This is a genomic window from Pseudomonas sp. A014 (genome assembly GCF_052378495.1).
Taxonomy (GTDB): Bacteria; Pseudomonadota; Gammaproteobacteria; order Pseudomonadales; family Pseudomonadaceae; genus Aquipseudomonas; species Aquipseudomonas machongensis.
Genome location: NZ_CP199001.1, coordinates 5,072,283 through 5,126,890, shown reverse-complemented (window position 1 = coordinate 5,126,890; position 54,608 = coordinate 5,072,283). Strand labels below are relative to the sequence as shown.

Genomic DNA, 54,608 nt, shown 5'->3' with positions numbered 1-54,608 from the left:
GCCACCGGCCGACAACCGCAACCGCATGTGGGCTGGCGGGCGGGTCGAATTCATCGCGCCGCTGAAAGTCGGCGGTGAAGCCCACCGCCTGTCGACCATCCTGCACATCGAGGAAAAGCACGGACGCACCGGCGCACTGCTGTTCGTCACCGTGCGCCACGACTACTCCCAGGACGGCCGCCTGTGCATCCGCGAGGAGCAGGACATCGTCTACCGCGAGCCCAATCCGCCCAAGCGCGGCAGCGGCACGCCGAGCGAGGTGGGTGAGTGGAGCGAAACCATCACCCCGACGCCGACGTTGCTGTTCCGCTACTCGGCGATCACCTTCAACGGCCACCGCATCCACTACGACCACCCCTACGTCACCGAGACCGAAGGCTACCCCGGCCTGGTGGTGCATGGCCCGATGATCGCCACCCTCAACCTGCGCGCCTTCGTGCGGGCCCACCCCGACAAGCCCGTGCGCCACTTCGCCTACCGCGGTGTGCGGCCGCTGACCCTGCCAGCAGCGTTCCAGGTCAGTGGCTGCATCGAGGCACCTGGCAAGGCGCGCCTGTGGGCCGGTAACGCCGACGGCACCGCACAGAGTGCCGAAGTGACCTTCGACTGACCTCCTCAAGCCTTCGCAGAGAGTCCACACATGCACAGCTACGACAGCGATGACCTCAATGCCATCCGCGAGGGCGTGCGCGCCCTGTGCGCCGAATTCCCCGCCGAATACTGGCGCCGGATCGATGAAGAAAAAGGTTTTCCGGAAGCCTTCGTCAAGGCCATGACCGATGCCGGCTGGCTGTCGGCGATGATCCCCGAGGAATACGGCGGATCAGGCCTGGGCCTGGCCGAGGCGTCGGTGATTCTCGAGGAGGTCAACCGCTGTGGCGGCAACTCGGGCACCATCCACGGGCAGATGTACAACATGTTCACCTTGCTGCGAAACGGCAGCGACGAGCAGAAGCGCTTCTACCTGCCCAAGCTTGCCAGTGGCGAGCTGCGCCTGCAGTCGATGGGCGTTACCGAGCCGACCACCGGCACCGACACCACCAAGATCAAGACCACTGCCGTGCGCCAGGGCGACAAGTACGTGATCAATGGGCAGAAAGTGTGGATCTCGCGCGTGCAGCATTCGGACCTGATGATCCTGCTGGCGCGCACCACGCCGCTGCCGGAGGTGAAGAAGAAATCCGAAGGCATGTCGATTTTCCTGGTCGACCTGCGTGAAGCGATCGGCAACGGCCTGACCGTGCAGCCGATCGCCAACATGGTCAACCACGAGACCAACGAGCTGTTCTTCGACAACCTGGAAATCCCGGCCAGCAGCCTGATTGGCGAGGAAGGCAAAGGCTTCCGCTACATCCTCGACGGCCTGAACGCCGAGCGCACGCTGATTGCCGCCGAGTGCATCGGCGATGGGCGCTGGTTCGTCGAAAAGGCCAGCCAGTACGCCCGCGACCGCGTGGTGTTCGGTCGCCCGATCGGGCAGAACCAGGGGGTGCAGTTCCCAATCGCCGAGGCCCATATCGAGATCGAGGCCGCCGACCTGATGCGCTGGCGCGCCTGCGCCGAATACGACAGCGGCGCCAACGCCGGGGCGGCGGCGAACATGGCCAAGTACCTCGCGGCCAAGGCCTCGTGGGAAGCGGCCAATGCCTGTCTGCAGACCCACGGCGGCTTCGGCTTTGCCAACGAATACGACGTCGAGCGCAAGTTCCGCGAAACCCGCCTGTACCAGGTGGCGCCGATCTCCACCAACCTGATCCTGTCGTACGTGGCCGAGCACCTGCTCGAGCTGCCGCGCAGCTTCTGAGGAGCGACCATGCGTGATACCCAAGCCCTGGCCAGCTTCCTGGCCGACCTGCGCTATGAGGCCATCCCCAGCAGCGTGCTGGACCGCACCGAAGACCTGTTCCTCGACTGGCTCGGCTCGGCCCTGGCCAGCCAGGGATCGCACCCGATCCCGCTGTTCGAGCGTTACGCCGAGCGCATGGGGCCCTCGTCAGGCCGTGCGCGGGTGCTGACCAATGGCCGGCGCACCTCGGCCTATTTCGCCGCGCTGGTCAACGGCGCCGCCTCGCACCTGGTCGAGCAGGACGATCTGCACAACAGCTCCGTGCTGCACCCGGCCACCGTGGTGTTCTCCGCCGTGCTGGCGGCCGCGCAAGACCTGGGCAAGTCCGGCCAGGACCTGCTGCTGGCCTCGGTGGCTGGCTACGAAGCCGGCATTCGCATCGGCGAATTCCTTGGCCGTTCGCACTATCGGATCTTCCACACCACCGCCACCGTCGGCACCCTGGCTGCCGCTGTGGGCGTGGGCAAGCTGCTGGACTTCAACCAGGAGCAGTTCATCAACCTGCTCGGCAGCGCCGGCACCCAGGCCGCCGGCCTGTGGGAGTTTCTGCGCGACGCCGCCGACTCCAAGCAACTGCACACTGCCAAGGCCGCCGCCGACGGCCTGCTTGCCGCCTACCTCACCGCCGATGGTCTGACCGGGGCGCGCAACATTCTCGAAGGTGACCAGGGCATGGCTGCGGGCATGTCCAATGACGCCGACCCTGCGCGGCTCTCCGACCGGCTCGGCACGCGCTGGGCGCTGGCGGAAACCTCGTTCAAGTTCCACGCCTCGTGCCGTCACACCCACCCGGCGGCTGACGCGCTGCTGCACCTGATGCAGCGCGAGGGGCTGGGCCATGAGCAGATCGCTGAAGTCATCACCCGCGTGCACCAGGGCGCCATCGATGTGCTGGGGCGGGTGACCACGCCGAGCACCGTGCACCAGGCCAAGTTCTCCATGGGCACAGTGCTGGGCCTGATCGCCGTGCACGGCAGCGCGCAGTTGCTGGAGTTCCGCGAGCTGGCACTGACCGACCCGCGCATCGCCGCGTTCCGCGACAAGGTGCGCATGCAACTGGACCCCGAAGTGGACGGCGCCTATCCAGCGCGCTGGCTGGGTCGGGTCGAGGTGCGCTGCGTCGATGGCCGGCAGTTCAGCGCGGCCATCGACGAACCCAAGGGCGACCCCGGCAATACCCTGTCGCGCCCGGAGCTGGAGGCCAAGTTCCAGCGCCTGCTGGCCTATGCCGGGCAGCGCAGCGAGGCCGAGGGCCATGCGCTGATCGAGCGCGTCTGGCAACTGCGTGACGCGCAGTCGCTGGCGGACCTGCATTGAACACCGAACAGGAATTTGCCATGACCCAATCCGCTCCCCGCCCGCTGGACGGCATCACTGTCGTCAGCCTGGAACATGCCATCGCCGCGCCGTTCTGCACCCGCCAACTCGCGGACCTGGGCGCGCGCGTGATCAAGATCGAGCGCCCCGGCAGCGGCGACTTCGCCCGTGGTTACGACCAGCGTGTCGATGGCCTGGCCTCGCACTTCGTCTGGACCAACCGCTCCAAGCAGAGCCTGACCCTGGACCTCAAGCAGGACGAGGCCGACGACATCCTCCTGGCGCTGCTGGCCAAGGCCGACGTGCTGGTCCAGAACCTCGCACCGGGTGCGGCGGCGCGCATGGGGTTGTCGTTCGAGGCCCTGCACGCGCGTTTTCCGCGGCTGATCGTCTGTGATATTTCCGGCTACGGCGAAGGTGGCCCGTACGAGAAGAAGAAGGCCTACGACCTGCTGATCCAGAGCGAGGGCGGCTTTCTCTCGGTGACCGGCGGGCCGGGTGACGAGCAGATGGCCAAGGCCGGATGCTCCGTCGCCGATATCGCTGCCGGTATGTATGCCTACACCGGCGTGCTGTCGGCGCTGCTGCTGCGTGACAAGACCGGTATCGGCAGCCGCATCGACGTGTCGATGCTGGAGAGCCTGGTGGAATGGATGGGCTACCCGATGTACTACGCCTACAACGGCGCGCCGCCACCACCGCGGGCGGGCGCGTCGCACTCGACCATCTACCCGTATGGGCCGTTCCCCACCGGCGGTGGCGGCACCATCATGCTCGGGCTGCAGAACGAGCGGGAATGGCAGCTGTTCTGTGAAAAGGTCCTGCTCGACCCGGCGCTGGCCAGCGATGCGCGTTTCTCCGCGAACTTCCGGCGCTCGGAGAACCGCGAGGTGCTGCGCCAGATCATCATCGACGGCTTCGCAGAACTGTCGCTGGATGAGGTGGTGGCACGTCTTGAAGACGCGCAGATCGCCAACGCCCGGGTCAACGACATGCAGGGCGTCTGGCAGCATCCGCAGCTCAAGGCCAGGGACTGCTGGCGCGAGGTCGACAGCCCGGCTGGCAAGCTGCCGTCGCTGCTGCCGCCAGGGCGCAATGCCGCCTTTACCCCGCGCATGGACCCGGTGCCGGGGTTGGGGCAGCACAGCGCGGCGATCCTCGAGGAGCTGGGTTTCTCGGCTGAAGACCAGGCCCGACTGGCGGCTGCTGGTGTCGTTTGATGACAAGGAGTGATTGCTGATGCCGCAAACCATCGTCCGTTCGGCGCTGTTCGTGCCGGGCAGCCGTCCCGAGCGTTTTGCCAAGGCCCTGGCTGCGGGCGCCGATGCCGTTATCGTCGATTTCGAGGATGCCGTCGAGGAGCCGCTCAAGCTTCAGGCGCGTGACAATCTCGCGGCCTTTCTTGCAGCCCATCCGCAGGCGCGGGTGTGGGTCAGGGTCAACGCCCCGGAGCATGCCGGGCATGCCGATGACCTGGCGTTCTGCGCGCAGCAGTCCGGTGTCAGCGCTGTGCTGCTGCCCAAGGTGGAAAATGCCGCCCAGGTCGCAGTAGCTGCGCGCACTGGCAAACCGGTGCTGCCGATCATCGAGACGGCCAAGGGCTTGCTGGCACTGGAGCGCATTGCCGGTGCCGAGGGGGTCGAGCGTCTGTCGTTCGGCAGCCTGGACCTGGCGCTGGACCTGAACCTCAACACCGACAGCGCCTCGGCCCAGCGCTTTCTTGACCAGGCGCGCATGGCGGTGCAACTGCATTCACGCGGCGCCGACCTGGCACCGCCGCTGGACGGCGTGTTTCCGGCGATTGGCGACCCGCAAGGGCAGCAGCGGGCCATGCGCCATGCCTATGACATGGGCTATGGCGGGGCGCTGTGCATCCATCCCAGCCAGGTGCCGTTGATTCATGGCGTGCTGGCGCCGAGCAGCGAAGAGCTGACCTGGGCACGGCGGGTGGTGGACGCCAGTGTGGCGGCCAAGGGTGCCGGGGCGTTCCAGCTCGATGGGCAGATGATCGATGCGCCGGTGCTGCTGCGGGCGCAGCGCCTGTTGGCATTGGCCGAAAGCACCTAGGCCTTTCGCGGGGCAAACCGGCGGTGTCCTTTTCGCGGGCAAGCCCGCTCCCACAGGAGCTGGGCTGGTTTTAGACTTTGAGCAAGACAGTGACAGCTACAGCGCTGACTCCGAGCTCAACGCTGTACCTGTAGGAGCGGGCTTGCCCGCGAACACCGGCATAGCCGGTGCCCTACACCGCGGTGTCCTTTTCGCGGGCAAAGCCGGTGCCATACCCCCCCATCAGGGAGCGTTCACCTGAGCCAAACGCGGGCTTACACAAAAGCTGATTCTCGAAACACGCCCGATTGGGCCATCGTACCCTTGGCAACGCTTCCCTGCTGACCCCTTCCAACAACAATAAAAGGTGACAACGATGTTGAAGCTGACCCAGGCGCTGTTGTGCGCCGCCGCCGTGTCCGTGGCCGGGCTCGCCCAGGCTGCCGATCCTGTGATCATCAAGTTCGCCCACGTAGTGGCCGACAGCACGCCCAAGGGCCAGGGCGCGCTGATGTTCCAGAAACTGGTCGAGGCCGACCCGCAGCTCAAGGGCAAGGTCAAGGTCGAGGTCTACCCCAACTCCTCGCTGTTCGGCGATGGCAAGGAGATGGAAGCCCTGCTGCTGGGCGATGTGCAGATGCTCGCGCCGTCGCTGGCCAAGTTCGAGCACTACAACAAGCAGGTGCAACTGTTCGACCTGCCGTTCCTGTTCAACGACCTCGCCGCCGTCGACCGCTTCCAGCAAGGCCCGCAGGGCAAGGCGCTGCTGACCTCGATGGAAGACAAGGGCATCCGTGGCCTGGCCTACTGGCACAACGGCCTCAAGCAGCTGTCGGCGAACAAGAAGGTGATCCTGCCCAAGGACGCCCGTGGCCTGAAGTTCCGCGTGCAGGCCTCCAGCGTGCTCGAGGAGCAGTTCAAGGCCATCCGCGCCAACCCGCGCAAGATGAGCTTCGCCGAGGTCTACCAGGGCCTGCAGACCGGTACCGTCAACGGCACCGAGAACACCTGGTCGAACTACGAGAGCCAGAAGGTCAACGAAGTCCAGCCGTTCTTCACCGAGACCAACCACGGCCTGATCGACTACATGGTGATCACCAACGCCAAGTTCTGGAACAGCCTGCCTGAAGACGTGCGCGGCGAGCTGCAGACGATCATGGACAAGGTCACCGTCGAGGTGAACAAGCAAGCCGAGGAACTCAACCAGGCTTCCCGGCAGAAGATCCTCGACGCCAAGACCAGCGAGATCGACCCGCTCACCGCCGAGCAGCGCGCCCAGTGGCGTGAAGCCATGCGCCCGGTGTGGGACAAGTTCTCCGACCAGATCGGCGCCGACCTGATCAAGGCTGCCGACGACGCCAACAAGCCGTCCTGATCATCGCCCCCATCACCCATGGCCACCTGCAGCGCAGGTGGCCCGGCTTCCTTCTGTCCGGAGAATGCCCATGCACAGGATCAGACGCGTCTGGGAGCACTTCGAGGAGGGCATGATCGCCTTCCTCCTGGCAGCCATGACCTTGATCACCTTCATCTACGTGGCGCTGAACAACCTCTACACCCTGTTCTACACCCTCAGCGACCACTGGAGCTTCGCCAGCGAGCTGATGCTCGGCATCGGCGACCACCTCATGGGCTACGCCCAGGAAATGACCTGGAGCATCGCCCTGACCAAGGCGCTGTTCGGCTGGCTGATCTTCTTCGGTATTGCCTACGGCGTGCGCACCGCCGGCCACCTTGGCGTCGACGTGCTGGTGCGGCGCGCGCGCAAGCCGGTGCAACGCATCCTGGCGATGATCGCCTGCGCCTGCTGCCTGGCCTACGCCGGGTTGTTCCTGGTCGCCAGCATCAAGTGGGTGAGCGCGGTATTCGTCGCCGGCATCGGTGCCGAAGACCTCGATCGCTACGGCATCAAGATCGGCCACATCGCGCTGATCGTGCCGTTCGGCTTCGCCCTGATCATCGTGCGCTACCTGGAAATCCTCTACCGCATCTTCACCCACCGCCAGACCAGTCTGGGCCTCGCGGATGAAGCAGCGGAAGCGAGCAAATTGGCCAACCCGGGCGAGGAGTCACACTGATGACCGTTATCTGCCTGTTCCTGCTGCTGTTCGTGTTCATGTTCCTCGGCGTGCCGATCGCCATTTCCCTCGGCCTGTCGGGCGCGGTGTCGATCCTGCTGTTCAGCCAGGACTCGCTCAGCTCCCTGGCGATCAAGCTGTTCGAAACCTCCGACAGCTACACCTTCCTGGCGATCCCGTTCTTCCTGCTGTCGGGCGCGTTCATGACCACCGGTGGCGTCGCCCAGCGCCTGATCGACTTCGCCAACGCCTGCGTCGGCCACATCCGCGGCGGCCTGGCCATTGCCGCAGTGCTGGCATGCATGCTGTTCGCCGCGCTGTCCGGCTCCTCGCCCGCCACCGTCGCCGCAGTCGGCTCCATCGCCGTGGCCGGCATGGTGCGCTCGGGCTATCCGAAGGAGTTCGGCGCCGGGATCATCTGCAACGCCGGCACCCTCGGCATCCTCATTCCGCCATCGATCGTCATGGTGGTGTACTCGGCCGCCACCGAAACCTCGGTCGGCAAGCTGTTCATGGCCGGTGTGATACCCGGGATCCTGCTGGGCGTCTTCCTGATGGTGACCATCTACATCGTCGCCCGCATCAAGAAACTCCCCGCCCAGCCGCGTGCCAGCTTCGCCGAATGGCTGCGCACCGCCCGCCGGGCGTTCTGGGGCCTGTTGCTGCTGGTGATCATCCTCGGCGGCATCTACAGCGGCATGTTCACCCCCACCGAAGCCGCGGCCGTGGCGGCGGTGTACTCGGCGTTCATCGCGCTGTTCGTCTACAAGGACATGAGCTTCAGGGACTGCCCCAAGGTGCTGCTCGAGTCCGGCCGCCTGACCATCATGCTGCTGTTCATCATCGCCAACGCCATGCTCTTCGCCCACGTGCTGACCACCGAGCAGATTCCCCAGCAGATCACCCAGTGGGTGCTCTCCGAAGGCCTGACGCCGATCGGCTTCCTGATCATGGTCAACGTGGTGCTGCTGGTGGCGGGGAGCTTCATGGAGCCCTCGGCGATCATCCTGATCCTGGCGCCGATCTTCTTCCCGATCGCGATGAAGCTGGGCATCGACCCGATTCACCTGGGGATCGTCATGGTGGTGAACATGGAGATCGGCCTGGTGCATCCGCCGGTGGGGTTGAACCTGTTCGTGACCAGCGCGGTGACTGGGTTGACGCTGGGGCAGACGATTCGCGCGGCGTTGCCGTGGTTGTCGATTTTGTTGTTGTTCCTGGTGTTGGTGACGTATGTGCCGTTCATTTCGCTGGCGTTGCCGGAGTGGTTGGGGATGCCGTAGCGGGCGCGTCTGGCGCCACTGAAAGGTTCAAGAGCTGAAAGCCCGCCCACGGCTGGTGGGGGCGGGCTCTCTGCATGCCAGTCAGAACCTTGGGGGCAGCTGTCTTGCTCAAAATCTAAAGACCAGCACAAGCCCTGGACTGCCCCCAAGGGTTGGATTGGTGTCCAACTTCTTGGGGGCAGCCCATCCTGTGGGAGCGGCGGTTCGGCGCCCCGACTTGTCCCGCGATCACCGGCGAAGCCGGTGCCATCCCACAGAAATCCTTTCCAGCTCCACCGCAATCTCAGTCATACAGCCACGGCTTGAGCTCGCTCAGATTACCGATGACCACCTGTTGCGCCTCGGCCTTGGGGTCGAGGTTCTTCGGGTCGATCTGGTAGCGCTGCAGCACATACTTGACCAACGCCTGGCGCGTCGGAATCTCCAGACGCCCATCGATCATCCCGTAGTCGCGCTGGATGATCGCCTTCTGTGCCTCGTCCAGCCGCGGATCGGGTTGCAGGATCACCGCAATCTCGCTGTTCCACACCTCATCACCTTCTACGCCATTGCCATTGCTTTCCAGCAGCTCCGGCGTCCCACGGATCCGACTCAGCACGAAGTCCCGATACGCCGCATTCTTCTCGCAATACGCGCGCACGTGCCAGCGCATGCCGGTGTAGACCAGCGTATGCGGTTCGATCACACGCACTTCGGGCTCGGGATTGGCCAGGGACACATACTCGATCTCAAGCCGCAGCTTGTCGCGACAGGCCTTGAGCAGCGGTCGCAGGATCTCGGGCTGGATACTGCGGTCAGGCACCTGCAGCACCAAGGTATGGGCATACGCTAGCTTCAGCCCTTCGATGTGAGGCGCACGCTCATTGTTCTGGGCCAGCAGGTCCAGATAGGCACTGGCGCTGAGGTCGATGAAGCGCGGATTGAAGGTCTTGCTCGGCACATAGCCCTTGAGCTGCTTGTCATATGTCAAGTTTCTTGACGCATGCTCCGTGATGTAGGTGTTGATGTCCTTCGACGCCTGCTGGCGACTGATGCCGAAGCTCTGCATCAGATGGCCCGTGGTCAGCCGGCCCTCCCACCAGACAATGGTCTCGATCAACCGATAGCGAAGCGCCAGGTCCCAGCGAACCTGGGCGATGGATTGTTTGCGTTTCATGAGCCCCCCATGTGTGCGGATACTTTACCTGTATGAGTCAACACTATGGACCTGTCGTGCAACTCTACATATCGTTTGTCTGGCATGAAGGCACATTGCTGCATAGGGAGAGATAGACACATGGGTATCTACGATTGGGTTGCACTGGGCGCAATGGCAATGATCGGCGTCATCCTGCTGGTGATGCTGTTGCAGTACATCAAGCTGCGCGATCTCTGGGAGGGGTTGAGTCGATGCCGGGAGGCGCTGCGCTGGGCGCGGATTTTCGAGAGTGAGAATAAAGAGCTGAAGCGGACGTTGGTGGCGGAGAGGAAGAGGGTTAGGGAGTTGCAGGGGTTGTTGGAGGGCGTGTCCAAGAAGGCGGGAGTGCAGTGATGCAGGGCTACATGGCTAGAAAGCCCGGAAAGCACAAGGCCGGTGTTCGGAATGCTACCAAAGAGACCTTGAATAACGGTGAAGGCATTTTGATAGTATTGGGCTCTTTCGAACAGTGTTCATAAACAGGATCTCCCGCGCGAGCGAATACCGCAGCCGGGCCGCGTCAGGAATGGAATGATGACTCTACTCGATTTTTTGAACGCCAAGACCTACTCCGGCGCGGGCAAGATCTACGTATCGCCCGATATCCCGAAAAAACTCTTGAGCAACGCCGTCTCGGCCTACGCCCCTCATGTCGACCCGAGCGAGGTGTTGGTTCTCATCGATGACACGGTATTCGGTAGCGGTAAAGACGGGGCTCTGGTGACCGCAGACGAGTTGGTGGTCAAGGAAATTTTCACCGACCCAGCGGTGTACCCATTCGACCGCATGCAAGCCATCAGCGGTCAGGGCAACAAGGTCTATGCCGGCAAAAAGGCGATCATGACCTTGAACGTACCTGCCAAGGAAGACGTTCAAGTTTTCTTCACGCTGTTGGGAAAATGGGCCGCGGGGCGTGATCAAGCCGGTGATGTACCTGATGCACAAGCCAGTGCTGGCACAACAGCTGTGGGCAGTGAGCTGACCGACGAGCAGGTCGAGCAGCTTGCAGAAGCGATACTGGTTGCCGCCCAGCGATTGGCTCCTGAGCGTGTGTTCGTTCAGCCTCATATCCCGCCCAAGAAGCTTCAGGCAGCCTTGGCCTCCTATGGCGGGAACCTGGCAGCGGACGACGTTCTGGTCCTGGTCGATGACACCCTGTTCGGCAGTGCCAAGGAAGGCCTGCTGTTGGCGCGCGAGACACTGGCGCTAAAGATGGTGTTCGATACGCCGCGCTTGTTCTTCTGGCGACACACCCAGGAACTGCATGTCGAAAAACGCGACTTGTTCGTGAACTCCAGAAAGATTGGCAGCCTGACCCAATTGGGTAGCAAAGAGTTGACGCCGTTCCTCAACGCCATCAACCAGGCGCTGGATGCGATACGTGCCACGAGCGCCGGCCCATCGTCGCCTTCATTGCCAGTCGAGCCAGCCTCGGTAGAGCGAGTTATCGCTGAACCCAAGGCATCCCCAGTTCCTGCCATTGCCCCGGTATCCAAGCTCCCCGTTGAAGTCGAAGACACTCGCGTTCAAGTGTTGGAGAGTTTGGACCAGCCAGACAAGCCAGGCAGCAAGGACAAGATCTTGGGCTATGTCGCCAGTGCGATCGAACAGAACAAGTCGAAGATCATCCCCTTCCTCAAGGAGAAGACTGGCGAGGCCTCGCTGGCGGCGATTCGCGATGATGCAAACGTCGAGAAGCTTGCGTCCTTCTTGTATGCGTTCCTGCCCGGTGTTGTGCGCCTGGCATTGAAGGAGCAGGTATTTGTCCGCTTCATGCTCGACAACCGCGACAAGTTACTCGAAAAGCTCCTGCAGAATGAAAGCCTGTCCCGGGAGCTGCTGCTCACCAACGACGCGCGTCCACGCACGTTCGATGACGAGCTGGACGAGCTTTTGGGGGAAACCGTGCCTGTTGCGAGTGGACGCGATGTCTTGGCCAGGTTCAAAGCGCTGGACCAGACGATCCGCAAAGAGGCGGCAGGGGAGGACGATGAAATCTGGATGTACAAACTGCCGATCACCTTCCTGAACCTGATCTTGCGTCGCCTTGAAAAGTTGGAAGCGCCTGCTCAGCAGGTCGAGGCTCAGGTATTGAGTGTGCTGTCGATCATGTACGGCTTCTCGTTCCACAAGATTCCCGAACAGGTCCGCCAGGAAGAGAACGTGTTCCAGGCCTATTTCATGGGCTACATGATGCTGTGCGAACGCTATGAGCAAACGCCAGGTGCGACGGTGGACACAGAGGCCGAATGCCTGCCTGTGGCGTTGGGGCTGGCCAAGATGGTGGATAGGCAGACGCTCAACAAGATGGTCCGTCAGTTGCTGGAGAATGACTCGTCCATGCAGCAGGCGGGGTATCTGGGGTCTGAAGACATCTTGGCGCTTCTGAGGGAGGCGAATCACTTTGCGGAAAAGTGGTTTGAAGCCTTGGCCAGCAAGGTGCTGGAAGAGGAGCGGGAAATCCAGCGCAAGTGGGGTGACTTGCTCGGTTGATGTTCTGGGGTAGAACACCCGGCAAAGACTTTTCGCCACAGCCATTTACAACCTGATTCAAGGATGCGAGCCCGCTATGAAAGCACAGCACTTCATCGACGACCTTGCCGACGCCATCCAGAAAGATGCGCATCTGGATGAGGCTGCCAGAAACACCATCTACCGTAATCTGGCGCGACTCAAAGATACCAAGGTCAACCTGTTGATCACCGGGGCAACCGGATGCGGCAAGTCCTCGACGATCAATGCATTGTTCAACACCGACAAAGCCAAGGTCGGCCAGGGCGTCGACCCCGAGACCATGGAAATCGCCCGCTACGAACTGGATAACATCGTGCTGTTCGACTCCCCGGGCCTGGGCGATGGCAAGGAGGCGGATATTCGCCATGCCAGGAACATCACAGCAAAGTTGGCCGAACTCGATGAGCATGGCGAGCCACTCATCGACTTGGTGCTGGTGATTCTCGACGGTTCCAGTCGTGACCTTGGCACCTCGTTCGAACTGATCAGCCAGGTGATCATCCCCGCGCTGAACGGAGAACATAAACGCCTGCTGGTGGCCATCAACCAGGCCGACATGGCCATGAAGGGGCGTCACTGGGACAAGGGCCGAAATCAGCCTGAGCCAGAGCTGGTGAAGTTCCTCGAAGAGAAAGTGACCTCCACCAAACGACGCATCAAGGAAGCCACAGGCGTCGACGTGGAACCGATCTATTACGCAGCTGGCTACAAAGAGGCCAGCGACGCGCAGAACCCGTACAACCTGTCGAAACTGCTGTTGCACATCCTGCGTCACACCAAGGCGCAAAAACGTGCGGTGTTCATCCAGGACGTCAATGTCGATGAGCAAATGTGGAAAGACGACGACCGTCTTGAAGACTATCGCAAGGAAATCAGCATTTCGGTGCTTGAGTCCGTAAGAGATGGTGCTTCGGCGGGTGCCGATCTGGGAGGTCAAGCAGGCAAGGCCATTGACCGCCTGCTGGGCGGTCGACTGGGCGGGGCGGCCGAAGCGGTAGGCAGGGTCATTGGCGGCGTTGGCGGCGCGATATTCGGCCTGTTCAAGAGCATTTTCTAGCACATCGTCAAACGAGCCGGCATAGCGCCGAGGCTCATCAAGGGAGGACCTGGATGTTCTTCACACAGTCTTTTGCGAACACGTTGAGTGCTGCGGCAGACGCGACCAAACAGATCCTCTGGCTTCAGCAAGGCAGCAATTACCGCCGCGACGACATCCGCACGAAAATCGAACAGTGTGGCCTGCTCTATCCCTTGGATGTTCTTTTGGTGGGGGGTACAGGAACCGGCAAGAGCTCCACGCTGAACGCCCTGTTCGGCAATGCCGTTGCCGGTGTAGGCGATGGTGTCGACCCTCACACACAGGCAGTCGACGCCTACCGCCTCCACAGCCACTTGCGTTTCCATGATTCAGCCGGGCTGGGCGACGGCAAGGACGCCGACCTGCGTCACAGCAAGGCGATCACCGAGCACCTAGGCCTGGTGACCAAGAACAATCCTGAGCACGGTTTTATCGACCTGGCCATGGTGATTCTGGACGGCGGCTCGAGAGACCTGGGTACAGCGTTCAGCCTGCTGGAGAAAGTAGTGCTCAAGGCCATCTCAGCCGATCGAGTGATCGTCATCATTAATCAGGCTGACATGGCCATGAAAGGCCGCCACTGGGATCAGAGGCGCAACCGACCAGAACCTGAACTGATCGCCTTCCTCGATGAAAAGGCCAAGTCTGTGCAGCGTCGCCTGCAGGAAGCCACTGGCCTGACCATCAAACAGCCGATCTGCTACAGCGCCACCTGCGGCTACAACCTGCATGCCGTGATTGACCATATCTACGAACACATACCCAGCAGCATTCGCCAGATGAAATGAGCTGCCGCATGACAGCCCATTGCACATTACTGGACGCTTGCGCACTCACTTACTGAATGGAGCGAAACCCATGGCAAACGAAAACTTCGAACACGTCTACTCCGACGATTCGTTCTGGGACAAGATCAAGAACTTCGCCAAGGCTGCTGGCGAAACGGCGCTGGAGCCTGCGCTGAAGATGTATTACTCGGCCACCGACAACGACACCCCGACCTGGGCCAAAACCACCATCTACGGCGCGCTGGGGTACTTCATCTCGCCTATCGACGTAATCCCGGATGTGACCCCGTTCATTGGTTATACCGATGATGTTGGTGTGCTCTGCGCAGCGTTGGCAGCAACCGCTGCCCATATCAAGGAGGAACATGTGACAAAGGCGAAAGAAACGTTGGCGCAGTGGTTCTCCTGAATCCGCCTCGCTAACCGCCCACGGTTACAGCAAAGATCTCAGTAGCCCTCCATAAATAACGTTGCCTCGAGATGGCGTAACGTGTACTGCTCCGGGCCAGACTGATCAACAGCAGCCAACATGGCTCGGCCCAGCGCATTGGCGTCAAGCTGGGCCGCCCAGCATCTGTAAGCGTTGCGCCAGGCAAGGTAAGTGGCCCGAGGGCGTGAACCGCCCCGACCAGCGACCCGCCCCAGTGCCGGATAGCGCTGGCGCAACTGGGTGATGTCTACATCTGACAAAGCGGCTTCGGCCAGAGCAAGAAATGCTGTTGCCACGCGGGAGTCATAGATCAGGAAATCTTCGGGGTAGAACACGGCATAGAGTTTGGTCCAGGCGCTGTTCATCGCGGCAATCTGTGTGCGGTTACGAAGTTTAGCCAGGCGTAGGTTATCGATGACTACCTGAGGGTCCTGGGTGGGCACACGCACGCCGCCCCATTTGCAGATATCGGTGAAAAGTTGAAGCACTGCGCTGGCATCGCGGTTCAGATCCGGGCTCAGTGAACGTGCCCTTGTGATGAAACTGTCGAGGATCTTTTCGGTGGCGGTGAAGTTGGTGGCTGGATTTGGCCAGAAGTAAGCGTCCAAGCGAGCCTTGAAGCCAAATGCGGGTTTCGCGGGGTGAAGTGCGCGGCGTTTGCGGTCGAGGATTTGAAACGGGGTCTGGATCAGGTGATCAAGCAAGCGGGCTTCGATGCTTTGGCCGAAGTGCGGTTTTGGTTGAGTGGGCACGGGTTGGGTGGATTCGGCTTGGTCGAGGGTTTCTTCCTGCTCGTTCAGGCCTAGTACCTCGTAGAGGCCTTTGGCGATGCGTTTGTATTGTGGTGCTTTGCCCGCATTGACCCAATGCCCCGTATTTTGGGCTGCGTTGGCCAGTTGTGTGCGGATGTAGTCTTTTTTGTAGAAGTTGAAGCCTACTCGGTAGTACTCGGCGTTTCCGTTTGCGGTTTGGCGGATGACGTGGCGATCGGCAGTGAGGAGATCTTTGGCTCGGAGAGGGTGGGGTAGGGCTCCCTCCTGGATTTCAAGGATGATTGAGTCGTGGAGGGGCATGGGGTGGTCCTGGTGTGTCTGATGTGGGGCCGGGGGGATTTGAAACAACCGCCTATTTATTTGGTTTTTATCTATTTGTAGCGGTTTAGTTTTACCTGTGGAATACCAACAGGAATACCAATGTCTCATTCGGTACAGTCAGCGCGATGGTATGACGTTATTCTGCTCCGAGTCCTCAATCACCGTGCGGGCGGCTATCGATGGCATTTGGTACGGCTATGAAACCTTCATCCGAACTGCCAAGGCGCCGCTCCAGGGGCTAATTTTGCCAATCCCCTCCACCATTGTCGTACCGTTACTTTCATGTACTCGCCAGGTGCGCGCCGTTCTCTGCTTCCGTTCTTATCAGGGCTTTGAATCGCCCTGGTTCCTAGACACTCTCTCAAGCTGAGGAAATAGTGTTGCTCCGGGCCTGCCCCGTGACAGCTGCGTAGCCCTGTCCAGGTCACGGCGACGTGGCGAAGACGTGAATGTTCCAGATTTGAAAAACCGCTAGCTGAATAGGGAAATCAGTACCTTAGCCTGTTCTGATACTGGTACGAAGCTACCCAACCGGTTAAGGTTTGGCATCAATCAAGACATCCCGCAGGAAGGCGCGTCATTCGCCTCGCCCGCCCAGTAAGGAACAACAGCTTGAACCAGCAAAACCTCGCCGATTTCATCTGGAGCGTGGCCGATGTGCTGCGCGGCGATTTCAAACAGTCCATCTACGGCCGCATTATCCTCCCCTTTACCTTGCTGCGCCGCTTGGAGTGCGTGCTGGAGCCGACCCGTGACAAGGTGCGCAGTCAATACGAGAGTATGAAGGCCAGCGGCGTGGACATGGACCTGATCCTGCCAACCACGGCCGGCGCCACCTTCTACAACGTCTCGCAGTTCTCCCTAGGCTCGGTCGGTTCCACCAGCACCCGCGCCAACCTGGAGGACTATGTCGCCAAGTTTTCCGTCAACGCCCGCCAAGTGTTCGAGCACTTTGCTTTCTCTGATTGGCTGGTTCAGCTCGACAAGGCCAACCTGCTGTACCTGGTGACGCAGAAGTTCGCCAATATCGATCTGCACCCTAATACCATCAGCAACCACGAGATGGGATTGGTGTTTGAGCACCTGATCCGCAAGTTCGCCGAATCCGCCAACGACACCGCGGGAGAGTTTTTCACCCCGCGCGATGTGGTGCGCCTGGCTACCACCCTGGTATTCGCCCCGGATCATCAAGCGCTCAATGGCGAAGGCGTGGTGCGTACTGTGTATGACTGCGCCGCCGGTACCGGCGGCTTTCTTTCTTCAGCCATTGAGCAGGTGGCCGAGTGGAACCCCAATGCCCGCCTGGTACCCTACGCCCAGGAGCTCAACCCTGAGACCTACGCCATCTCCGTGGCGGACAAGCTGATCCAGGGCTTCGAGACCCGCAACATCAAACTCGGCAACACTCTGTCTAACGACCAATTGCCTCATGAGCAGTTCGACTACTGCCTGGCCAACCCGCCGTTCGGTGTGAAGTGGGAGAAGGTGCAGAAGCAGGTGCAGGACGAGCACAGCCAACAGGGCTACGCCGGCCGCTTTGGTCCTGGCCTGCCGCGTGTGGGCGACGGTTCGCTACTGTTCCTCATGCATCTGCTGTCCAAGCGTAAACCCATTGAGCTGGGCGGCACGCGCATCGGCATCGTGCTGTCCGGCTCGCCGTTGTTCAATGGTGGTGCTGGTTCGGGCGAGTCGGAGATCCGCCGCTGGATTCTGGAGAACGACTGGCTTGAGGCGATCATCGCCCTGCCCACCGACCTGTTCTACAACACCGGCATCGGCACCTATATCTGGGTGCTGTCCAACCACAAGGACGCATTGCGCAAGGGCAAGGTACAGCTGATCGACGCCAGCGCCATACACGCGCCTATGCGCAAAAGCCTGGGCAGCAAGCGTAAGTATTTGTCGGACGAGCAGAACGCCGAGATCGCCAAGCTGCACGAGGCCTTCGAGGAAGGCCCGAACTCGAAGATCTTCGCCACTACTGACTTCGGCTACCGCCGTATCACTGTCGAGCGACCGCTGCGCCTGCGCTTCTCGGTCACCCCGGACAAACTCGCTGCCTACCAGAACACCAAGAGCGCCGATCAAATCGAGGCTTTTGCCGGCGTGCAGGACGAGTTCGACAACCTGCCTACCTTCCTCAAAGCCGCGGGCATCAAGAAACTCAGCAAGGGCGCGCTCAAGGCAGCGCTGTCCTGCTTCGGTGAGCGCGACGGCAATGCCCAGCCGGTACTGGACGACAAGGGCAATTTGCAGGCCGACTCCGAACTGCGCGAGTTCGAGAATGTGCCCCTCTGCCAGAACATTGACGAATACTTCGCCCGTGAAGTGCTGCCCCATATGCCGGATGCTTGGATCGACACCGGCAAGACGGATGCGAAGGACGGCTTTGTCGGAATTGTCGGCTATGAGATCAACTTCAACCGTTACTTCTATGTCTACCAGCCGCCGCGCCCGCTGGCGGAGATCGATGCCGACCTCAAGGCTGTGGAGGCCGAAATCGCCGCGCTGCTGGGGGAGGTAACGGCATGAGTCATTACAAATCTTACCCATCCTACAAAGACTCCGAGGTGGAGTGGTTGGGGGCTATCCCTGAGAACTGGGAAATTTCTCGCCTTGGCTTTGAGACCTGGGTTAGAGCTCGACTGGGGTGGAAGGGGCTGAAGGCAGAAGAATACGTAGACGATGGGTATGCATTCCTTTCCACTCCCGACATAAAGGGACCGGAAATAGATTTTTCTGACGTCAACTTCATCACTGAAGAGCGTTATGAGGAATCGCCCGAGATAAAGCTTGCTATAGGGGATGTTCTTCTTGCCAAAGACGGCTCTACTCTAGGCACTGTAAATGTTGTTAGAAAGTTGCCGCGTGCGGCCACTGTCAATAGTTCTATTGCGGTCATTACGCCTTCCCAGAGGCTTAGTTCTTTGTACTTGTATTACTTATTTAAAGGAGCTTACTTGGAGAACACCATCCAAGTGCTAAAGGGAGGAATGGGAGTACCGCATCTGTTTCAGTGGGATATCAATAAATTCAAGATACCTCTGCCTAGCTTGGTGGAGCAAACTAAAATTGCAGCTCACCTCGACCGCGAAATCGCTCGCATCGATGCGCTGATTGAAAAGAAAGCCCGTTTTATCGAACTGCTGCGCGAAAAGCGCCAGGCGCTGATCACCCACGCCGTCACCAATGGCCTCGATCCGGACGTGGAGATGAAAGACTCCGGGGTGGAGTGGCTGGGAGAGGTGCCGGAGCACTGGGATGTGCTCAGCTTCCAGCGGTGCGTTCGCATCGCTGAAGGACAAGTCGATCCGGAAAAGTCGCCCTATCGGGAAATGGTGTTGCTCGCGCCCAACCATATCGAGTCTGGCTCGGGGCTGCTTCTTTACACGGAGACGGCTGAAGAACAGAATGCTGAGAGCGGAAAATATCTTTGTAAAAAGGGTGATGTTGTTTACAGCAAAATCCGTCCGGCACTGAGAAAGGTCTGCATTGCTCCGGATTTGAGTCTGTGCAGCGCTGATATGTATCCGATGCAGGGGCACTCTGGAATGAGTAACCAGTTTCTTTTCTGGTTCCTTCTCTCCGAACCATTTTCTGCGTTCGCTGTATTGGAGGCTGATCGCGTCGCTATGCCGAAGATTAATCGTGAGTCACTGAATAGCGTCCAGCTTCCCAGGCCCCCGCTGAACGAGCAGATAGAGATTGTTGCTTGGGTGGAGCAGCTCACTGCAAGGCTAGACAACTTGAGAGCCAAAACCGAACGGAGCATCGAGCTTCTCAAAGAACGCCGCTCCGCCTTTATCACCGCAGCCGTCACCGGCCAGATTGACCTGCGGGAGTCGGTATGAATCAGGGCCGTAGCCTGCGTCTGTTCCTGGTGGATGGCACGTCCAATGGCCTGCTCACCGCCGAGATCATGAACTGGACCGGCCATGTGCTGACCGGCCCACGTTCTAAATTGGCCGAGCTGGTGCAGCGTCCCGAATGCGCGCGCACCGGTGTGTACTTTCTTGTCGGTCCCGACCCGGACGACAGCCTGCGCACCCGGGTGTATATCGGCGAGTCTGATGATGTGGCCCAGCGTCTAAAGCAACATAACCGTCCGCAAGAGCAGGGTGGCAAGGACTTCTGGGAGCGTGTCTGTCTGATTACCAGCAAGGACCAAAACCTGACCAAGGCGCATGCCAAGTATTTGGAGAGCCAATTAATCCAAATCGCCAGTCAAACCGGTCGCTGTGTAGTAGGCAATGGCACAGCGCATAGCTACACCAACTTGCCTGAGTCGGATCGTGCGGACATGGCGTTTTTCCTCGAGCAGATCCGCATCGTGCTACCAGTGCTGGGCTTCGACTTCCTGCGCGAGCTGATCAAACCCTCCAAACTCGTTATGGCACCAGTCGAGCAACCGGTTAGCCAATCGCCACGTTTTGCTTTACAGCTTCCAAAGAGCAAGGAGCGCGCGCAAGCGCAAGAGGTTGATGGGGAGTTCTTTGTACTGAAAGGGTCCCGAGCTCGAGCTCAGTGGGTAGGAACTGCGGATCACAACTACCGGAACCTGTACCAGCAGTTAGTGAGTGACGGTGTCATGATCAGTGACGGAAGTGAGTACCTAATGTTCAAGGATGACTATGCCTTCAGTAGTCCGAGTGCCGCGGCAGCGGTTGTATATGGTCGTGCAGCCAGTGGTCGAATCTCTTGGCTAGTCGAGGGTAGTGGCGAAACTTATGCCGCCTGGCAGGACAGTCAATTGAGTGGTATCGGTGTGAACCCGGAAAATGAGTTGCTAAGTGAGTAAGATCGAGCAGCCGCAGCGCTTGATCCTAGTGTGCTACGAGAACATCAGCAGATAAGCCAGGTAATTTAAATTTCGGTCTTTGGATTTGTCGCGGTAAGGGATTAGTCGTCGATGAAACTCACCACCAGCTGGTTGAAACCACCCTATGCGAGTGGCGGTATTGATCACCTCGGCACTCAGGCGCCCTGCGTAATGATCTATGGCCAGTTACTGCCTGGCATTACCAATGTCACTGATAGGGCGCGCTATTACTCGTTTTATCCTTGGTTGGTATGGTCCTATGACCAGCGTTACGCGAAGAATGACTACAACCACTTTGTCGAGCGGTTTCGGCGTGCAGACTGCCTATTCACCCTGATTGCCGAGCAGCACGCACAGGTGACCGACCACAACAACGAGCGACACGGCGTCGCTATGGTCGGTCGCACCAAGCTGGTTCCCTCACTCGCCAGTCTGAAAACCGGTGAACCACTGCGGCTATCGCTCTACGCGACGACCGAGGAAACGCCACAGCGCTACTTCATGAATCGGCTAGGTGGTCTTTCGCAGTACTACGCGGGCACTCTGGCCGATCTGCAATTGATGGAGTCGTCCGGCCGTTCCTGGAGTTTCTATAGCAGCCAGTATGGCGCGCCGCTGGCGCAGAGTGTCGATGCGTCTGTACCTGGTGAGCGGTTCTGGCAGGTTGTAGAAAACGACTTGGTGACACTCGAAGAGCTCGACGAGCTGAGCGGTTTCTGCGCCTGCAACGTTGCTGGTAGCCTACGCGAGCATCAGCAGCTCACTGATATTTTCTTCGATACAGGCAACCGCTATTCAGAGGAAGGCACTCAGCGACGCCGAAGCCTGGGTCTGATTCAGCAATTGGCGGAAGCCCTGCCGAACGGATGGGATCTGACCGAGGATGTGTTCCGAGCCTGTGTCTATAGCGTCACTCTGCCTAATGGTGCTGCGTGGGAAATTCCCGATGCCTTGCGATCGACTCAGGCGCACTGGGCTGTCTATGTGCGCAATGACCTGATGTCGGTGGCCTTCCAGACGATACTCGCCATCTGCCTACAGGAAATGCAACCGCAATCGGCGGCGCAGCGGCGGGTATTTCATAGCGTCGAGATGTTCGCTGGCTGGTTTGCCGGCTCGTCAACTGTTGCCGGAGTACTGAGTAATCTGGGGGCGGGGAATTTTGGAGATCTGGTTGCCAGCAGCAGGGCGAACGCTCCGGCGCTCACTGACTGGACAAATGACGAGCATGAGATTCAGTTGGGTCGGCAGTTGATTGGTGGCTGGCAGTCGGGAGTAGATATTGCGCCGCTGCTTTCACATAGCCTGAGCCTGCTGGCAATGCTGGTTGCTCGCGATGATCCAGGGCAGCAGCCGTATTCAGGGTTGGCGATCACTTTTGAGGCACTCAGGGACTATCCGATCAACCTCATCAGCTTCCGCAACCGTGGTGCCGACTGGCAGACGATGTCTCTGGAGCATGTGATTGCCGATCTGGTCGTTTGGTGTTTGGACACCCATCTTCGAGTGGCACTGCGCAAACTCCGACAATCCAACCGCTCGACCTTCCATTTGCGACCGTCCGAGCGAGGCTTGGAAGTGGTGGGTGACCAGATCCCGCTGCCATCGCCGACTACCCCTCGTTTCCAGCAGGCGGTACAGATCCTTCGCGACCTTGGAATGCTGACGCGTGATGACAGCCACATGACCAGGCTTACTACATCTGGTCGGACGCAGATGGAGGCCGCCAGTGTCTGACGACGTCTCCCTTCTCGAAGTGATCAAACGTGGAGGTTACGAGGCCTCGTTGATCACCACCTTCAACGCGACACTGCCTTTCTACGAGGAGGTGTTGCTGCGCAAGCTGGTAGCAGCTGGATGCCGGCATAACGTGGTACTCATGGATCGGGGCCAATGTGCAGCCTCGTGGGAAAGCCAGGCAACTCGGCCTCGTCTGGCAGGTCATGCCTACACGCTGCTACCGATTGGTGTGAGCGGCGCCTTTCACCCAAAGGTCTGTCTTCTGTTGGGGGCAAAGAAGGCATCGATTCTGGTCGGCAGCCACAATCTCACGCTGTCAGGGCTTGGCTTCAACCGCGAAATCACCAACTGGATCGAAGTTGGCGGTGCCAAGGATGGTGAGGGTATCGCCGTTCTCAAGGCTGTCGGGCTGATGCTCCGTGAGTGGATCGAGCTGGAACGCGGCAAGGCTCCTGAACCTCTGTTGGAGTCGGCGCTGGTAATTGGCCGTTTCATCAGCCCTTTGATTGCCACGGCCGGAGACATGGGCTCGCCTGCCATACTTGCGCAAGGTTCGAGAAGGCAGGCGCTGATCGATCAAGTTGCTGAGCGGATTACAGCCCCGGTTAGGAGGATTGCGGTGTTGGGGGCGTTCTTCGATCGGGAGCTGGCTCTGCTCAAGGAGTTGAAGACCCGCTGGCCCGTCGCAGATATCGTGGTGGGTATCGATCCCGACTCGGTCCAGCATCCCGGCAGCTATGAAGGCGAAATTGTTCGGTATGTGGATGCGCGAGAGGTTGCTGATCGGGCCGGCTATCTTCATGCCAAGGTTCTCTATCTTGAAACGCATGGCGCTGCGGCCGATGTGTTTGTCAGTGGTAGTGCGAACCCCAGCCGTCCCGCCTGGATGGATGCTGCGAATGGCAATGTCGAGGCCGTAGTGCTACAGGCAGGCATTGCCGCTCGACGCGCTGCTGAGGCCACTTCAATACTCAGCCTGTTCGAGTTGCCCGAGCTGGCGCCAGAGGAGTTCGCTGCGATCCAGGAGCGCAACGAGACCATCGAGATCGAGCAGCAGGCGTCGTTGCCACTGCTTTCGGGCTTTTCGGATGGGGGTAGTGGCCTGATACGTATCAGTTATCGGGGCGAACAGATGTCGGTGACCGAAGCCGTAGTGCTTGGCCCGAACCAGGAGAAGCTGGAGTCACTTGCCCCACTGGAACTACGTGACGACGAAGTCGTGTTAAGAACCAATGTTGAGGTGACAGACATTCGCTCCTGTCTGTTGGAGCATGACGGCAAGCCGATCGCCCGGGCGATGATTCTGCACCCCTCGATCATTGATGCGAGCTCCCGGTCCTCCAGGCAGTACCAGATTCGTTCGGCACTCAGCGAGCTGGGCTCGAGTGAGGCCGATATTTCGAGGGTCATCGCCACCGTTGAGCGGGTGATCTTCGCGAAGCAATCCGATCACGAGATCCAGATGGCAATCCGCGAGTGTCGGGATAAAAAGGATGCGCTTCCAGTTGAGGACGGGCCGACATCGTTGGTGATCAGTGTGAGCGACATGGCTCGGATGAAGCGCAAACAGCGTGTGTTGAAATCCGGTGATTTGGCTTATCTGATCGATGTGCTCATGCGACGCCTGAGCGACGGTCTCGAGGTGCAGAGTGTCGAGGTCGATCGGGCTGGGCGGAGCGAAGAGGAACAGGTTGGCCAGGAGGACGATGGCGGCGATGAGACGAGCGATCCAGTCGAGAAGCCTCAGTTCTGGGACGCTGAAATTGCCCTGGCCGTTGCCAGGAAGGCAAGGGCTTTGAGCAGAAAAATGGTCGCGCAACTGAAGCTGGCCAGTCAGGACGAGTCAAGGAAAGTCAGTGCGTCGATCCAGCTGATTGCGGTACTGGCTCTGATTCGTGAGCTACGCCATCTCGATAAGCAGAAACGCTGGCGAGCAACCGGGCAGGATCTCGTGGAAGAGCGAGATCGTCGTTATCTCCTCGATGAAAGCATTAGGTATTTACTCGGTCCGGGGTCGCGGCTCCTCGAAGTGATCGACAAGTCGATCGACGACGATGCCGATGAGACGATGCAGCTAACTACCTTGCTGGTTTGGCTGGCTTGGGACCTGGGTGATGAATTGTCGGCCAAGGTCAGCCTAATGTGGGGTACGGATGAAAAACTCCGTAGGTTGCAGGCGAATGCGGTGTTCCTGAGGCTGATGCCTTCAATCGCTGCAGACCAGGATGCCAGTGCAGAGCTGCGCGAAAGCATTCAGCGAACACTCAAGCCAACTCCGAGCGCCTCCATTCAGGCAGAGCAATGGCTAATCCTGCATCTGGCTTATGGTTCCTCTTGGTCGCAGGGACAGAAGGAGACCGACGAGTTTGAGCTCGGCGGATACTGCAGGATTTTTGGTTTGGATGATCAGCCGAGGGTCATCGTTGAGCTTGATCAGAATAACGTCGGCTTTTGGGATTTCGATGATGTACGGAAGTTTAAGCGTGACCGAGTAGTTGCGCTGAGGCCGACACAGCCAGCAAGTTACGCCCCGAATTGAGGTGTAGCTGGACAAACAGTAGAGAAGCGAGACTGAATATATGAGCCACATCCACCATGAATGCGAATTGGAACGCCATATCGTCGAGCAGCTTGAGGCTGCTGGCTGGCGGGTGGGCAAGTCCGCCGAGTATGACCAGGTTCGGGCGCTATTCCCTGGGGATGTGCTGGGCTGGCTGGAGGACAGCCAGCCTACGGCCATGGCCAAGATCCTCGCCATGAATGGAGCAGGCACGCGTGATGCGGTGCTGGATCGACTGGTCAAGCAGCTGGAGAACAAGGTCGATGGAGGCACGGTAAATGTGCTGCGCTATGGCTTTGCAGTGGCCGGCGGCGGAACCCTGGCCATGAGCCAGGCGCTGCCCGAGGACGCGCGCAACGACACGGTGATCGCCCGCTATGTGGCCAATCGGCTGCGCGTCGTGCCACAGCTGCGTTACTCGTTGGACAAGGCCGACGAGATTGATCTGGCCTTCTTTATCAACGGCATTCCAGTGGCCACGGTGGAGTTGAAGACCGACTTCACCCAGTCAGTCCAGGCCGCCATGCAGCAGTACTGCATGGACCGCCGTCCTGAGCGCAAGAGCGGCGGCCTGGAGCCGCTGCTCACTTTCAAGCGTGGCGCGGTGGTGCATTTCGCCATGAGCGATAGCGACATACGCATGACCTCCAAGCTGGCCGGCGACTCGACCTTCTTCCTGCCATTCAACCGGGGCAACGATGGCGCCGCCGGCAACCCACCGGGTGACAACGGTAGCTACCCGGTGAGCTACTTTTGGCAGCGGGTGCTGCAAAAGGACAACTGGCTGCATATCTTCCACCGCTTCGTGCTGCAGGAGCGTAAGGAAGTCCAAGACGTCAACGGCAAAACCTACTTCAAGGAAGGCCTGATCTTCCCGCGCTTCCATCAGTGGGAGGGTGTGACCAGGATGATCGACGCGGTGCGGGTAGAAGGGGCAGGGCAACCGTATCTGATCCAGCACAGCGCCGGCTCGGGCAAGACCAATACCATCGCTTGGACCGCGCATTCGCTGATTCGTGTGCGCCGTCCGGACGGTGAACCGTATTTCCACAGCGTGATCGTGGTAACCGACCGCCAGGTGCTTGACCAGCAGTTACAGGATGCCATCCAACAGATCGAGCACCAAGCTGGCGTGGTATGCGCCATCGACCGCCAACAGTCGAATCTGCCCAAGAGCCAGCAGTTGGCCAAGGCCATGCTCGATGGTGTGCCAATTATCGTTTGTACCCTACAGACGTTCCCCTATGCGCAGAAGGCCATCCTCGGCGAGCAGAGCCTGCGTAATCGTCGTTTTGCCATCATCATCGACGAGGCGCACAGCTCCACCGGGGGCAGCACGGCGGATGACCTGCGTTATGTACTGACCGGGCAGAGCGAGGCGGAGTGGGAAAAACTCTCCAAGGCGGAGCGGTTGTCCGTCTGGCAGAGCTCGCGCTCGCGTCCAGGCAATGCCAGCTACTTCGCCTTCACCGCCACGCCCAAGCATTCGACGCTGAGCCTGTTCGGTCGCCCGCGCAATCCGGCGCAGTCCGTCAGCACCGACAACCCGCCGGCACCGTTCCACCTCTACACGATGCAGCAGGCGATCGACGAAGGCTTCATCCTCGATGTGCTGAAGAACTACACCAGCTACGAGGTGGCATTCAAAATTGGCAGCGAGATGGTCGATGACAAGCGCGTGGACGAAAAGAGCGCCGGGCGCAAACTGGCCAAGTGGCTGTCGCTCAACCCGGTGAATGTGGGACAGAAGGTCGAGCTGATCGTCGAGCACTTCCGCAAGAACGTCGCGGACCTGCTCGGTGGCCAGGCCAAGGCCATGGTGGTGACCAGCTCGCGTGCTGCAGCGGTGAAGTACCACCTGGCGCTGGAGGATTACTGCAAGCGCAAGGACTATGACAACGTGCTGGCGATGGTGGCCTTCTCAGGTGAGGTGCCTAATACGGACGTGGAAGCGGCCAGCCTGCCCAAGGATCACCAATTCAGTGAAACCAACCTGAACCCCGGCCTGCATGGCCGCGATATGCGCAAGGTGTTCGACACTCCGGACTACCGGGTGATGATCGTCGCCAACAAGTACCAGACCGGCTTCGACCAGCCCAAGCTGGTTGCCATGTACCTGGACAAAAAAATATCCGGTGTGGAGGCCGTGCAGACCCTCTCGCGTCTGAACCGTACCTTCCCTGGGAAGGACAAGACCTTCGTCATCGACTTCGCTAACAAGGCCGACGAAATACTGGCGTCATTCAAGACCTTCTATCGCGATGCTCAGGTGGCGGACATCCAGGATCCGAACATCGTCTATGACATCAAGCAGCGATTGGATGGCATGTTCATCTATGAGCAAGCTGAGGTGGAGGCTTTCGGTGACGCCATCGTCGATCCGAAGGTGACGCACCAGAAGCTGTTCTCGCTTACTCAGTCAGCTACCGACCGCTTCAACGGAAAGTTGAAGACGCTCAACGATGCCATCGACCAGTGGGAAAAAGCCTGGGAGAAGGCCTACGACGAAGGTAGCGACAAGGACATGGAGTATGCCGATGTGCAGCGTTCGGAGTATTGCAAGGCACGCGACGAGCTGATGATCTTCAGTGAGAGCCTGACCAAGTTCGTGCGCAGCTATGAGTACATAGCCCAGTTGCTCGATTTCGGAGACCCAAGCCTGGAGGCCTTTGCCAGCTATGCACGCCTGCTGCGTAAAAGGCTCAAGGGCATCACCGCTGACCAGGTGGATTTGGGTGACCTTAAACTCAGCCACTATAAGATCAAGAAGGGCAGCAACCTCGGTGGCGTCACCGTGCAGGCTGAAATGCCTGGCCTCTATGGTATGACCGATAATGGCCTGCGTGACGCCCGTGACCGGGAGAAAACATACCTAGCTGAATTGATCGAGAAGCTCAATAACGCTTTCGGCAAGGATATCACCGATACTGACCAAGTGGCCTTCGCTCTACACGTTTCCGAGAAGCTTCGCGCTGACAATGTAGTGATGGCCCAAGTGCAGAACAACACCATGGAACAGGCCATGAAGGCCGACCTGCCTTCAAAAGCCGTGTCTGCCATTGCCGCCGCCATGAGTAGTCACACTAGCATGGCGACCAAGCTCCTTAGCGATGAGTCGACGCGAGATGTATTCCTGACGGTGGTGTACGAGCTGCTAAAGAAGGATGCAGGGAAAGATCTTTTTAATCTGGCGAGCCCGATTTTTTAGCGCTCACATAGCTAATGAAGTTTAAGCGTGCAAGCAGCCGCCGGGGCTGCTTGCGAAGTGCTGTAGGGAATCCTGTTGAGCCTGTTGAGTAATTGAATAGTGGGGATTTATGTTGACTTGGGTTGAATTATTTGTGCCGTTAATGGCTTGATCAGGTCTACTTGCTTTTAGGTAGGTAAAGCTTTGACCAGTATATAAGTTCAAGTAGGCTCAATATTGAAGATCTTAGGGTGTAATTGCTGATGTAGTATTTCTCAGTGGGGTCCGCATGGATGTATTTTCCGCACACCCAATAAAGAGAATTTGTTAGGTTGTATATTGCAGAATTATGATATTCCGTCTTTGTAGGAGTGAAGTTAGACGGATATCCGTTAAGGTGTTTCATGAGTTTGTTGAAATCTAGCATTCCATTAGGTCTTATCAAGCTATCTGGAACGACGGGCTTGTTATGCATGTTGATCGTTTTGTAGATGGTCTCCTGAAGTGATCTGATGTCTCGAAATATACCGCCAAAGCGAGGGAAGCTGGTCTCATTTTCATTTTTGAGAATTTCTACAAGAGTTGACTCAGCGCTTTGGTTGTAGCCATAGTTTCTAAGAATCGAGAACACTTCGCTGTGTGCAATAGTTATTTTTATAAGTTCAGAGTTATCGCAATAAAATTTCAATTTTGCGATGGCTTCGCTTAGACCCTCTGGAGTCTTTTGGTAAATATTCTTTTCTTCTGCAAAGCGCTTAAAATTATTGAAGGCGTCATCGTCGCCAGTAAGCACGATTCTAGGGAAGTTCGGGAAATTAGTATCAAGGTATTTTAGCGCTGTGCCAATGAAGTTCTCATTCTCAATTGCCTGGCTGTCGGAAATTAAGCATTTTATATCAAGAACTACTGCGGATATTGATGCGTGATGTTTTGGCATCACTTCCTGTAAGCCTTCAAGGCTTTTTTTATATATTAATCGAAGGTTATTGTTCTGAGCTTCGATTTGGAATGTGTCTTTAAAATTTTCATCGTCGTCAATCAGGAGGATGTTGTTCATTTATCGCTCGTCCTTAATGGGGATTTCGATTTTCATAGAAAAGCCTTTGACTTTATTTTCGTCTATTTCAATGTCTCCATCATGAGCTCGAATTATCCTGTATATATAGTTTCCGCCGATCCCGGAACCATTGCTTGATTTGCTCTTGGTGAAAAACTGAATGTAATCTGATTTTGTCAGTGTAAATGGCTTGCCATTGTTGCTGTATTCTATGATCGCAATTTTTCTTTCTTTATCTTCTTTTACGTTAAAGGTTATCCTGTCTTTGCTGGATGGAGATGGAAATGCGTGGTGCTCAGCGTTTGCTACCAGTTGGTCTATTACTTGCAGTATTGAGGCCTGATGTATTTTGGCCTCAATTTCGTGTCCCTTGACTTCTATTTTGTACTTGTGAGGGCGTTCAATTGTCTTGTCGCGAAGGTGCTCGCTCAAAAAGCTTAATAGTTTTGTTTTTATGAATTCTGAAGGCTTTAAGTTTAGGGTCATAATTTCTTTGACAAGAGACAGTGTGTCATTCAGCTCTTTAGAGTTTATGGCTATTTTTTGGGACACTGTTCCGATGTTAAAGTTTTCAGGTTTTTCAAGTAGCCCCATAAGGTCATCGTCTAATCCTAGCTCCTCTTCGTCATATTGAGCAAGTGATGAGATTTTATGCTTTTCAATAATTCGAATAAGCTTGTTGGATAAGGAGTTGATTTTGACTAGCTTCGGGCGCAGCTCGTGGACTAGCGTGCTTATTAGCTCGTTCTCCTTCTGGAGGTTTTCCTCTTCAAAGCCGATTGCTCGTAGTCTTTGAGTTACTCTTTCTTTCTCTGCCGATATCAGGTTCGATTTTTGTGTCGCGATGAATTCTCTTTGGGAGTCCAGCGGCATCATTGGAATGATGATTTCTGATAGTAGTCGTTTACTGATGAAAGGCATCACTGTGCCAATGCGCCTTTGCTCAACTTGCTTCTGTATTAGTGGGGAGTAAAGTTGGTAGTAGAGGTACTCGATATCAAGAGATGATTTTGGGAAAGGACGTAGGGTAAGTACCCCGTTGTGTGTTACGACTTCGGGAGTGGCTTTTGAGGGCTTAAATATTGTAGGCTTTAGATTGTCACCAATTCGAGCTATAAGTAATGACTCTTCCTTGATTAGGGATTTTTCTGATTGTTTGGTTCTGGCTATGTATGAATTGGACTTTTCTGAGGAAAGGCGCATGTCCAAAATATCTTTTTCGAGGCTCTCAATTTTAATGAGTGGGATGTCTTCGGAGAGCGCTTGAATATCTCTAGTTGTGGTGCCAGATATTATTTCAACAAGCTCGCCAAGTTTTCTGGCCTTCCCGCCCTTTAATAATTTTCCAGCTTCCTTGAATTCTTCGGTGTAATAGGATGCGCTTAAGCTTTTTTGAGAGGCTGCTTCGTCAATGCTAACTATTTGTGAGTTGAGAGAGTCTGTGCTTTTTTCTTGGTACTGTTCAAGGATGTTAGATATATCGAGAATCGGGATTTGTGACGCTGGTGCTAAGTTCTCGGCGGTTATAAATTTTATTCTGTTGATTAAAAAAGATGGCTTTGTTTTGTTGAGGATGAGAATTGAAGACTTCCCATTTGTATATGGTTTTAGGCTGCCTGCTGGCAAGCTAATGATGCTTTCTATGAGGTCGTTTTGTAAAAGGTGCTCTCTATAGTTTTGTTCTTTTCCTTGGGATACCAAAAAGCTATCTGAAACTGTCAGTACTGCTTTGCCTTGCTCTGAAAGCTTTGAGATTACGAACTCGAGTAAAGGGATGAATCCCTTTTCTTTCCAAGGAGACCTATGGCTGGCATAGCCGTTTAGCGGGAGATCACCGATGATGTAGTTGTAGTAGTTGCCATCATGTATCTCATCTAAGCAGTTTTCTAAAGTTATTTCGTAGCTTGTAATACCATGCATCTCGAGATTCATTAATGCAATCTGTGCATTGCTGATCTGAATTTCGCTGCCTTTTATGTGGTGATGTGAATCTGATATCCTCGATACATGGCCGAGTAAGCTTCCTATGCCGCACACTGGATCGTAAACAACTCCAGTCTTAGGGTTTAAAAGTTTGGCCATCAGCTCGGAAACTTGTGGTGATGTACCTGTGATATAGTTCTTTTGTGTCGAGGGTGTACGTGTTTCGAGTATGTATTCGAATGCAGTGCTGAATTCATTTTTGCTGAAAAGTAATGTGTCTACTTTCTGCATCATATTTATAATGTCATCTGATCTCTCTGGTGGGCACTTGCTGAGGAGACTATAAAAGTCATTAAAGAGATTTAAGTCATATTCCTTTTGATGTCTTGCAGCCTGGATTGAGTCGAGCCAAGCTGAAAGGGGACGGCTTGAGCTTGAATTCCAGTTGTAATTACCGGGGTTGGCTGTGTTGTTATGTGTGCAATCTTCCTTGTGCATGTCTACTATTCTTTTGTAATAGAATAGTGCCGCTATAAGGAAGTGGAGCTCATGGCTTTTATAGATTGCCTGGAGTGTACTTAATAGATACCAGTGCGCCCTTATCAGTTCTTTCCATTTGTGCTCGGAAATAGATACTATTTTTCCGTTGATTTCTTGGAGCGTTTCTTGGTTTCTTTTGACTGTGTCAATTATGTCGAGTACTGAGTGCTTTCTGCTACGCTTGTAATTTATTTCTTCTGTGATCTCAGAGGGGGTAAGAGGGTGTTTCTTTATAACGTCCTCTATTTCTTCAAGTAGCTGCATTGAGGGCTCCGGAGAAGTAGTGGGTAAGTGGTTGTTTGCTGTGTTCAATGTAGGTTTCTTCTAGGTTGTTATTCTAGGTGGTTTTTGTGGGTCTGATATTTCAACTTGTTGGTTCGAAAGCTGCGTTGTCAGTGGTGCGAAATACTTATAGGGGACGCAAAAATCCTACTTGCACGAGGTGCTTTTCGAGCCATCTGAATATTAAATCTGCAATGGATAGGTTTTGAGATAGACTTCCTGCGCTCGCAGAGAGAAAGACGGGACTCAATGCTGGCAACGGCAGCATTTCAGGGGATAATTTTAATGAGGCCCGGTTTGAGGTCATTCTCTAATCTTCTCCAGATCAAAATCGCAGTCAGTTTGTAGTAATAGCGGGTGGCGCTGGAGCGGTTTTTTAGATGGTGAGCAAAAAACCAGCGCACGTGCTTTGCTTGCCACGTCCAGGGATTATCCCTGTTCCATCGCTGCTGAATGGCAGCTTGCATGTTTTGGGCTTGTCGTAGGTGGCGGTGCTGTGTGGCCTTTGATCCTATTAGCACGCCAACAAGGAACAACTCCATGTCGAAACGCCTGCTCACCGTCTGCCTCCGATGTAAGCGGATACCACATCAATGCGGTTATGTCCGAGCTCCAGACTGATTTGCTCACGCGCTCGGCGATCTAGTCTACGATCAATGCGGTAGCATTGGCCACCATTGACCGGGGCTGAATGGCCAGTGAGTTGTTGGTAGCGGTCGCAGGCGTAAGCTGCTCGTAACTCATGGAAGCCATTGACACCGTGCTCTTGCAGCGTTTTTCGGGTGGGGTACACAGTCTTTTGCAAAAACGTAGCGTAGCTTTCATACGGGGCCAGTAAGTTACGGCTTCCCGTCGGCGACGCATCTCTAGAAAAAAGAAGTGCCTCTTTGACATCTTTGTCGGCTGTAATCCATCGCGGAGCCGACGCCCCTGATCGACCGCCTTTGGTGCCGTCTTGGATATTGATACGACCAAAATGCTCGGCTTCGCGTTGCAAGCGTGTCAGGTCAGCCAGGATCGCTTCGCGCAGTCGCATTCCGGTTGTCCTAGCCAGCAATGCAATGGCGGCTACCCGCTCATGTTGCTTCACTGTAAGAGCCTCCATTAGCCTCTTGATCGATTGACGATCCTGGCCATTTGGCGCAGAGGTGCGCACAGTTGAGCGCTGCATTCCCAATGCCTGACTTGGACTGCCGATTTTCATAGCCTGATCACCGCGCAGCGCAGCTAGGGTGCGGTTAACGCTGCTCAGGCGGTTTTGCGCGGTGGCGATGCACAGTTCGCCTTGCAGGATCTGCTGACGCAGGTATGCGACGTAGTCCTCCAGCGTCTGTCGATCAATCTGGCGTGCATCGTTGTAGCCAGGGCCATCCACTGATCGGCACCAGCGTACGAAGGCTTGCCACCGATCGCTATGCGCTTTGACTGTGGCGAAGTGGCCGCCTACAAACAGATCTTCCAGAGCCTGCCGGCCGGCATAGCTCAGTTGTCGGCCATAACCAAAGTTGCGACCGTCACGCCGACCGACCAGCGCCACTGTCTTCACTTTGATCGTGGGTTTGTAGGAGCAGCAGCAGGGCTTTCCAGTGGGGGCCGATGGTGTCCAACTGTCCCCAGTGTGCTGGTCGGATGAGGAGGGTATTTTCGCTGCGTTGCAGCAACGCCCCTTCTTCTTGCAACTGCTCGATAAGCCGAGCGGGGTCGGTTGACTCAGATGTTGGAGCGGCGACAGCGGCGACACTGGCGACAACCCCAGCCGCATCTGGATTGGCACGTGGCGACAAAGTGGTGGCAGTGGCGGCGACACACCGTAACTCGGTCGGCGAGCGATGTTGCGCTCGATAGCGGCGCACGGCGTCATTGAGTCGGAACATGGCGCACCTCGAATATGTCCCCGTCATTGTCCAGCCAGTTATGGGCAACCAGTTGCAGCAATAACTCGAAGGTGTGCCGCGTGCTTTTACGGGCAAAGCGGGGGCCGTTGCGCGTAAGGTCGCGCAGGCGAAACGGTGGCCAGTCCTTCTTTATCAACCAGCGCAGCAGGCAATCAGCCTCTGCGCGAAGCTTATTCAGAGGCTCCTGTTCAGTCAGTCGTTGGTTCTCGGCCAGGTAGTAATCCATCAGCGTAGAGGCGCGCAGAATGTGCATTTCTTCCAAGGCAGTCGATTCTTCAACCACCGCCATTACACCAGCCATGCGTAGAACGTTCGCGGCGGCTTTGCCCGCAGCAGCTTGCACGTCGACCAGCTCGCCGAATTCCCCAGACTCGCATTCAATGGTGTTGTGGATGGCAATCCAGGCCTCGCGGGCGCGGGGGCTTAACTCCAGGGTTGCAGGGTTGAGGCCGCCGTCTTTATGACGTGACCAAGGCTTCTGCATCAACGCGGCAATGCGCTGCTGGTACAGGTGCACCTTTGGATCTCGGGTCAGGTCGATGGCTTTGTACAGTCGTTGTCCAACCAGACGTTCTGGCCAACTGATCAGACAGCGTCCCAGGATGCCCTGGTCTTTGATATCAGCGTCCTGCAGCAAGCGGTCTGCCAGGCGGGGTTGAAGCATCAAGTGCATGCTGAGGCGGCGATCATAGGCACGCAGACTTTCTCCAGTCATCGCGCGCGACCGATCAATCGGGCTACCGTCCCACAGCGTCGACAAGTGAGTGATCGCCTTGATCATGTTGTCCTTGCTCATGGTGCTGCCGCCCAAAAACTGCCCGCCCTCATCGCTGAACAGCCCCATGCTGGGCAAGCCGTGGCACAGGCTTTTCACCAGGCCCTCAATGGTCGGCTCAGCAGTGAGCAGTCTTGGTTGGACAGGTTCAGGTTGGGCGTCAAGCGCTAGCTGTGCTGACTTTTTCGAGGTCGGTGACTTCGCGGTGAGGCTCATTGCAGCTCGGTGCGCCTTGAGCTGTTCGCCATAGGCGATCCACTGCTGTCTTTCCCAGTCCCGTACGGCCTGCAGCGCAACATGGTCCACCGCGCTTTTGCGATCACCCGAGCAAGCCACCGTCAGCAAGTACAGCGACAACGGATAGATTCGGCCGTCGAGGTGAACATTGGCGTGCGCCTGGCTCGCCAAAGCTGCCGTGGCCAGAACGGATTGCGCGGCCATGGCGCAGGGCACGCCGATCACATTGGCCATGCGTTCCACGGCAGGCCCCAATAGATCGCCCAGCGCCGCGACCGGGTAGGGTAGGGGCGTTATCTGCTGTTCCAACAAGGGGCGTGGCGGCCCTTGTACTTCGCGCAGTTGCATAGCCTTTCTCCATAAATTACCGATCTCTCCCTCACGTCATCCCGCCAAGAATGCTGAGTGTTATCAGGGATCAAGGCCCCTGCGACCTGTGAGGGTGTCCACTGACGCGGGACTGGCGGCTCCTTACGACCAGGAGCAAGGGCATCTCATGATCTGGCCTCCTGAGCACCGTTACCGGTGGGCGGGTGGAGGCTGCATTGGCTGACGAGACCAGTGCCGCGAGATCCTGAGCCATGTGCAAGCAGCAATGCGATGACTGGGGCATGCCTGACTGTCAGTCAGGTGCAGTCCATTCCCTGGTCTGCGGCACCATCATCTACAGCGCTGTTGCTGGTGATATCGGCGTTTGTCACGCCGATTGTCACGAGGGGAATTGCCGCAAAGCCATGTACGATGAGGGCTGCAGCAGTGGTAGGAGCGCCCGTCTCTTTTCTGGAAAAAGAGACGGGCGAACGGTTGGCGCAAAACATTGGCCGAGCAGGTTCGTTGCTGCAGGGCTAAAGGGTTAGCGGGCAGCCGCACTAGGCGGATTGTTTAGAGGGCGTCCATCATTCTGGCGAATGACCGTGCGAGCCTCCGGGCGCGGATCGCACTTTGGGTTGAACCACCGGGTTAGCGGCATGACCTTGAAGGCTCTGGTCATCTGGGTGCTGCCTAAGGCAGCGCTTTGAACCTTCGTTCTAACGGTCACCGCGGCTCGGGTCAATTGGTGAAGGGCACATGGAAATGCGCCAGATTCCACCTCTGGCGTGCTTTGGAAGTCGGTGGGTGTCAGTGGCAAAGTGGCCGTTTGTCGCTTTTCTAGTGTTAGCCCGTGAGCATGGGGATGCGAAGCCTCCCCATGCTCACGGGCTTAGCCGGAGAAGCCAAAATCGAGGCGAGTTGGCGACTGTCGCCATCCGCTCAGACGGCAGGGATGTAGATGGCACGCGGTCTGTCGCCAGTGTCGCCGTTGTCGCCGCCCTATCGGATGGGTACTACGTTCCGATCCCTAGCCACATTCATCGCGCTGGCCGAGAGATTGCCCGTCGACGCCTTCAGAATGTACTCGCTCCACCACGCCATCATCGGCCGCCGTCGCTCGATGTAGTCGGCTCGGTTGTAGGCACTGCGCACCTCATCCTTGTCGACGTGCGCCAACGCCACTTCGATGAGCTCCGGGTCCCACCCATGTTCATTCAATATGGTGCTGGCCATCGAGCGCATGCCGTGGCTGACCAAGCGGTCCTGGAAGCCCATGCGTTTCAACGCCATGTTGGCGGTCTGACTATTGGCATGAGTACGAGGGTTTCGGTCTGCCGGGAAGACGTACTCCCGATGACCACTGTGGGACTTCAGTACCTCCAGCAATGACATGGCTTGATCGCTCAACGGGATGCTGTGCGGGCGTCGTTTCTTCATCCGCTCCGGTGGGATAGTCCAGACTCGCCTTTCAAAGTCTATGTCTACCCAGCGAGTAGTCGCAGCCTCGGCAGGGCGAGTCATGGTGTGCAACTGCCATTCGATCAGGCAGCGGGTCGTGCGCTTGATGCTGGCGTTCGCAATTTCCAGCATGAGCTCAGGAAGCTCCTCGGGTGGAAGCGCCGCCATGTTTTCTTTCTTCGGTTTCTTGAACACCGCCCGAATCCCGCTGAGTGGGTTTGCGAAGATCATTCCCGAATTGACACCGTAGGTCATGATCTCGTTGAGGCGCTGGCTAAGCCGCTTCACGGTTTCCAAGCTGCCTTTGGCTTCGATGGGTCGAAGGATCTTGATCACCATCGGTGCGCTCACTTCCGAGATCGGAGTCGATTTCATGCTCGGGAAAACGTGCAGAGTGAGTGAACGCCAGATGTCCTCGGCATAGGCCGGCGTGACCGAGTCCTTTTTCAGCTCGAACCAGGCGGTAGCTACTTTCTCGAACGTATGTTCCGTCTCGGCCAGCTTGGCCTGTGCGAGATCATTGCGCTGAGCTTTGGGGTCAATCCCCTGAGCAAGTACTTCCCTAGCATCAACCGCTTTCCGCCGAGCTTGCGCCAGAGAGACCTCGGGGTAGGAGCCGAGCGCCATGTTGATGCGATTCTTGGTGATCGGATGCCTGTAGTTGAAATTCCACTGCATCGAGCGGTTGACCCGGACTCGGAGTTGGAGGCCGTCGCCATCCGTGAGGACGTAGTCCTTGTCTTTGGGCTTGACCGCCTTGAGCTGGCGGTCGGAGAGGCGAGCTGTTTGAGCGCACATGGGAGAAGCTCCCTGACACCTTTTGGTATTCCCAAGATTAGCCCCAGGTAGGCTGGAATACCACCGGGAATACCGGGATGGCTGGAACTCAAAAAACCGTTGTGGCCCTCAAAAGAGCAGTAAACCCTTGATTTCAATGACTTCCAGGCACAAAAAAAGACGTCCGTGGACGTCTTTGTTTGATCATTTGGTGGAGCCGGGGGGATTTGAACCCGCGTCTATCTCAAGGATCGCACGGCTTGTAGCCGATAAGCTGGCATAAAGCTGTCATTTCGTATTGTAGCAATCGTTACACCACGCCTCAGTGTAGTTGTCACCTGGCAGAGCGTCCTGGGAATACAAAAGCTCCCAGCCATTGGCGCGGGCTACGGTATCCAGCAAGTGGTTAGATGTAAGGGTATCGACGGTGTCGTCGGTAACATACTGCATGTCGCTGTGGAAGCTTTCTTCTTTTCCGCAGCGATGGCATGTAAACTTTTTGCTAATGATGTTTGGGTATCCCATTTAAAATACCTTAGATAATTGGTTTGCTATTTGTTAGTTTGGCTGGCCGATTGAAGTTGCAAAGAAGTGCCCACAAGATCAAGCTTCTTCAGCATTCCCTTATTGGCAGATTGATTATTGCTAAGGAAATGCCTCGCTTTTTTTAGGATCAGGCGACTCTCGCTCAACGACATTGGACCGTCGTGATCATAAATCGAGTCGTAGAACTCCTGAGCAGCTTTAGCGTTTGGTTCAGCAATCGACGACGCGGCTAGTTGAAAGGTGTTCCTAATTTCGATCAATTCTTGACGTGCGGGTGATGCCTGAATTTTCTGTACAATTTCATAGAGCATCATTAGGCCCTCCTGAGCTACATCCCTATTTTGAGCTGCTATAGAGAGTGCATCATTATAGTTCGCCAAGGCTTCTCTTTTAGCTTCCTTTCGCTCTTTCCATATAAAAATGGCCGCACTCGATATGAATCCGGCGACTGCGCTAGCAGCCAGCTTTAGAATCCCGATCCACTCCGGCAAGTTGCTTTCCATTCCCTTCCCCTCCCCATAACCTTTCTGCCTTACCACCCGCCTGGTCGTCAGCAGATGGCATCCAGCGACCATATACTCGCGCAATCATCGTCCAGTCGCTATGCCCCATCTGCTTAGCTACCCACATCGGATGCTCACCCGCCGATAGCATCATGGAAGCGTATGTGTGCCGAGTTTGGTAGGGGCGCCGATAACGAACACCGGCTCTTTTCATCGCCGGATGCCACATTGTCTTGCGGATCGGCTGGTCGCCGGCCCAGCGCTGAAGTGTGCGCGGGTTCTGGAAGACCTCTGCATCAGCCAGGAAGGTGTGCGCCTTCTGCGCCATCAGCGCTTCGAGAGCGGGGCGCAGCAGCTTCACAGACCTTCGGCCTGCTGCCGTCTTCGTCACTTCAGCCTCCCCACCAGCAGCCTGGGTCATCGCCCGACTGACCATCACTTCCCCCCGCACCCAATCCACATCCCCCCAATCCAGGGCGACCAGTTCGCTCGTCCTCAGGCCTGTCCATAACGCAAACTGCACCATGTTCCTGGCTTGGCCATTGAGGGCGGCAAGAATCGCCTGCTGCTCTTCGGGTGTGAATGGGTCGACGTCGTCATCCTTCGGCGGCGCCTCCTTCCTAGCGTAGGTCCATCCGGCCAGAGGATTGGTATCCAGCAGTTCCTCGTCGACTGCGTCATTCAGCGCGGACCTCAGGCAGCTCTGGATGTTGCTCAGCGTCTTGTTGCCGACCTCCAGCCCATCCAGCCAGTCGCGGATCGCCTTGCGCTTCAGGTCGACCACCAGGTGGTGACCAAGCGCTGGAATAAGTCGGAGCTCGACGATTTTCCGGTAGCCATCGAAGGTGCTGCTGGATACGTGCTTGCGCTTGGCTTCGAGCCACCTGGTCAAGAATCCGCCTACCGTCTCCTGGCTAGACTCCGGCGCGAACTTCGCTGCGCGCGGTGAGCCTGGGAAGGTGACGGAGTAATCGAAGGTGCCCTGGGCAATGGCATGCTCGATCGCTGCCTTGTGCTGCTGGGCCTTCTTCAGGTTAGTGGCGGTGGGCTTGAGCGAGACGCGCTCACGGCACCGAACGCCGCGGTACATGAACGTGATTTCGATGCTCGTGTCTGAGACTGCCCTGACCCCACTCCCGCCTCTACCCATGTCTCGTACCCTTCCATATCGATGAGCGTCCGGCCGTCCGGCGCTTTTATCCAAATTTCACCCAGCCGCCAGACCCCGTCGCGGATCTTCGAGCGGATCGCGTCCTCGGTGTAGCCAGACTCGCTGGCGAACTTTCTGACGGTCATGTAGCGCATTGCCTTACTCCACCTGACGCGTCAGGTTCTGGTTGTCACGCCGATCTGTCACGTCATTCCAATCCCAACTCAACTTCCGTTCAATTGGCGGGTGAGCTGACAGGGTATGCAGGTCCAGCAGCGTGAAGTGGCCATCCATCCAGCCGCCGGTGTCGATGTGGTAGACGTTGCCCAGCACCGCCGGGCGCTTGACCGGGGTATGGCCGACCACCACCGCGCGAACGCCGCCGACACCATGGTGTTGCTCTTGGCTGATCCTGCTGCGCGACCACTGCACGGCCTCCTCGACATTGCGCATACCCGGCATGCAGCCATCAGCCCAGGATGCGAGCATGGCCCAGGTCGGGAACGGACAATCGGCGTGCACGATCCCGATCAGGCCTTGGGGGGTCATCACCTCGATGATCAGCGGCAGGTCGGCCAGCAGTTCGACATAGCACGCTTGCTCTACGGATGATCTGGCATAGAGCCAGGCCCCGCCGTTGAACAGGTGCACATCGCCAATGCGGCCGGATGGGTCGAACCGGTACGCCTCGATCGCCATCTGCTCGTGGTTGCCGCGCACGGCGTGGAACCATGGCTTGGCCAGCCAGGCGTCCACCTGGTCCGACTCAGGCCCGCGGTCGACCAGGTCGCCAACCGAGAACAACCGGTCAACAGACGGATCGAAGCTGACCGCGTCCAGGGCTCGCTGCAGGCGGGTGAAGTGACCGTGAATGTCGCCCACGGCGAAGTCGCGGCCGGCGGTGTTGATGGGGAACTGCTGCAGGATCATGGCCGCTCCCCCATCGCTTGCTTCATCAACTGATAGGTCCTTGGCGCTCGTTTGCTCATGGACCAGTCCAGGCCTGCTTCGCTGAGGAAGGACTGAGCAATCTCGTCCCAGCGCGCTGTCAGGCCGGCCCACATCTCGCTGTGCTGAGCCATCTCGCCCATGCGCGGCTTCCACTCAGGAATCAGATCGAGCAGAAGCAGGCAGCGGTTCAGGTCGTCGGGGTCGCTCGGATAGGAAAATCCGTGCTTCGGCGTCAGCCCCAGCATGTGATCGTGAATGGCTCGCGACGACATACCCACCTCGCCGTCACGCATCCACGCTGCGGCGCGCTGCTCGACGGTCTTGTCAGCGCCCGGCATGGTGGTGTCATAACCCAGCGGGCAACCAGCCTTCTCTAGGGCGTCGACGCAAGCCTGCTCGAAACCCATCTGGCTGACCCGGCCCTGGATCAGGTCGTTCATGGTCGTCGTTATGGCATCCAGCTGGCGCTGGTTCAGTTTGTGTCCGCGCAGCAAGATGCTCATGCCCGACCTCCCGCCAACGATGCCTGCTCGGCCTCCTGCAGCTCCTTGACCACCGATTGGATGCCTGCCGCGTAGCTCCCTGGTCTCCCCTGGGTTGCGCCAGCCAGGCGCTCCATCACCACCGCCACTGGCGCAGCCCGGAGTGAGGCCACCATGTCGATCGCCCAATTGCGGCCTTCCAGGAACATGAAGTGGTTGATGGGGCCAGTGACGACCACGTCCAGGCTGCGCGGTTTGGCGTCCGGTGGCGGCGTGCTAATTTTCGGCGCCTTCAATGTAGGCGCCTTGGCTGGCTTTCCGCTGATCCGCCGGCGGGCGTGCTCCAGTGCCATTTCAGCGAGGCTGCCCATGGGTGGCGCCCTCCATTTCGGCGACGGCGCGCAGGCGCAGCGTGATGCCGCATTCCCGGGCCAGCTGATTAAGTCGCCCGACGCTGGTGGTGCTGTCCTGCAGAGCTTTGCCGAAGCGCACCAGGCGCTCGCCCAGGTCGTCAAATTCGTTGCGAGATGGCTTGGGCTGGGTCGTCATGACTGCTGCTCCTGCTGAGTCGCCAGTACCAGAGCTCCGAGCAGCACCTGCTGACGCTGCTGCATGTCCAGGTATTCACGGATTGCCTTCACAATCAGTGAGTTCATGGACCTGTCATCTGCATCCGCGGCCGCTGCCACCTGGTCCCGCATCCCATCAGGCAGGCGGACGACGAACTTGTCAGCGGTTCGGGAGCCGTACTCAAATGCCATGACGCACCTCCTTCTGGCTTTCGACCTTCTGCTCATCGGCAAGCATCTGGCGCCATTCGGCCTCCGTGCGATTGGCGTAGAGAGGTTCCGGTTCTTGCGCTGGAGCTGTGGTCTTTGCATTCGGTCTTGGCAGCCCGGCTGCTTTTCGCAGAGCGATCTCCTGGCGGTCGACTGCGACGCCTTTTGGCGCCTCGACACCCAAGCGAACCTGGCCGGCCGTGATGCCCAGGACTACGACACTGATATCGTTTCCGATCTTGATTACTTCGCCTACACGGCGGGTGAGGATCAACATGGTCATGCTCCTTTGGGAAGGGTGGTGATGGTCACCACCCCTGAGATCACTTGATGCCGATGAAGGGCAGCGGGGCTTGTCCGCCGGTGTAGGTCGGAAGCTTTCCGTCCCACTTCTCCACAGCGTTCAGGGTCACGACGTCGGGGTTGGCGCGCAGTGCCTGGGCACGGACCTCGATCGCCTTGGCGTCGGCCTGTGCAATCAGCAGCTTGGCGTCGGCCTCACCCTGGGCACGCGCGCGCTCCTTGTCGGCCTCGGCCTTGGCTTGAGCGACTTCATTTCGGCGCTGCTCGGCCATTTGGGTGGCCTGGATCTTGGCGTTCAGGCTGGCGGTTACCTGAGGGGGAAGGGCCAGGTCGGAGGCGTAGTAGATGCGCTCGAGGTTGATGCCTATCGGCTCGACCTGAGCTCTTACGCGCTGCTCGACAGCGACCAACAGGTCAGCCTTCCCGGCGCCATACACGCTTTCAACCGGAAGCTTCGAGGCAACGTCGTTGAACGCATCGCGCACCATGTTGCGCAGGAACTTGTTGGTGATCTCGTCGATACCAGCGCGGTACTTCTGGAACAACGTGGTGACCTTGTCAGGCGCGACCGAGTAGGTGATCCCGACGTCGCCACCGACCTTCATGCCCTCGACCGTCTGGAACGAGATTGTTTCGTCGCCGGACCAGGTTTCGGTTTGGGTGAAGGTAGGGAACAGGTAAAGCTCCTCGTTGATGCCCACCCAGTAGCGACCGGTGCCAACCTCTTTCAACTCGACGCCCTTATCGGAGCCGTACAGGTTGACGATCACCCCGACGTTACCGGCAGGTACTTTCGAGCAGCCGCCCAGCGCGGCCAGCGCGCACAACGATGCAACAGCGAGTAAACGCTTCATTTGTCTTCCTCTTTGGTGGTTGCCGCTGGAGCACGGCGCTTGTTGACCAGGTGGTTGAGCAAGCCGATCGATGCGACCAGCCAGATGCCGATGAGGGTGAATCCGATAACGACCAGCGCGTCGTCTTTGCTGCTGACCAGCGCGGGCGCAATGAAGCGCAGGACGGCCAGGGAGATAGCCAGGTAGATCAGCGCACTGGTAACTGCAATCAGCAGGTTGAAGGTGGGTATGGTTGGCTGTTTCATCACTTTCTCCAGGGCGAACAAAGGCCCGCCGCGCTTGTTGGCATTCGCGAAAAACTGGTTGGGTTAGATCAGGCGGAAGGCGTCACGCCACCGCCAAGGCGCACTCGGCGCGCCGGTGGATTCGGGTTTCTACGAGCTTGCGTTCACCAGGTCGGCGAACTCGAGTGAATTCTTCGGTGCCGGCAATGGAGTGACCGACCAGAATGGCGCACAGGGCGATGATGGCCGGACTGATGACGCCACGCTTGAACGCCTCAGCAACCAGAGCAGCACGGCGGGTGACACCCCACTTCGTGCCCAGCGCGATCAGCCGCTTCTTCACGCCGTCTTCGCTGATGCCCAGGGTGCGAGCAACCTCTTTGCCAGAAGCGCCACCAGCAATCGCCAGAAGGCACTCAAGCTCGCGCGGGGCTGCACCATGGCCGAGAAGGCCCTGCCAGTTGCCGACGGTAATTGAGGTTTCTGCGGTCATCGGTTGAGCTCCGTGCTTGAGGAATATGCAAAAGTTACCTGTGGGTTACCAAATCAGTCAACACCCTAAGGTAATATTTGAGCAAAAAAAAACCGCCACATCGGCGGTTTTCCTCAATTGAGCTCATTACCTGGCGAACATTCCCCACCAGAAAACATGGCCTAAGACGTTTATCCCTTGGTCTTGAACATCATTGAACGAGTACTCCTCGTCGGGATACTCGTCCCGATTGAAGCTGCGCAGCCTGATCCCTGTTGGGGTTCGGTAGACCTGTTTAATCCTTAACTGGCCATTGTGGTTAAGGGCATAAATGTCCCCATCGATGATATCGCCGAATGAGCTCTTGGCAACGTCGACTCCCACGATTGCTCCGTCCCTCAGGACCGGAAGCATGCTGTTTCCCCTGACCGTGACGCATCTGGCGGAATCGAACTGAACGCCGTTCTTCCGAAGGCTGCGCTTGCCGAATCTGAGGTTGGAGCCTTCGGTTTGCTCGATAGCGAACCTGCCCGATCCTGCTGCCAATTCAACCTCATGCAGATACGGCACTACGACCTCATCATCTTCAATCGGCGATTGGTCATCCCAGATTGTGAGATCTGCCAGCTCTGGATGATCGGTAGCAGCTGCTGCGGGTTGCTTGCGCGTTTCTCCGGTAGCACAGATCACATCCAGCCAGAACCGGGGCAGGTCGAGCCTGTCCTCAATGTCCCTTGCCAGCGATTCGCCAATGCGCTTTCGGTGCTCCGTTTTCCCTGTGAGGCACCGAGAGAGGTAGCTGGGAGCGCGGTCAATTGCTTCGGCCAAGCCAGCGATACGCCCGTTGAAGCGCTCTGTGACAAGCTCTCGAAGGTTACTACGGCGAATTTCATAGATATCCATCAACCAATCTTCCCTAAAAGTTATCTTCGGGTAAATTCCCTGTGGGTGTTGCTGACTGGTAACCTCTGGGTTATCTTTCGTGCATCAATTGAAGGACTGCCTATGAAACGAAAGCTTCAGCCGCTGCTGGCTTGGCTCAAGTCTGCTGATGAGGCTGCCATCGCAGAGACTGGTACCACCAGGGCCTATCTGCGAATGATTGGCTACGGCCAGAAATTGGCATCTGCCGAAATGTCGGTTGGCATTGAGCGAGCTACTGCGGGCCTGGTAAATCGCCAAATGCTGCGTCCTATGGACTGGAGCAGGCTGTGGCCAGAGCTCGCGGCGACCATGACGCAAAAGATACCGGCAAATGCGGCTCCGCACAGCACCACTGTTGGTGCTGTTAATCCATCCAGTACTTCGCAGGCATCCACATGAGCGCCTGCCTGCCCCGGTTTTTGCTGTCTGGCTGACTTTTCTCCAGGCAACAAAAAACCCGCCGTAGGAAGCGGGTTTCTCACACCACTCTGTAGGAGGAGTGGTTCCTTCATAACGTCTTTGAAAAGGAGACGGCGCTATGTCGCACCCGAAAAGTACCACTGCATTATCCACGGCGCAAGTATGCACCGGCCCACATCACCTGAAGAGTCCTCTCGTAACTGTGCGCCACACCTTTGGGCGCATAGGGAAAGAGGAAATGTTTGCGGTCGCGCCTGGGCTGAGCTGCGGAGAAGTCCTGAACGTAGCCAGCTCGATTCTTCAAGGTGCTGAGTCCTTCTGCTGCATGCTCATTGATGGAGAGCGGAGCGCTGCGGAGGTTAATGCAATTCGCTCCCTGATCGAACAGGCGAAAGCTTTGATCGACGCCAGTGTTGTATCGGTGGAGCGCTCCGATGATCTCTCTAGTGCTTCACAGGAATCTCCGGCTCGTTGCGCAGGAGCTTCGCTATGATCAAGCACCGCGAGACACTGGCATCCCCGTTCGCTACACACGGCCTGCACGACGTTTTTGAAGCGGTCGGTGGAATTCCGGTCTATGAATCCCTCGACGCTGCAACTGATCGCCTGGAGTCAGTTCTTGCTGGCCTGCGCGAACTGATGCAGGAGCCTGCCGTCACTCACCACGCGACCCTCATCTTCTACGCAGCTGAATCAGCGTTGGCCCTGGTCTATGCCGCACATGCTGGCGTTGATCCCGAGCAGGGAGGTGCAGCATGACCGTCGCCACCCTCGCCAACGATCACGATCTGATCGCCCGCGAAGCTGTTGACCAGTTGGCCGCTGCTGTGCAGACCATCCTGCAGCTGGAGGAGCTGCTGAAAGCTGCCCGGCCTGGCTTGAGCGAACACACCGCGTCGGCTCGCCTGATTGAGCTCGGTATCTACGCGGCTGGCGACCAGGCCAATGGCTTTGATTGCGCACGGGAAGATCTGACGCAGCGGCTCAAGGCGTCCGCGCCACAAAAAGCCATCTCCACGAGTCGTGGCGCGGGAGGTGCAGCATGCTGATTTCCAAAGCCAACGTTAAGGCTGTCCAAGCTGCTGGCGAGCTCGTACAAGACGTGCTCATTACTCCCGAGGAAATCGCCCGCTTCAACGAGGCGCGCGAGGCATTCCGCGTTATCAAGTCGCTCTACTGGGCGCACGTCGTGCCAGGGCTTGGCGGGTTCTCGAACCCCGTGGTTGGGGAGCTTGAGCGTCAGATGGAGGCTGTCGTGTTCTCGACGCGCAATTTCCTCTATCCGAACCGAAACGCGGCCGCCTGCCACAACGCGACGGACGTGGGAGGTGCGGCATGAAGCTCATCGACACCCGCACGCTCACCATGTCCTCGCAAGAGATTGCCGACCTGGTCGGGTCTCGCCATGACAGCGTGAAGCGCGCCATCGAACGACTGACAGAAAGGCGAGTTATCCAACTTCCACCATTGGTGGGAGTTAAAAACCACCTCGGCCAGACCGTTGAGCAGTACCTGTTCAGTGGAGAGAAGGGAAAGCGCGACAGTCTCGTGGTTGTCGCCCAGCTCAGTCCTGAGTTCACCGGCGCCATCGTCGACCGGTGGCAGGAACTGGAACGCATAGCCGAAAAGCCCATGACTCCGGCCGAGCTGATCGCCGCGAGCGCCAATCAGTTGGTAGCCATCGAGCGTCAGCAGGCCGAGCAGCAGTTGGCCCTAGAGCGTGTCGAGGATCGCACCAGCAAGCTGGAGCAGGTCCGTTACCTCGACTCGGTGCCCAGCGGCTTCGAGACCATCACCACGATCCGCGACCGCATCAATCGCCGCCATGGCCTGCCGGCCTGGGTGGTGAACGCCGTCATGCGCGAGGTGACCGGTGCACCGCTGCCATACGCCTTTGTTCGCAGCCGCCACGCTGACGAAGGCGGGCAGCCCTTCGCTGTCTGGCCCAAGCCAGCCGTCACCCAGCGGTTCGACCGGTTCGTGACTGAGTGCGCCTACGAGACCGCCGAGCGCGCTACCCACCCCGAAATTCCCCAGGGACGGTTCAAGATTCACCCGAGGCAGACCCCATGAAGAAGTTCACCAAAAGACAGCTCGAGGCGCAGATCGTCGAGCTGTCGATCCAGTTCCACCAGACGGAGTTGGTGGCCAGGCGTCGGCGCGAAGAACTGAACGACGAGTACACCAGCTATTTCAGCGTGTGCGGTGAGATCGAGCCGAATTTTCGCGGTATCCGCCCCGATGACGCTCGCTACGCGGGCGTGGTTGCCTACACGGCAGATGCCTATGAACGCCTCGTCCAGGCCAAGCAGGTTCGTCGTAGTGCCAAGCGCCGCCTGGATACGGCAGTGCGCCGCCTGATGATCCTGATCGGCGCCAGCTTCTCCGCGCCGGATGTTGCGCCGGCCAAGCGCCTACCGCTGAGAACGGTACGTCGCCACACGATCCACGGGGAGACCCTGCAATGAAACCTCATACCCCCCCCCAGGCGATCCAGCAGCGCGCTGGCGCAGTGATCATCACCGGCCCCTGGCCAACCTATTCGGCATTTCGAGAGCTGCCAGAGCGCGAGCGCTGGGTGCTTTACGGGAGCGCGAAGGCCTACCGGGCCGCACTGGAAGACCAGGGCCTGATGATGAGCGAGAGCTACGACGAATTCATCAAGCGGGTATCCGCTGAGCTGGAGATCTGAACCCATGAGCATGGAATTGATGGTCAAGGCCATGAAGACCAAGGTCGGCAACCCGTTGCGCAAGCTGGTGCTGATCAAGCTGGCGGACAATGCCAGCGATCATGGCGAGTGCTGGCCGTCGTATCAGCACATCGCCGATCAATGCGAGATCGCGCGCTCGACCGTGAAGAATCACATCCGCGAACTGGAGAAAGCCGGCCTGGTGCGCAGGGAGTTCAGGCGCAACGGTGAGCTGAACCAGTCGAATGTCTTTCACTTGAACCTCTGGGGTGGGGCGGTAGCTGCCCCAGGGGGTGGGGCAACAGAAAACCCACCTGGGGCGGCAGAAAACCCAGGGGGTGGGGCGGCAGCTGCCCCCAGAACCAGTCACCTTTCTGAACCAGTCAAGGAACCTAAACCTATGTGCACTTCGGTGGCAGATGGGTTCGAGCAGTTCTGGAAGCTGTACCCGAAGAAGAAGAGCCGCAAGGACGCGCTGAAGGCCTGGAACAAGCTCAACCCTGACGCCGATCTGCAGGCTGTGATGATCAGCTCGCTTAGCCGTCATTGCGTGTCCCGCGACTGGACCAAGGAGGCCGGGCAGTACATCCCCATGGCCTCCACCTGGATCAACGGCGAACGCTGGCACGACGTCCTGCAGCCCGCGGTTGCCAACGCCCAGGGCGGCGCGTTCAACAACCTTCCGCAGCACACCGATGACATGTACCAGGAGAGCCACGATGGCCGTGCAAATTTCTGACCTGTTCCACCGAACCCCGGCCAAGCGTATCTTCGCGGGTGTGTGTCCAGTCCACGGCGAAGTCGACATGAGCGAGGTCGAGCAGCTTGACGGCTCGATGCTGTCATGTGGCTGCAAGCGCTGCGCCTGGGAGGCCCTGCACATGGCCCCGCGCGACTCCGAGGCTTATGCCCTCGCCAACGCCCAGCGCCAAGCCGAAAACGCCATGGCCGCGATGATCGCCGCTGGAATCACCCCCCGCTTCGCCGATGCGACTTTCGACAGCTATGTCGCTGAGAGCGACCAGCAGCGCAAGGCCCTGGCCAAGTGCCGTGGCTACGCCGAGCAGTTCCCGAGTCACTTCCGCGCCGGCCGCTCCCTGCTGTTGACGGGCAACGTCGGCTGTGGCAAGACGCACCTGGCCAGCGCGATCGTGCGCACCGTCGTGGCTGACCGGTGCGAGGCACTGATCATCCCGGCCAGCGACATCATCAGCATTGCCCGCGCCTCGATGGTGCCCGGATCTGGATACACCGACCGCGATGTTGTGTTGCACCTGGGCGGCCTGAACCTGCTGGTGATCGACGAGGTTGGTTGCCAGAAGGGCAGCGACTACGAGTTGGGGCTGCTGCACGCCATCATCGATCGTCGTTACCAGGCCGTGCTGCCGACGGTGCTGATCAGCAACCTGAGCGTTGAGGGCCTGAAGGCCTACATCGGCGACCGCGCTCTGGATCGCCTGCGGCAGAACGGCGGCATGGCCGTTGGCTTCACCTGGTCCTCGATGAGGGCTGTGGCATGAGGGAGCTATTCAGTGACGAGGCCGAGCACGGCGTTCTCGGGGCCGTCCTGCAGGCCGGCCTGCAGCGTGACGCAGGATTGGTCGAGGACATTCTCGGTCAGATGACCTCGGGCGACTTCTACCGCGACGACAACGCCGCGCTGTTCGACGCCATGGTTGAGTGCAACGACAGGTCCATTCCCATTGATCCGGTAACCGTGGGGCATGTGCGCCGCACGCTGCCCAGCGGTGACCTTGTGATCGCCTACGCCGCCGAACTGGCCAGCAAGGTGCCGTCGGCGGCGAACTGGAAGGCCTACGCCAAGCACGTCAAGGAGTGGGGTGTGATCCGGCACATCATCGATATCGGCGGCCAGGCTCAGGCTATGGTTCAGGAGGGGGCGCCGACAGATGCCGTAATCGCGGCATCCCAGCAGGCCATGGCGGACCTGCGCGACCTTGACGGTGAGACCAAGTCATTCAAGCGGCTTGACCAATGGATGGGCGATGCGGCTGATCTGGTAGATGAGAAACACCGCGGGGTGGCACCCAAGTGGCCGGCCACCGGCCTCGACAAGCTGGACGAACTCGTCCAGGGCGTCCGCCCGAAGAAGGTCACGGTGATTGCCGGGCTGCCTGGCAGCGGCAAGACAACGCTGGCCTTGCAGATCGCGCAGCACAACGCCGTCAAGGAGCGCAAACCGTGGCTGGTGTTCTCCATTGAGATGCCAGGTGAGGAACTGGGGCTGCGCGCCATCGCCTCCCTGGGGGGCGTTTCGCTGCAAAAGCTGGATAACCCGTCGAAGATGGGTGAGGACGATTGGGCTCGGATGGGGGCGGCCGTGGCTCAGGCCCTGGAGGCGCCTTTGTTCGTGTGCGACGACCCCGTCCAGACCCCGGCGACCATCCGGGCCACGGCGCGGCAGTGCCAGCGTGAGCATGGACTGGCGGGAATCGTGGTCGACTACCTGACCCTAGTGCGCGGTGACCGCGCCGGCCGCAGCCGAAGCGAGGAAGTGGGCAAGATCAGCAAGGCCCTGCTGCAGCTCGCCAAGGAAATGGCCATCCCGGTGATCGAGCTGGCGCAGCTGAACCGCGAGTCGACGAAGCGTGTCGGGAAGAAACCCCAGTCCAGCGACCTGCGCGATTCCGGAGAGATCGAGGCCGACGCCAGCTGCATCCTGATGGTGCACCGCGATATGGACAGCGAGGAGGGCCAGAACGGCCTCACCGAGATCCTGATGACCAAGTGTCGGCATGCGCGGGTCGGCAGCTGCATTGTCCAGCAGGAGGGCCAGTATGGCCGATTCGCCAACTTCTCCGGATCGCTTCCCAGCGACGACGAGGTCGAGGCGGGTCGCGGCAGCTACGCCCAGCGCTACAAGGGGGCTGGCCGATGACTGACCAAATCAAGATGGCGCCTTGCCCGTTCTGCGAAGGTCCGCCCTGCATCGAAGCTCGTGATGAGGCCGGTACCGAGATCTTCGAGGGCCACCAGTTCGATGCTGATGACGAACACCCATGCTTCTCGGCACACGTCTGGTGCCATGACTGCGGGGCGCGGGGGCCGAATATCGAAACCCTGACCTTGGGCTGCTTCGAGCAGATATATGACCTGCAGGTGGCGGACGTCATGCGCATCGCCGTGGAGCGCTGGAACGACCGACACGCCCAGGCCCGCGCCTGCTACGACGCTGGCGAACGGAAAGGCCTGAACCTATGGCCAAGGGGTGATCAATGAGCGGCCCGAAAACGCTGACCGTGACTATCAGCGATGCCGAGATCCGCCGACACGCCGCCAGCGACGTCAGGCAGCTGCGCGACACCCGGCACCGTGAATTGCGGTTCCGCTACTCGAGCACGGACCGCACGCGCGGCTCCTGGCACGTCGTGGTGGCTGAGCGCTGGGGCAAGGCTGGCAGTTTCCCCGGCATCAACGCCAAGACGATGCTGGCCACGTTGCCGACGATCCTGGCGCGCCGCGCAGCTGACAGCAAGGCGAAGTCCACCACCACCAACTGGACGTCCGTTGGCGACGTGCTGGCGTGGTACCGCGACCGTATGCATCGCGACCGGGGGCTGTCGGCCAAGCGTAAGGCCAGTGCCAAGTCGGCGCTGGATCGCCACCTGGTGCCGCGGCTGGGCGACCTGCTGCTGACCGACGTCACCAAGGCGGCCATTGACCAGCGCCTGATGTGGCCGATGCAGGAGCGTTATGCCCTGTCCTTCGTCCGCTCGGTCTACGGCGTGCTGTCTGTCGCGTTCCGGCAGGCCCTGCGCTTGGACATGCTGGCGATCAACCCGGTGGCGGGCCTCAAGTTCACCGACTTCGTGCGCACCCGGATCAAGCCGAAGCCCGCGCGCCTGCGTGGTGACGACCTGCCGGGGTTGCTGGTGGTGCTGGCCGAGCGCTTCGACGCCCAGGCCCAGGGCTGCATGCTGGCGCTGATGATGCTGTGCCACGGCTCCCGCCTCGGTGAGACCCGGCTGGCGCGCTGGCGCAACGTCAACCTTGCCGATGGCCGCTGGTTCATCCCGGCGCCGGACACGAAGACGAAGGCCGAGCACACGCTGCCGCTGACCACCCAGGCCTGCTCACTGCTGCGCCGGTACCGAGATCATCAGGCTGGCCAAGGCTACACCGGCCCCTTGCTGTTCCCAGGCAGCCATGGGGCGCCGCTGAGCCCGAGCAAGGCCAACACGCTGTTCAAGGACCTGGCCAAGGGCGATTGGTCGAGTCACGACCTCAGGAAGGTGGCCCGCACGGCCTGGACCGACCTGGGCGTGGACTACATGGTCGGCGAGCAGCTGCTGAACCACGCGATGAAGGACCTCGATGCCACCTACATCCACACCACGGTGGAGGGGTTGAAGCGGCGCGCGCTGGAGACCTGGCACGACCACCTCGACCAACAGGGATTCGCCGCCATTCACGCCGGGACATTGCCGGGACACAAATCCGGGGCTGCAAGCTATGACGCCAGTAGCAGCGCGGCTTTCGGCACCTCAGAGCATCCATCCCAAGGGAGGATGCAAGTTCAAGAATTCAAGAAAGGAGATGGCCATGAGTGACGCTATCGCGATCATGCCGCGCAAGAACATGACCCCGGTTGAGCGGGAGTTTCTCAAGCAGGGCAACCGCATGCTGCTGGACCAAGCCAACGGCCGTATCGCCTCAGCTGCGCTGATGGATATCGTGGCCGACTGGCACGGCTCCAGGGCCGCCCAGGGCTTCGAGCAATTCGCCAAGGCTTGGATCATCCAGGGCGGCGCCAAGAACAAGCACGCCTACAAGCTCCTGTGCGAGCTATTCGGCCTGGACACCGACCCGACGCCCCGGAGGGCTGCATGAAGAAAAGAACCTACGTGGACAAGATGCTGGGCGATACCGAGTACTTGCTCGAGCAGTGGGGCTGGTGGCGGATGTGCGAGATGGGCGTGCCACGGTACGTCTCACCCCTGTATGCGCTCATGCGGGACAACGTCCCCTCCGAGGGGCGCGCGCGCCAGCATGTGATCACGGACGATCTGGCGCTGGTCGTGGATGGTGCTGTTGCAAGGCTTGTTAAGCGCAACCAGCAGATGGGTGACTTCGTGTGGGCTTACTACGGCTACAAGCAGCCGGCTATGCGGGTAGGTCGTGAGGCTGGTATGTCCGAGCGCAAGGCCCGCGAGATCATCAAGGCTGGTGTTGCATGGATCGACTGCGCACTCGAAGAAATTCGAGAAGCTGCGTAAAAAGTTCTATGCGGGCGGATAAACACCTGTTTTCATAGCAGCGTGTCCAGCTTGCAAGCAACGCGACACAGAGAAACCCCAGGCAATGAGTCCTGGGGTTTTTGTTAATAGCGAATTAGTGGCGCCATCATATTGACACTATTGGGGCATGGAGGCGATTGTATAGCCTTCTCCTCTGATTGGATCGCATCATGCTGAAAGCTCTCGCTTTTGCCGTTTCATTTTTCGCCATGTCGGCAATGGCCGCTGACAAAGTGTCGGTTTCGGATATTCAAGTGAGCAATTTGGATGGCCTTCTCGCAGTAGAAGGTCTGGCGCGCAACAATACGGACACTACGTTGAAAAACGTCTTCGTCAAATTCAAGCTTTACAACTCAGCTGGCCAGGTGATCGACAACACCATTGCCCACGGGCAGGACATCGGTCCCGGCGAAACGTGGAAGTTTTCGGCGCCGTCCTCTCGCGCTTTCCAGAAAGCCCAGCTTTCAGAAGTGACGGTTTACTGATCCTTAGCCCCGACCAGAGAGTCGGGGCTTTCCTCTTCTAACGCCCCAGTTTTTCCATGGCTGCATCGGCCAGGAAAGATGATCGGCTCTTCACGTTGTGGTCACGCACATACCGGTCGATCTGCTGGATGACGAAGCCCGGCAGAGTGACGTTGACCTTCTCGGTCTTGCCCAGGTAGGGCGTGATATCGATTTCCAGCATGCCCCAGCCCATATCGGCGAAGTCGGGATTGTCCCGGTGAGCTGCTGCGCTGGTCGGCATTGGGATGGCCTGGCCGTTACCGGCGATCTCCTCGAGCATGATGTGAGCTACCTCGACAGCGGCTGCATAGGCCTCTTCGAAGGTATCGCCAGCAGTCACGGCGCCAGGAATGTCGGGGATCTGAATGCCGATGGCGGTGTTGTCGTCGCCCCACTCGATGCAGATTGGGTATTTCATGGTTGTCTCCTCGGGGTGCAAAGGGTGAAGCCGGGTTATTTCAACCCGGCTCGTTCCTTGATGCTCTTTACCGTGCCTATCGGTAGGTCTTTCTTGGGGTGGGGCACTGGTATCGAGTTTGGGTTGTTGGGGTGTTTGAAGATGTGGTGGCTTCCGGTGACTCGTTTCAGAACCCATCCAGCGGCTTCAAGCTCCTTGATCAACTGCCTACTTTGCACCTCCGTCTCCTTGTGTGGTTGATGGGATAATTATAACCCTAGGCGCATAACTCGTAAAGAGAAATGGTGCGCCTAGGGTTACTTTGTTGGTGCACTAATTCAATGGGCTCGCCGCGTCGGCGGCCTTTTTCGTTTCTGGAGCAATCAATGGACCCGACCGACCTCGGCCCAGGCACAGCCACCTGGCTGGGCGGAACGGGCACTGTCCTGCTGGGCGGATTCCTGTGGCTGCGCAAGTTTCTGTCAAAGGACGCCGCTGACCGTGCCATGGACAACGCCGACATTGGCACTGTCCGCCGCCTGAATGAACTGCTCGACTCCGAGCGAGAGGCCAGGAAGCTGGCAGAGGCCCGTGCCGATCAGTTCGCCAAGGAACGCAATGACCTTGCTGCAACAGTCGGTCGGATGGAAGGCAAAATCGAGGCGCTAACCAGCCAGGTAGCCAGCCTCACAGAGCGTGTAACGCTGCAGAGCGATGAGATCGCCCGGCTGCGCACCAAGCTGGGAGGTACATCGTGATGGACAGATGCGTACTGGAGTACATCGCCAGGCGCTGGTGGCGGCGCGTTGAGGTCTGGATGATCGCGCTTCTGCTCGTCGTTGGTGGCGGCTTCTGTGGCTACCAGCTCGCTCAGTGGGCCTTGGCCAAGAGCTACCTGGAGCAGGTTGCCACGGTTCGTCAGGCGTACGACGAG

At 58.4% G+C, this 54,608-nt stretch carries 58 protein-coding genes and 1 pseudogene (2 of these 59 cut by a window edge); 36 read left to right on the top strand and 23 right to left on the bottom strand.

Annotated features, from left to right (window positions below; all coding sequences use genetic code 11):
• From ACTYOL_RS23885 to dctM, 8 genes are all read left to right on the top strand, one after another.
• Positions 1-610 carry the 3' portion of an FAS1-like dehydratase domain-containing protein gene (locus tag ACTYOL_RS23885; protein ID WP_054895271.1) on the top strand. The gene continues 230 nt to the left of window position 1, outside the view, so only the last 610 of its 840 coding nucleotides appear in the window; its start codon lies beyond the left edge, outside the window; the stop codon is at positions 608-610.
• 30 nt (positions 611-640) lie between these two features.
• Entirely contained in the window at positions 641-1,804 is a 1,164-nt protein-coding gene (locus tag ACTYOL_RS23880) for an acyl-CoA dehydrogenase family protein (RefSeq protein ID WP_054895253.1), read from the top strand.
• A gap of 9 nt (positions 1,805-1,813) precedes the next feature.
• The gene (locus ACTYOL_RS23875; RefSeq protein WP_444757196.1) at positions 1,814-3,163 is read left to right on the top strand and encodes an MmgE/PrpD family protein; all 1,350 of its coding nucleotides are present in this window, start codon (positions 1,814-1,816) and stop codon (positions 3,161-3,163) included.
• A gap of 20 nt (positions 3,164-3,183) precedes the next feature.
• Positions 3,184-4,383, top strand: coding sequence for a CaiB/BaiF CoA transferase family protein (locus ACTYOL_RS23870; protein ID WP_065863036.1), 1,200 nt, complete (start codon positions 3,184-3,186; stop codon positions 4,381-4,383).
• Positions 4,384-4,402: 19 nt separating this feature from the next.
• Positions 4,403-5,230 (top strand): HpcH/HpaI aldolase/citrate lyase family protein, encoded by an 828-nt coding sequence (locus ACTYOL_RS23865; RefSeq protein WP_444757195.1) that lies wholly within the window; start codon positions 4,403-4,405, stop codon positions 5,228-5,230.
• Between the two features lie 355 nt (positions 5,231-5,585).
• Entirely contained in the window at positions 5,586-6,584 is a 999-nt protein-coding gene (locus ACTYOL_RS23860; RefSeq protein ID WP_444757194.1) for a TRAP transporter substrate-binding protein, read from the top strand.
• 70 nt (positions 6,585-6,654) lie between these two features.
• Positions 6,655-7,287 (top strand): TRAP transporter small permease, encoded by a 633-nt coding sequence (locus tag ACTYOL_RS23855; RefSeq protein ID WP_153774938.1) that lies wholly within the window; start codon positions 6,655-6,657, stop codon positions 7,285-7,287.
• A complete protein-coding gene (gene dctM / locus ACTYOL_RS23850) occupies positions 7,287-8,570 on the top strand; it encodes a C4-dicarboxylate TRAP transporter large permease protein DctM (RefSeq protein ID WP_054895247.1) in 1,284 nt (427 codons plus the stop codon). Before ACTYOL_RS23855 ends, dctM begins: the two co-directional genes overlap by 1 nt.
• Positions 8,571-8,853: 283 nt before the next feature.
• Here dctM and ACTYOL_RS23845 read toward each other — a convergent pair whose 3' ends face one another.
• A complete protein-coding gene (locus tag ACTYOL_RS23845) occupies positions 8,854-9,726 on the bottom strand; it encodes a helix-turn-helix transcriptional regulator (protein WP_444757193.1) in 873 nt (290 codons plus the stop codon).
• 120 nt (positions 9,727-9,846) lie between these two features.
• On the opposite strand from ACTYOL_RS23845, the gene ACTYOL_RS23840 reads away from it, so the two are divergent.
• From ACTYOL_RS23840 to ACTYOL_RS23820, 5 genes are all read left to right on the top strand, one after another.
• Positions 9,847-10,101: a hypothetical protein gene (locus ACTYOL_RS23840; RefSeq protein ID WP_186710370.1), complete on the top strand. Its 255-nt coding sequence runs from the start codon at positions 9,847-9,849 to the stop codon at positions 10,099-10,101.
• Between the two features lie 180 nt (positions 10,102-10,281).
• Positions 10,282-12,240 carry a hypothetical protein gene (locus tag ACTYOL_RS23835; protein ID WP_444757192.1) on the top strand — a complete coding sequence of 653 codons (1,959 nt, stop codon included), beginning with the start codon at positions 10,282-10,284 and terminating at the stop codon, positions 12,238-12,240.
• A 76-nt stretch (positions 12,241-12,316) separates the two neighbouring features.
• Positions 12,317-13,318 carry a GTPase family protein gene (locus ACTYOL_RS23830; RefSeq protein ID WP_444757191.1) on the top strand — a complete coding sequence of 334 codons (1,002 nt, stop codon included), beginning with the start codon at positions 12,317-12,319 and terminating at the stop codon, positions 13,316-13,318.
• Between the two features lie 53 nt (positions 13,319-13,371).
• Positions 13,372-14,127: a GTPase family protein gene (locus tag ACTYOL_RS23825; protein WP_444757190.1), complete on the top strand. Its 756-nt coding sequence runs from the start codon at positions 13,372-13,374 to the stop codon at positions 14,125-14,127.
• Positions 14,128-14,197: 70 nt separating this feature from the next.
• Positions 14,198-14,536, top strand: a complete 339-nt coding sequence (locus tag ACTYOL_RS23820) for a YkvA family protein (RefSeq protein WP_153774944.1) — start codon at positions 14,198-14,200, stop codon at positions 14,534-14,536.
• A 38-nt stretch (positions 14,537-14,574) separates the two neighbouring features.
• On the opposite strand, the gene ACTYOL_RS23815 is transcribed toward ACTYOL_RS23820, so the two are convergent.
• Complete coding sequence (locus tag ACTYOL_RS23815) at positions 14,575-15,630, bottom strand: hypothetical protein (protein ID WP_153774945.1); 1,056 nt, start codon at positions 15,628-15,630, stop codon at positions 14,575-14,577.
• A 633-nt stretch (positions 15,631-16,263) separates the two neighbouring features.
• Here ACTYOL_RS23815 and ACTYOL_RS23810 point away from each other — a divergent pair.
• From ACTYOL_RS23810 to ACTYOL_RS23785, 6 genes are all read left to right on the top strand, one after another.
• On the top strand, positions 16,264-18,183 hold the full coding sequence (locus tag ACTYOL_RS23810) for a type I restriction-modification system subunit M (protein ID WP_444757189.1): 1,920 nt from the start codon (positions 16,264-16,266) through the stop codon (positions 18,181-18,183).
• A complete protein-coding gene (locus tag ACTYOL_RS23805; RefSeq protein ID WP_444757188.1) occupies positions 18,180-19,502 on the top strand; it encodes a restriction endonuclease subunit S in 1,323 nt (440 codons plus the stop codon). The genes ACTYOL_RS23810 and ACTYOL_RS23805 overlap by 4 nt, the downstream gene beginning before the upstream one ends.
• Complete coding sequence (locus ACTYOL_RS23800; RefSeq protein WP_444757187.1) at positions 19,499-20,449, top strand: GIY-YIG nuclease family protein; 951 nt, start codon at positions 19,499-19,501, stop codon at positions 20,447-20,449. Before ACTYOL_RS23805 ends, ACTYOL_RS23800 begins: the two co-directional genes overlap by 4 nt.
• A gap of 111 nt (positions 20,450-20,560) precedes the next feature.
• Positions 20,561-22,207 (top strand): hypothetical protein, encoded by a 1,647-nt coding sequence (locus ACTYOL_RS23795; RefSeq protein ID WP_444757186.1) that lies wholly within the window; start codon positions 20,561-20,563, stop codon positions 22,205-22,207.
• Positions 22,200-24,749, top strand: coding sequence for a hypothetical protein (locus ACTYOL_RS23790; protein WP_444757185.1), 2,550 nt, complete (start codon positions 22,200-22,202; stop codon positions 24,747-24,749). Before ACTYOL_RS23795 ends, ACTYOL_RS23790 begins: the two co-directional genes overlap by 8 nt.
• A 40-nt stretch (positions 24,750-24,789) precedes the next feature.
• Entirely contained in the window at positions 24,790-27,978 is a 3,189-nt protein-coding gene (locus ACTYOL_RS23785; protein WP_444757184.1) for a type I restriction endonuclease subunit R, read from the top strand.
• Between the two features lie 157 nt (positions 27,979-28,135).
• On the opposite strand, the gene ACTYOL_RS23780 is transcribed toward ACTYOL_RS23785, so the two are convergent.
• From ACTYOL_RS23780 to ACTYOL_RS23690, 19 genes and pseudogenes are all read right to left on the bottom strand, one after another.
• On the bottom strand, positions 28,136-29,014 hold the full coding sequence (locus ACTYOL_RS23780) for a hypothetical protein (protein ID WP_444757183.1): 879 nt from the start codon (positions 29,012-29,014) through the stop codon (positions 28,136-28,138).
• Positions 29,015-31,741, bottom strand: coding sequence for an N-6 DNA methylase (locus tag ACTYOL_RS23775; protein ID WP_444757182.1), 2,727 nt, complete (start codon positions 31,739-31,741; stop codon positions 29,015-29,017).
• A 287-nt stretch (positions 31,742-32,028) separates the two neighbouring features.
• Positions 32,029-32,319 carry a hypothetical protein gene (locus ACTYOL_RS23770; RefSeq protein WP_444757181.1) on the bottom strand — a complete coding sequence of 97 codons (291 nt, stop codon included), beginning with the start codon at positions 32,317-32,319 and terminating at the stop codon, positions 32,029-32,031.
• Positions 32,316-33,296, bottom strand: a complete 981-nt coding sequence (locus tag ACTYOL_RS23765; protein ID WP_444757180.1) for an integrase domain-containing protein — start codon at positions 33,294-33,296, stop codon at positions 32,316-32,318. The genes ACTYOL_RS23770 and ACTYOL_RS23765 overlap by 4 nt, the downstream gene beginning before the upstream one ends.
• Positions 33,274-33,633, bottom strand: a complete 360-nt coding sequence (locus ACTYOL_RS23760) for a hypothetical protein (protein WP_444757179.1) — start codon at positions 33,631-33,633, stop codon at positions 33,274-33,276. Before ACTYOL_RS23760 ends, ACTYOL_RS23765 begins: the two co-directional genes overlap by 23 nt.
• Entirely contained in the window at positions 33,617-35,014 is a 1,398-nt protein-coding gene (locus ACTYOL_RS23755; protein ID WP_316921111.1) for a YfjI family protein, read from the bottom strand. The genes ACTYOL_RS23760 and ACTYOL_RS23755 overlap by 17 nt, the downstream gene beginning before the upstream one ends.
• A 963-nt stretch (positions 35,015-35,977) precedes the next feature.
• The gene (locus ACTYOL_RS23750) at positions 35,978-37,234 is read right to left on the bottom strand and encodes an integrase domain-containing protein (protein WP_444757178.1); all 1,257 of its coding nucleotides are present in this window, start codon (positions 37,232-37,234) and stop codon (positions 35,978-35,980) included.
• A 530-nt stretch (positions 37,235-37,764) separates the two neighbouring features.
• Positions 37,765-38,262, bottom strand: coding sequence for a hypothetical protein (locus ACTYOL_RS23745; protein ID WP_444757177.1), 498 nt, complete (start codon positions 38,260-38,262; stop codon positions 37,765-37,767).
• Complete coding sequence (locus tag ACTYOL_RS23740) at positions 38,213-39,412, bottom strand: tyrosine-type recombinase/integrase (protein WP_444757176.1); 1,200 nt, start codon at positions 39,410-39,412, stop codon at positions 38,213-38,215. Before ACTYOL_RS23740 ends, ACTYOL_RS23745 begins: the two co-directional genes overlap by 50 nt.
• Positions 39,413-39,571: 159 nt before the next feature.
• Complete coding sequence (locus ACTYOL_RS23735) at positions 39,572-40,342, bottom strand: metallophosphoesterase (protein ID WP_444757175.1); 771 nt, start codon at positions 40,340-40,342, stop codon at positions 39,572-39,574.
• On the bottom strand, positions 40,339-40,866 hold the full coding sequence (locus tag ACTYOL_RS23730) for a hypothetical protein (RefSeq protein WP_444757174.1): 528 nt from the start codon (positions 40,864-40,866) through the stop codon (positions 40,339-40,341). The genes ACTYOL_RS23735 and ACTYOL_RS23730 overlap by 4 nt, the downstream gene beginning before the upstream one ends.
• Positions 40,863-41,216: a hypothetical protein gene (locus ACTYOL_RS23725; RefSeq protein ID WP_444757173.1), complete on the bottom strand. Its 354-nt coding sequence runs from the start codon at positions 41,214-41,216 to the stop codon at positions 40,863-40,865. The genes ACTYOL_RS23730 and ACTYOL_RS23725 overlap by 4 nt, the downstream gene beginning before the upstream one ends.
• Positions 41,200-41,394, bottom strand: coding sequence for a hypothetical protein (locus tag ACTYOL_RS23720; protein WP_444757172.1), 195 nt, complete (start codon positions 41,392-41,394; stop codon positions 41,200-41,202). The genes ACTYOL_RS23725 and ACTYOL_RS23720 overlap by 17 nt, the downstream gene beginning before the upstream one ends.
• Positions 41,391-41,606: an Arc family DNA-binding protein gene (locus ACTYOL_RS23715; protein ID WP_444757171.1), complete on the bottom strand. Its 216-nt coding sequence runs from the start codon at positions 41,604-41,606 to the stop codon at positions 41,391-41,393. The genes ACTYOL_RS23720 and ACTYOL_RS23715 overlap by 4 nt, the downstream gene beginning before the upstream one ends.
• Positions 41,607-41,712: 106 nt before the next feature.
• A pseudogene (gene csrA, locus ACTYOL_RS23710) lies at positions 41,713-41,901 on the bottom strand (carbon storage regulator CsrA); the annotation flags it as partial.
• Positions 41,902-41,947: 46 nt separating this feature from the next.
• Positions 41,948-42,781: an SPFH domain-containing protein gene (locus ACTYOL_RS23705; RefSeq protein WP_444757170.1), complete on the bottom strand. Its 834-nt coding sequence runs from the start codon at positions 42,779-42,781 to the stop codon at positions 41,948-41,950.
• Positions 42,778-43,026 (bottom strand): hypothetical protein, encoded by a 249-nt coding sequence (locus tag ACTYOL_RS23700; RefSeq protein ID WP_444757169.1) that lies wholly within the window; start codon positions 43,024-43,026, stop codon positions 42,778-42,780. Before ACTYOL_RS23700 ends, ACTYOL_RS23705 begins: the two co-directional genes overlap by 4 nt.
• Positions 43,027-43,108: 82 nt before the next feature.
• Entirely contained in the window at positions 43,109-43,498 is a 390-nt protein-coding gene (locus ACTYOL_RS23695; RefSeq protein ID WP_444757168.1) for a LuxR C-terminal-related transcriptional regulator, read from the bottom strand.
• 126 nt (positions 43,499-43,624) lie between these two features.
• The gene (locus ACTYOL_RS23690; RefSeq protein WP_444757167.1) at positions 43,625-44,380 is read right to left on the bottom strand and encodes a S24 family peptidase; all 756 of its coding nucleotides are present in this window, start codon (positions 44,378-44,380) and stop codon (positions 43,625-43,627) included.
• Between the two features lie 102 nt (positions 44,381-44,482).
• On the opposite strand from ACTYOL_RS23690, the gene ACTYOL_RS23685 reads away from it, so the two are divergent.
• The 15 genes from ACTYOL_RS23685 (at position 44,483) to ACTYOL_RS23615 (ending at position 53,256) form a co-directional block, all read left to right on the top strand.
• Positions 44,483-44,800 carry a hypothetical protein gene (locus tag ACTYOL_RS23685; protein ID WP_444757166.1) on the top strand — a complete coding sequence of 106 codons (318 nt, stop codon included), beginning with the start codon at positions 44,483-44,485 and terminating at the stop codon, positions 44,798-44,800.
• Positions 44,801-45,310: 510 nt separating this feature from the next.
• Positions 45,311-45,580: a hypothetical protein gene (locus ACTYOL_RS23680; RefSeq protein ID WP_444757165.1), complete on the top strand. Its 270-nt coding sequence runs from the start codon at positions 45,311-45,313 to the stop codon at positions 45,578-45,580.
• On the top strand, positions 45,577-45,870 hold the full coding sequence (locus tag ACTYOL_RS23675; protein ID WP_444757164.1) for a hypothetical protein: 294 nt from the start codon (positions 45,577-45,579) through the stop codon (positions 45,868-45,870). Before ACTYOL_RS23680 ends, ACTYOL_RS23675 begins: the two co-directional genes overlap by 4 nt.
• Positions 45,864-46,160: a hypothetical protein gene (locus ACTYOL_RS23670; RefSeq protein ID WP_444757163.1), complete on the top strand. Its 297-nt coding sequence runs from the start codon at positions 45,864-45,866 to the stop codon at positions 46,158-46,160. The genes ACTYOL_RS23675 and ACTYOL_RS23670 overlap by 7 nt, the downstream gene beginning before the upstream one ends.
• Positions 46,157-46,894, top strand: a complete 738-nt coding sequence (locus ACTYOL_RS23665) for a hypothetical protein (RefSeq protein WP_444757162.1) — start codon at positions 46,157-46,159, stop codon at positions 46,892-46,894. The genes ACTYOL_RS23670 and ACTYOL_RS23665 overlap by 4 nt, the downstream gene beginning before the upstream one ends.
• Positions 46,891-47,289: a hypothetical protein gene (locus ACTYOL_RS23660; protein ID WP_444757161.1), complete on the top strand. Its 399-nt coding sequence runs from the start codon at positions 46,891-46,893 to the stop codon at positions 47,287-47,289. The genes ACTYOL_RS23665 and ACTYOL_RS23660 overlap by 4 nt, the downstream gene beginning before the upstream one ends.
• Entirely contained in the window at positions 47,286-47,513 is a 228-nt protein-coding gene (locus ACTYOL_RS23655) for a hypothetical protein (RefSeq protein ID WP_444757160.1), read from the top strand. Before ACTYOL_RS23660 ends, ACTYOL_RS23655 begins: the two co-directional genes overlap by 4 nt.
• Before the next feature lie 4 nt (positions 47,514-47,517).
• The gene (locus tag ACTYOL_RS23650) at positions 47,518-48,252 is read left to right on the top strand and encodes a helix-turn-helix domain-containing protein (RefSeq protein ID WP_444757159.1); all 735 of its coding nucleotides are present in this window, start codon (positions 47,518-47,520) and stop codon (positions 48,250-48,252) included.
• Complete coding sequence (locus ACTYOL_RS23645) at positions 48,233-49,033, top strand: ATP-binding protein (RefSeq protein ID WP_444757158.1); 801 nt, start codon at positions 48,233-48,235, stop codon at positions 49,031-49,033. The genes ACTYOL_RS23650 and ACTYOL_RS23645 overlap by 20 nt, the downstream gene beginning before the upstream one ends.
• Positions 49,030-50,412 carry a replicative DNA helicase gene (locus ACTYOL_RS23640; RefSeq protein ID WP_444757157.1) on the top strand — a complete coding sequence of 461 codons (1,383 nt, stop codon included), beginning with the start codon at positions 49,030-49,032 and terminating at the stop codon, positions 50,410-50,412. The genes ACTYOL_RS23645 and ACTYOL_RS23640 overlap by 4 nt, the downstream gene beginning before the upstream one ends.
• On the top strand, positions 50,409-50,753 hold the full coding sequence (locus ACTYOL_RS23635; RefSeq protein ID WP_444757156.1) for a Lar family restriction alleviation protein: 345 nt from the start codon (positions 50,409-50,411) through the stop codon (positions 50,751-50,753). Before ACTYOL_RS23640 ends, ACTYOL_RS23635 begins: the two co-directional genes overlap by 4 nt.
• Complete coding sequence (locus ACTYOL_RS23630) at positions 50,750-52,084, top strand: tyrosine-type recombinase/integrase (protein WP_444757155.1); 1,335 nt, start codon at positions 50,750-50,752, stop codon at positions 52,082-52,084. The genes ACTYOL_RS23635 and ACTYOL_RS23630 overlap by 4 nt, the downstream gene beginning before the upstream one ends.
• Positions 52,077-52,364 carry a hypothetical protein gene (locus ACTYOL_RS23625; RefSeq protein WP_444757154.1) on the top strand — a complete coding sequence of 96 codons (288 nt, stop codon included), beginning with the start codon at positions 52,077-52,079 and terminating at the stop codon, positions 52,362-52,364. The genes ACTYOL_RS23630 and ACTYOL_RS23625 overlap by 8 nt, the downstream gene beginning before the upstream one ends.
• Entirely contained in the window at positions 52,361-52,750 is a 390-nt protein-coding gene (locus ACTYOL_RS23620; protein WP_444757153.1) for an antiterminator Q family protein, read from the top strand. The genes ACTYOL_RS23625 and ACTYOL_RS23620 overlap by 4 nt, the downstream gene beginning before the upstream one ends.
• Before the next feature lie 191 nt (positions 52,751-52,941).
• Positions 52,942-53,256 (top strand): FxLYD domain-containing protein, encoded by a 315-nt coding sequence (locus ACTYOL_RS23615; RefSeq protein WP_444757152.1) that lies wholly within the window; start codon positions 52,942-52,944, stop codon positions 53,254-53,256.
• Positions 53,257-53,293: 37 nt separating this feature from the next.
• Here ACTYOL_RS23615 and ACTYOL_RS23610 read toward each other — a convergent pair whose 3' ends face one another.
• Positions 53,294-53,695 (bottom strand): type II toxin-antitoxin system HicB family antitoxin, encoded by a 402-nt coding sequence (locus ACTYOL_RS23610; RefSeq protein ID WP_444757151.1) that lies wholly within the window; start codon positions 53,693-53,695, stop codon positions 53,294-53,296.
• Between the two features lie 35 nt (positions 53,696-53,730).
• Positions 53,731-53,913: a type II toxin-antitoxin system HicA family toxin gene (locus tag ACTYOL_RS23605; protein ID WP_016715573.1), complete on the bottom strand. Its 183-nt coding sequence runs from the start codon at positions 53,911-53,913 to the stop codon at positions 53,731-53,733.
• A 147-nt stretch (positions 53,914-54,060) separates the two neighbouring features.
• On the opposite strand from ACTYOL_RS23605, the gene ACTYOL_RS23600 reads away from it, so the two are divergent.
• Together ACTYOL_RS23600 and ACTYOL_RS23595 are read left to right on the top strand one after the other, a co-directional pair.
• Positions 54,061-54,432 carry a chemotaxis protein gene (locus tag ACTYOL_RS23600; RefSeq protein WP_196127663.1) on the top strand — a complete coding sequence of 124 codons (372 nt, stop codon included), beginning with the start codon at positions 54,061-54,063 and terminating at the stop codon, positions 54,430-54,432.
• Positions 54,432-54,608: the 5' portion of a hypothetical protein gene (locus ACTYOL_RS23595; protein ID WP_444757150.1), read on the top strand. The gene runs 153 nt beyond the window's last position; only the first 177 of its 330 coding nucleotides appear in the window; the start codon lies at positions 54,432-54,434; its stop codon lies beyond the right edge, outside the window. The genes ACTYOL_RS23600 and ACTYOL_RS23595 overlap by 1 nt, the downstream gene beginning before the upstream one ends.

What these genes read in the sequence shown, in the direction of transcription:
- ACTYOL_RS23880 (WP_054895253.1), top strand. Translation starts at nt 641, where the DNA reads ATGCACAGCTACGACAGCGATGACCTCAATGCCATCCGCGAGGGCGTG.
- ACTYOL_RS23875 (WP_444757196.1), top strand. Translation starts at nt 1,814, where the DNA reads ATGCGTGATACCCAAGCCCTGGCCAGCTTCCTGGCCGACCTGCGCTAT.
- ACTYOL_RS23870 (WP_065863036.1), top strand. Translation starts at nt 3,184, where the DNA reads ATGACCCAATCCGCTCCCCGCCCGCTGGACGGCATCACTGTCGTCAGC.
- ACTYOL_RS23865 (WP_444757195.1), top strand. Translation starts at nt 4,403, where the DNA reads ATGCCGCAAACCATCGTCCGTTCGGCGCTGTTCGTGCCGGGCAGCCGT.
- ACTYOL_RS23860 (WP_444757194.1), top strand. Translation starts at nt 5,586, where the DNA reads ATGTTGAAGCTGACCCAGGCGCTGTTGTGCGCCGCCGCCGTGTCCGTG.
- ACTYOL_RS23855 (WP_153774938.1), top strand. Translation starts at nt 6,655, where the DNA reads ATGCACAGGATCAGACGCGTCTGGGAGCACTTCGAGGAGGGCATGATC.
- dctM (WP_054895247.1), top strand. Translation starts at nt 7,287, where the DNA reads ATGACCGTTATCTGCCTGTTCCTGCTGCTGTTCGTGTTCATGTTCCTC.
- ACTYOL_RS23845 (WP_444757193.1), bottom strand. Translation starts at nt 9,726, where the DNA reads ATGAAACGCAAACAATCCATCGCCCAGGTTCGCTGGGACCTGGCGCTT.
- ACTYOL_RS23840 (WP_186710370.1), top strand. Translation starts at nt 9,847, where the DNA reads ATGGGTATCTACGATTGGGTTGCACTGGGCGCAATGGCAATGATCGGC.
- ACTYOL_RS23835 (WP_444757192.1), top strand. Translation starts at nt 10,282, where the DNA reads ATGACTCTACTCGATTTTTTGAACGCCAAGACCTACTCCGGCGCGGGC.
- ACTYOL_RS23830 (WP_444757191.1), top strand. Translation starts at nt 12,317, where the DNA reads ATGAAAGCACAGCACTTCATCGACGACCTTGCCGACGCCATCCAGAAA.
- ACTYOL_RS23825 (WP_444757190.1), top strand. Translation starts at nt 13,372, where the DNA reads ATGTTCTTCACACAGTCTTTTGCGAACACGTTGAGTGCTGCGGCAGAC.
- ACTYOL_RS23820 (WP_153774944.1), top strand. Translation starts at nt 14,198, where the DNA reads ATGGCAAACGAAAACTTCGAACACGTCTACTCCGACGATTCGTTCTGG.
- ACTYOL_RS23815 (WP_153774945.1), bottom strand. Translation starts at nt 15,630, where the DNA reads ATGCCCCTCCACGACTCAATCATCCTTGAAATCCAGGAGGGAGCCCTA.
- ACTYOL_RS23805 (WP_444757188.1), top strand. Translation starts at nt 18,180, where the DNA reads ATGAGTCATTACAAATCTTACCCATCCTACAAAGACTCCGAGGTGGAG.
- ACTYOL_RS23800 (WP_444757187.1), top strand. Translation starts at nt 19,499, where the DNA reads ATGAATCAGGGCCGTAGCCTGCGTCTGTTCCTGGTGGATGGCACGTCC.
- ACTYOL_RS23795 (WP_444757186.1), top strand. Translation starts at nt 20,561, where the DNA reads ATGAAACTCACCACCAGCTGGTTGAAACCACCCTATGCGAGTGGCGGT.
- ACTYOL_RS23785 (WP_444757184.1), top strand. Translation starts at nt 24,790, where the DNA reads ATGAGCCACATCCACCATGAATGCGAATTGGAACGCCATATCGTCGAG.
- ACTYOL_RS23780 (WP_444757183.1), bottom strand. Translation starts at nt 29,014, where the DNA reads ATGAACAACATCCTCCTGATTGACGACGATGAAAATTTTAAAGACACA.
- ACTYOL_RS23775 (WP_444757182.1), bottom strand. Translation starts at nt 31,741, where the DNA reads ATGCAGCTACTTGAAGAAATAGAGGACGTTATAAAGAAACACCCTCTT.
- ACTYOL_RS23760 (WP_444757179.1), bottom strand. Translation starts at nt 33,633, where the DNA reads ATGTTCCGACTCAATGACGCCGTGCGCCGCTATCGAGCGCAACATCGC.
- ACTYOL_RS23755 (WP_316921111.1), bottom strand. Translation starts at nt 35,014, where the DNA reads ATGCAACTGCGCGAAGTACAAGGGCCGCCACGCCCCTTGTTGGAACAG.
- ACTYOL_RS23750 (WP_444757178.1), bottom strand. Translation starts at nt 37,234, where the DNA reads ATGTGCGCTCAAACAGCTCGCCTCTCCGACCGCCAGCTCAAGGCGGTC.
- ACTYOL_RS23745 (WP_444757177.1), bottom strand. Translation starts at nt 38,262, where the DNA reads ATGGAAAGCAACTTGCCGGAGTGGATCGGGATTCTAAAGCTGGCTGCT.
- ACTYOL_RS23740 (WP_444757176.1), bottom strand. Translation starts at nt 39,412, where the DNA reads ATGGGTAGAGGCGGGAGTGGGGTCAGGGCAGTCTCAGACACGAGCATC.
- ACTYOL_RS23735 (WP_444757175.1), bottom strand. Translation starts at nt 40,342, where the DNA reads ATGATCCTGCAGCAGTTCCCCATCAACACCGCCGGCCGCGACTTCGCC.
- ACTYOL_RS23730 (WP_444757174.1), bottom strand. Translation starts at nt 40,866, where the DNA reads ATGAGCATCTTGCTGCGCGGACACAAACTGAACCAGCGCCAGCTGGAT.
- ACTYOL_RS23725 (WP_444757173.1), bottom strand. Translation starts at nt 41,216, where the DNA reads ATGGGCAGCCTCGCTGAAATGGCACTGGAGCACGCCCGCCGGCGGATC.
- ACTYOL_RS23720 (WP_444757172.1), bottom strand. Translation starts at nt 41,394, where the DNA reads ATGACGACCCAGCCCAAGCCATCTCGCAACGAATTTGACGACCTGGGC.
- ACTYOL_RS23715 (WP_444757171.1), bottom strand. Translation starts at nt 41,606, where the DNA reads ATGGCATTTGAGTACGGCTCCCGAACCGCTGACAAGTTCGTCGTCCGC.
- ACTYOL_RS23705 (WP_444757170.1), bottom strand. Translation starts at nt 42,781, where the DNA reads ATGAAGCGTTTACTCGCTGTTGCATCGTTGTGCGCGCTGGCCGCGCTG.
- ACTYOL_RS23700 (WP_444757169.1), bottom strand. Translation starts at nt 43,026, where the DNA reads ATGAAACAGCCAACCATACCCACCTTCAACCTGCTGATTGCAGTTACC.
- ACTYOL_RS23695 (WP_444757168.1), bottom strand. Translation starts at nt 43,498, where the DNA reads ATGACCGCAGAAACCTCAATTACCGTCGGCAACTGGCAGGGCCTTCTC.
- ACTYOL_RS23690 (WP_444757167.1), bottom strand. Translation starts at nt 44,380, where the DNA reads ATGGATATCTATGAAATTCGCCGTAGTAACCTTCGAGAGCTTGTCACA.
- ACTYOL_RS23685 (WP_444757166.1), top strand. Translation starts at nt 44,483, where the DNA reads ATGAAACGAAAGCTTCAGCCGCTGCTGGCTTGGCTCAAGTCTGCTGAT.
- ACTYOL_RS23680 (WP_444757165.1), top strand. Translation starts at nt 45,311, where the DNA reads ATGATCAAGCACCGCGAGACACTGGCATCCCCGTTCGCTACACACGGC.
- ACTYOL_RS23675 (WP_444757164.1), top strand. Translation starts at nt 45,577, where the DNA reads ATGACCGTCGCCACCCTCGCCAACGATCACGATCTGATCGCCCGCGAA.
- ACTYOL_RS23670 (WP_444757163.1), top strand. Translation starts at nt 45,864, where the DNA reads ATGCTGATTTCCAAAGCCAACGTTAAGGCTGTCCAAGCTGCTGGCGAG.
- ACTYOL_RS23665 (WP_444757162.1), top strand. Translation starts at nt 46,157, where the DNA reads ATGAAGCTCATCGACACCCGCACGCTCACCATGTCCTCGCAAGAGATT.
- ACTYOL_RS23660 (WP_444757161.1), top strand. Translation starts at nt 46,891, where the DNA reads ATGAAGAAGTTCACCAAAAGACAGCTCGAGGCGCAGATCGTCGAGCTG.
- ACTYOL_RS23655 (WP_444757160.1), top strand. Translation starts at nt 47,286, where the DNA reads ATGAAACCTCATACCCCCCCCCAGGCGATCCAGCAGCGCGCTGGCGCA.
- ACTYOL_RS23650 (WP_444757159.1), top strand. Translation starts at nt 47,518, where the DNA reads ATGAGCATGGAATTGATGGTCAAGGCCATGAAGACCAAGGTCGGCAAC.
- ACTYOL_RS23645 (WP_444757158.1), top strand. Translation starts at nt 48,233, where the DNA reads ATGGCCGTGCAAATTTCTGACCTGTTCCACCGAACCCCGGCCAAGCGT.
- ACTYOL_RS23640 (WP_444757157.1), top strand. Translation starts at nt 49,030, where the DNA reads ATGAGGGAGCTATTCAGTGACGAGGCCGAGCACGGCGTTCTCGGGGCC.
- ACTYOL_RS23635 (WP_444757156.1), top strand. Translation starts at nt 50,409, where the DNA reads ATGACTGACCAAATCAAGATGGCGCCTTGCCCGTTCTGCGAAGGTCCG.
- ACTYOL_RS23630 (WP_444757155.1), top strand. Translation starts at nt 50,750, where the DNA reads ATGAGCGGCCCGAAAACGCTGACCGTGACTATCAGCGATGCCGAGATC.
- ACTYOL_RS23625 (WP_444757154.1), top strand. Translation starts at nt 52,077, where the DNA reads ATGAGTGACGCTATCGCGATCATGCCGCGCAAGAACATGACCCCGGTT.
- ACTYOL_RS23620 (WP_444757153.1), top strand. Translation starts at nt 52,361, where the DNA reads ATGAAGAAAAGAACCTACGTGGACAAGATGCTGGGCGATACCGAGTAC.
- ACTYOL_RS23615 (WP_444757152.1), top strand. Translation starts at nt 52,942, where the DNA reads ATGCTGAAAGCTCTCGCTTTTGCCGTTTCATTTTTCGCCATGTCGGCA.
- ACTYOL_RS23610 (WP_444757151.1), bottom strand. Translation starts at nt 53,695, where the DNA reads ATGAAATACCCAATCTGCATCGAGTGGGGCGACGACAACACCGCCATC.
- ACTYOL_RS23600 (WP_196127663.1), top strand. Translation starts at nt 54,061, where the DNA reads ATGGACCCGACCGACCTCGGCCCAGGCACAGCCACCTGGCTGGGCGGA.